The following is a 55,969-nucleotide window of genomic DNA, read 5'->3' as shown; positions in this document are numbered from 1 at the left end:
CCATGCAGCAGGCCAACGAGGCCCTGCGCGAACAGGTTGGCGACACTGTCGAGCCCTACCGGGCCGTGCTCAAGCAGTTGCGCGACCGGCTACGGGCGACGCGTGCCTGGGCGCATTCGGCATTGACCAGCAGCCAACCGGCCAGCGCCGACGTGCTGGTGGATAACCGCGACCTGATCGCACCGCTGGAGCTGTGCTACCAGTCGCTGCACGAATGCGGCATGGGCGTGATCGCCGAAGGCCCGCTGCTGGACTGCCTGCGCCGCGCTGTCACCTTTGGCCTGTTCCTGGGCCGCCTGGATGTACGCCAGGACGCTGCCCGCCACCGTGACGCACTGACCGAGATTACCGACTACCTGGGCCTGGGGCGCTATGCCGACTGGGATGAAGAGCAGCGCATCGAATTCCTCCAGGCCGAGCTGAAGAACCGTCGGCCCCTGCTGCCTGCGCATTTCAAGCCGCAAGCGGATACCGCCGAAGTGCTGGCCACCTGTCGCGAAGTGGCCGCCGCGCCGGCTGCCTCCCTGGGCTCCTACGTCATTTCCATGGCCGGTGCCGCTTCGGATGTGCTCGCGGTGCAACTGCTGCTCAAGGAAGCCGGCCTTACCCGCCCCATGCGTGTGGTACCGCTGTTCGAAACCCTGGCCGACCTGGACAACGCTGGCCCCGTGATGCAGCGACTGGTCGGCCTGCCAGGTTACCGCGCCGGGCTGCGCGGCCCGCAGGAAGTGATGATTGGCTACTCCGACTCAGCCAAGGACGCTGGCACTACGGCGGCGGCCTGGGCGCAGTACCGGGCCCAGGAAAACCTGGTGCGCATTTGTGCCGAACATCAGGTCGAACTGCTGCTGTTCCACGGCCGTGGCGGCACGGTAGGGCGCGGCGGTGGCCCCGCCCACGCGGCGATCCTGTCGCAACCGCCGGGATCGGTGGCGGGACGTTTCCGCACCACCGAACAGGGCGAGATGATCCGCTTCAAGTTCGGTTTGCCGGGCATTGCCGAGCAAAACCTCAACCTGTACCTGGCTGCCGTGCTCGAAGCCACGCTGTTGCCACCACCGCCCCCGCAGCCGGCCTGGCGTGAGGTGATGGACCAGCTGGCTGCCGATGGTGTCAAGGCCTACCGCAGCGTGGTGCGGGACAACCCCGATTTTGTCGAATACTTCCGTCAGTCGACACCGGAACAGGAGTTGGGGCGCCTGCCACTGGGCAGCCGCCCGGCCAAGCGTCGCGCTGGAGGCATCGAAAGCCTGCGGGCCATCCCGTGGATTTTCGGCTGGACCCAGACGCGCCTGATGCTGCCGGCCTGGCTGGGCTGGGAAACGGCCCTGAGCAACGCATTGGCCCGTGGCCAGGGCGAGCTGCTGGCGCAGATGCGCGAACAGTGGCCGTTCTTCCGCACCCGTATCGACATGCTGGAGATGGTGCTGGCCAAGGCCGATGCGCAAATTGCCGAGGCCTACGACGAACGTCTGGTGCAACCGCACTTGCTTCCTTTAGGTGCACACCTGCGCGACCTATTGTCGCAGTCCTGCCAGGTGGTACTGGGCCTGACCGGGCAGCCGGTGCTACTGGCGCACAGCCCCGAAACGCTGGAATTCATCAGCCTGCGCAACACCTACCTGGACCCGCTGCACCGCCTGCAGGCCGAGTTGCTGGCTCGCTCGCGCAGCCGCGAAGCCGCTCTGGACAGCCCGTTGGAGCAGGCCTTGCTGGTGACCGTGGCGGGTATTGCCGCCGGGCTGCGCAACACCGGCTGAGGGCGCGTGCGGGCTGCCCTGAATGTGTGCCGTGCAGACCCTGCATGGGTAAGGGGAGGGTGGTTGCGCCGGGCGCAACCACCTGCCAGGTCAGCCGCAAGTGGCGCATTCCTGCAACTTTGGGACGCTTGTCTGGCTGCCGGGCGCTGTGTATCTTGAGCAGCCTTCTGACCGATTTTGGGTCATACCCGATTTTCCGGACTTGGCCCTGGTTGCCGAATCCATTGAATTTCATAAAAAAATTTGAGGAGCACAAGATGCGCGTAATTCTGCTGGGAGCTCCCGGGGCCGGTAAAGGTACTCAGGCAAAGTTCATCACCGAAAAGTTCGGTATTCCACAGATCTCCACCGGTGACATGCTGCGTGCCGCTGTCAAGGCCGGCACCCCGCTGGGCCTGGAGCTGAAGAAAGTCATGGATGCCGGCCAGCTGGTCTCCGACGAGCTGATCATCAGCCTGGTCAAGGAGCGCATCGCTCAGCCTGATTGCGCCAACGGCTGCCTGTTCGACGGCTTCCCACGCACCATCCCGCAAGCCGAAGCCATGGTCGCTGCCGGTGTCGACATCGACGCCGTGGTCGAAATTGCCGTGGACGACGAAGAAATCGTTGGTCGCATGGCGGGCCGCCGCGTGCACCTGGCCTCGGGCCGCACCTACCACATTCAGTACAACCCGCCGAAAGTGGAAGGCAAGGACGACGAGACTGGCGAAGACCTGATCCAGCGCGACGACGACAAGGAAGAAACCGTTCGCCATCGCCTGTCGGTCTACCACAGCCAGACCAAGCCGCTGGTGGACTTCTACCAGAAGCTGTCGGCCGCCAACGCCGGCAAGCCGAAGTACAGCCACATCGAAGGTGTCGGCTCGGTTGAAGCCATCACCGCCAAGGTTCTGGCAGCCCTGAGCTGATCCAGCGCCTGACACCCATCGACAACGGCCCGCTAGCGGGCCGTTGTCGTTTATACTGCCGCTCTTTTCCCTGCACCTGGATACCCGTTCGATGACCACCCTGCTGGCCCTGGATACCGCCACCGAAGCCTGTTCCGTTGCGCTGCTGCATGACGGCAAGGTAACCAGCCATTACGAGGTGATCCCACGTCAGCACGCGCAGAAGCTGCTGCCGATGATCAAGCAGCTGCTGGCCGAGTCGGGCGTTGCGCTGAATCAACTGGATGCCATCGCCTTTGGCCGCGGCCCGGGCGCCTTCACCGGCGTGCGCATTGCCATTGGTGTGGTCCAGGGCCTGGCCTTCGCGCTGGAGCGCCCGGTGCTGCCGGTGTCCAACCTGGCTGCGCTGGCCCAGGGTGCATTGCGCGAGCAGGGCGTGCAACAGGTGGCGGCTGCCATCGATGCGCGCATGGATGAAGTGTACTGGGGCTGCTATCAGGCCACGGCGGGCGAAATGCGCCTGGTTGGCCGCGAAGCGGTGTTGCCGCCCGAGCAGGTAGCGCTGCCGGCAGATAGCGAAGGCGAGTGGTTCGGGGCCGGCACCGGTTGGGGCTATGCCGAGCGCCTGGCGGTGCAGGTGGCTGCCAGCAACGCCAGTGCCTTGCCTAACGCTCTGGACGTGCTCAGCCTGGCCAGCTTCGCCTGGGCCCGTGGCGAAGCGATCGGCGCCGAGCAGGCGCAACCGGTTTACCTGCGCGATAATGTCGCTACGCCAAAGAAGCACTGAATGCTGTTCGTCGGTTATCGACGGTAACCCCCAAACCTTCTGCGCGATCTGTGGTCCAGTTATCACTTAAGCATTAGCGACGGAACACTGATGCTGCTAAATTGCCATCATTGGTCCTGAGTATTCATGCCATGCGTATCGACGGTTTCTCATCGCAGTCCTACCCGATCAAGCGCGCGCCGCGCAAGGCAGCGGTGCGTGACGAGGCCATCGATGACGCCGAGGTGATCGAAGAGAACGCCACGGCGCCTCAGGAAACCACCGGCCGCCGCCGCAGCGGTGGCTTGCCTGCCCGCCCGCAGGACATGATCTTCCCCCGCGCCCGTGACCGCCGCACAGCCACCGCATTGGCCAGTTACCTGAATACTGCCGGTTTCACCGATTGGGACATGGAAGTACTGGGGCTCGACCTGTACATTTGATGGATGAGTCCATCACCACTGCCTTATTTTCTCGGTTGCCCGTCGTGGAGTGAAAACGCCTGGCGTGACTACCTGTACCCCGCCGACGCCAACAGCAATCAGATGCTTGGCCTCTACAGCCAGGTGTTCAACGCTGTCGAGGGCAACACCACCTTCTACGCACGCCCCGCCCCCGGCACCCTTGCCCGCTGGGCGCAGGTGATGCCTGAGCACTTTCGTTTCACTGCCAAGTTTCCCCGTGACATCAGCCACGAGGGTGACCTGCGTGATCAGCTTGAGCCTGCTTTCGATTTCACACGCCTGATGGCCCCGCTGGGGCAGCGCGTATCGCCGTACTGGTTGCAGTTGCCGGCGCTGTTCGGCCCGGCACGGCTGGGCGAGCTTTGCCACTTCCTTGATGAAATCGGCGTGCCGGTGGCGGTGGAGGTGCGCAACCAGGCCTTTTTTGCCAAGGGTGACGAAGAGCGCCTGCTCAACCGCCTGCTGCACGAGCGCGGGGTGGAGCGTATCTGCCTCGACCCGCGTGCGTTGTTCAGTTGCACTTCACGCGATGCTGCCGTGCTGCACGCGCAGTCCAAGAAACCCAAGGTGCCACCACGCCCTGCAGCCTTCAGCCAGCACCCGCAGGTGCGCTTCATTGGCCACCCTGAGCTGGAGGCTAATGAGGCCTTCCTTACCCCCTGGGTAGAAAAGGTCGCCGCCTGGATCGAAGAGGGCCGCAGCCCCTACATCTTCCTGCACACCTCGGACAATCGTCTGGCCGCAGCCCTGGCCCAACGGTTCCATCAACGCCTGATGGCACGCCTGCCGGGCCTCGATTCTTTGCCTGAATTGCCGCGCGCACCCGAGGTCGAACAACTGGGGCTACTCTGACCTTTCCCTGACTGCCGGAGGTTGATTCATGGATGTGCAAACCCTGCGAGCCGAAGCCTTCAAGGCACTGCATGAACGTAATGGCGCGTTCGTCATCCCCAATCCGTGGGATGCCGGCTCCGCCAAGTTGTTGGCCAGCCTGGGTTTCGAGGCACTGGCCACGACCAGTGCCGGCCTGGCCTTCAGCCTGGGCCGCCCGGATGCCGAAGGTGCCTTGAACCTGGAGGACACACTGGACAATGCCGGGGAGATTGTCGATGCGACCCCCTTGCCAGTGGCTGCCGACCTGGAAAACGGCTTTGGCGACCTGCCCGAGGATTGCGCCAATACCATCTTGCGTGCCGCTGAAGCGGGCTTGGTGGGCGGCTCCATCGAGGATGCCAGTGGCCGCAGCGAATTGCCCATCTATGACGTGGGGCTTGCGGTGGAGCGCGTTCGCGCCGCCGTGCAGGCTGCCCGTAGCCTGCCGTTCCCGTTCACCCTGTGCGCCCGGGCAGAAAACCTGCTGCACGGGCGCATGGACCTGGACGACACCATCAAGCGCTTGCAGGCTTACGCCGAAGCCGGCGCCGATGTGCTTTACGCCCCGGGCCTGCGTACCGTCGAGGAAATTCGTGCTGTGGTGCAGGCTGTGGCGCCGCGCCCGGTGAACGTGTTGATGGGCATGGCGGGTGTGTCACTGAGCGTGAAACAGTTGCAGGACCTGGGTGTGCGCCGCATCAGTGTCGGCTCGTCGCTGGCTCGCGCCGCCTTGGGGGCGTTCCACCGTGCTGCGCTGGAAATTCGCGATGAGGGTACATTCGGCTATGGAGAGCAGGCACTGCCGTTCGCTCAGCTGAACGACCTGTTCCGACGCTGATGAAGCCTGTGCTGGCGCTGCTGGCCGGCCTGCTGTTGTTGGCTGGCCTGGCCTGGCATTACAGCTGGCGCCTGCCTGGCGCATGGAACCCCTGGGCGCCGCTGGATGTGCGTCAGCCGCCCAACCTGTTGACCCCTTACAAGCTGGCACGCCTGCGCGATGACCCGGCGCTGTGCCGCCAGGCGCTGGGAACCAGCCAGTTGCGTTACCGGGCGCAAGCCGACAGCCCGAATTCGGCCAACTGCCCGTTGCAGAATGCCTGGCGAATCGAAGGCGGCCAGGCGCGGCTCAGCAGCAGCTTCCTGGCCAGTTGCCCGCTGGCAGTGGCCTACGCGCTGTTCGAAGCACATGGCTTGCAGCCGGTGGCGCAGCGGGTGCTGGGGCAACCGGTGACGCAGGTCGACCACCTGGGCAGTTTCGCCTGCCGCAATGTCTACCACCGCAAACAGGGCCGCCTGAGCCAGCACGCCACGGCCAATGCACTGGATATCAGCGGTTTTCGCCTGCAGGACGGCCAGCGCATCGTGTTGGCGCGTGACTGGCAGGCAGGTGGGCAGAAGGCGGAATTCTTGCGCCAAGTGCAGCAGGCGGCCTGCGAGAGCTTCAGCACGGTACTGGGGCCGGGCTACAACGCCGCGCACCATAACCACTTTCATCTGGACATGGGGCGCTGGCAGGTCTGCCGTTAGCCTCAGGCGTGAACGCGCAAGTTGTTCAGCACCACTGGACGCGCCCAGTGGATGTCGAACTCCAGGTCGTTCTGCTGCTTGGCCAAGGTTGCGTCATCAAACGGTTCGGGCGCCGGGTCCAGCAGGTCGGTTTCGAATTCGGCGATGGGCAGGAACAATGAGCGCGGGGTAGGGCCTGGGCCGGGCTCGGTAATCGGCTGGCCCTGGCTCATCACCACCGGGCGCATCCAGCTGTTGCTGATATCGAGCTGACGCTGCTGCTCGATCAGTTCCAGGGCACTGAATGGCTCGGGGGCAGGGGGCAGCAGCTTGGCTTCAAGCTCTGCCTTGGGCAGGAACAGCGGCTCGGGTGGTGCTACCTCGATGTCTTGCACCGGGCACGCGCGCTGGGCGTCGATCAGCGCCAGTGCGCGGGCGCCGCCGATGGGTTCGCCGCTGTCCTGGTCATACTGCACGAACGACTGGCTGACGCTGTCTACGGGCTCTTCCTGCTGCTCGGCCATGGCCCGGGCAAAAAAGTCCTGCCACAGGTGGCTCACGCCCCCGAGTGCCTGGGTATTGTGCTGACTGTAGTTGCCGACGGGCGACAAATAGGTCAAGCCGATGGGAAGAGTATCTGACATGGCAGTCGCGCGCGTTGTGCTCTGGCAGAATAGCGGGATATTGCCTGTATCGGCCGTGGCTGCCGATTCATTAAGGCTTGGTTTGACTTTTTAGGTGTGGACGATGGAAGAGCAAGGCACGGGTATCAGGGTCGAAGCGATGTCGACTGAGTATGCGGAACAGGCCAAGGCGTGGGCCGAGCGTCTAAGCCTGCCGCTACAGGACGATAGCGCCGGCTTCGCCGTGCAGGTGGGCGCCGAGGGTTTGCAGATTCAGCAACTTGGCCCGCAGGCACCGGGGCCGGTGCGGGTGGACTTTGTCGAAGGCCAGGCGGCGCACCGGCGCCAGTTTGGCGGTGGCAACGGGCAGATGATCGCCAAGGCCGTGGGCATTGCCCAAGGCGTGCGGCCGCAGGTGCTGGATGCCACGGCAGGTCTTGGCAAGGATGCGTTCGTTCTGGCCAGCCTGGGCTGCCAGATGACCCTGATCGAGCGCCAGCCGCTGATTGCCGCGTTGCTGGAGGATGGCCTGGCGCGGGCGCGGTCGGATGACGAGGTGGGCCCGATCGTCGGGCGCATGCGCTTGCTGACCGGCAACGCCATCGAGCGCATGCGCGCCTGGGAAGGCGAGGCCCCGCAGGTGATCTACCTCGACCCGATGTTCCCGCACCGCGACAAGAGCGCCCTAGTGAAAAAGGAAATGCGCGTGTTCCGGCCCTTGGTGGGTGACGACCTGGACGCCCCGGCCCTGCTCGAAGCCGCTCTGGCGCTGGCCAGCCACCGGGTGGTGGTGAAGCGGCCGCGCAAGGCGCCGATCATTGATGGGCCCAAGCCGAGCCATAGCCTGGAGGGTAAGTCGAGCCGGTATGACATCTACCCGAAGAAGGCACTGAAGGCCTGATTCTGTTGTGCCTGTACCGGCCTCTTCGCGGCTAGAGCCGTGAAGAGGCCGGTACAGGCACCCGAATTTCAGGGCTTGAACGCCCGCACAAACACCCCCACCACCTCCCGCACATGCGCCTCGGCCTCTTCGCCTTCCAGCGGCCCCGCACAGCCCAGCAGCAAGCGATAATCCGGCGCGCCTTTCACCAGGCAGAAGAAGTGCTCCGCCGCCCGCAGCGGGTCGTCGATGCGCAGCAGCCCACGTTCATCCGCCCCGCGCAGCAGCGCTTCCATCCCCGCCAGCACGCGCTTGGGCCCGGCCTCGTAGAAATACTCGCCAAAGCTCGCGTCCAGGCTGCCCTGGGCCATGATCAGGCGGCTGAGCTTGACCGCTTCGTCACTGCTGATCAGAGACTGGAAACCACGGGCAATGGTCAGCAGTACCTCTTCTATTGGTACACCTTCGGGGTACTCGAACAGCAAGTCAGGCAGCTGGATCTGGCAGGTGGCCATGACCGCCGAGCAGAACAAGGTCTGCTTGTCGGTGAAGTGGCTGTACACGGTGAGCTTTGAAACACCTGCCGCCGCAGCGACCGCATCCATGCTGGTGTTGGCATAGCCAAGGCTAAGGAACAGCGCCTTGGCCGCTTCGAGAATCGCTTCGCGCTTGGCCAGGTCCTTTGGCCGACCTGGGCCGATGGGTGCGTCGTTGGGCATTGTGGTCTGCATCTGGTTGAAGAGTCGTTCATCTTAACGGGTCAGGCGCCATCCGGCTAAAACCAACCCGCAAAACCTGCTGTTCGCCAGTAGACACTTGATCGACACTGGTGTCGTCACGCAGGCAAAGGACGCGTTGATTTTTTTATAAGATGCTGATTTATAAAGATTAATTTTTTTGGCATGAATCGTGTTGATAGAGCAGGAAGGGCACCTTGCAAGGGTGCCGAGCCTATCGAACAGGAGTCCCCATGCCACGTGAAATTCGTTTGAACGCCTTCGAAATGAACTGTGTCGGCCACCAGTCGCCCGGCCTGTGGCGCCACCCCAAGGACCGCGCCTGGCAGTACAAGGACCTGGACTACTGGACCGAGCTGGCCAAGCTGCTGGAGCGCGGCAAGTTCGACGGCATCTTCATCGCCGACGTGATCGGCATCTACGATGTGCTGGGCGGCAATGGCGACGCGGCCATCCGCCAGGCGGCCCAGGTGCCGGTGAACGACCCGCTGGCACTGATCACGCCCATGGCGCTGGTCACCGAGCACCTCGGTTTCGGCCTGACGGCCTCGCTCACCTTCGAGCACCCGTACCCATTCGCCCGTCGGCTATCGACCCTCGACCACCTGACCAAGGGCCGCATCGGCTGGAACATCGTCACCTCTTACCTCGACAGCGGTGCGCGCAACCTTGGGCAGAAGGCGCTGAGCGACCATGACGCCCGCTACGATTACGCCGACGAGTACCTGGAGGTGCTGTACAAGCTGTTCGAAGGCAGTTGGGAAGACGGTGCGGTGGTGCGCGACCGCGAAACAGGCCTGTTCACCGACCCGCGCAAAGTCCACGAGATCCGCCACCACGGCAAACACTTCCAGGTCCCGGGCATCCACCTGTGCGAGCCGTCGCCGCAACGTACACCGGTGCTGTACCAGGCCGGTGCGTCCAGCCGCGGCAAAAATTTCGCTGCCGGCCACGCCGAATGCGTGTTCGTCGCCGCGCCGTCCAAGGTCATTTTGAAAAAGACCGTGGCCGACATTCGCCGCCGTGCCGCCGAGGCCGGGCGCGACCCGCGCAAGGTGCTGATCTTCAACATGCAGACAGTGATCGTCGACGATACCGATGCCAAGGCCCAGGCCAAATGGCAGGAGCTGAAAAGCTACGCCAGCTACGAAGGCGCCCTGGCGCTGATTTCCGGCTGGACCGGCATCGACTTCAGCAAGTACCAGCCCGACCAGGTGCTGGAGCATATCCACACCAATGCCATCCAGTCGGCTGTCGAGGCGTTTTCCACCGCCGACCCGAACAAGCGCTGGACCGTGCAGGAGCTGGCCGACTGGGTCGGCATCGGCGGCTTTGGCCCGCTGATCGTCGGCAGTGCGCAGACCGTAGCGGACGAGTTACAGGCCTGGGTTGAAGAAACCGATGTTGACGGCTTCAACCTGACCTATGCCCTGGCCCACGAAACCTTCCGCGATGTGGTCGAGCTGCTGGTGCCCGAACTGCAGCAACGGGGGGCCTACAAGACCGAATACCGCCCCGGCACCCTGCGCGAGAAGCTGTTCGGTGACGGCCCACGGCTGCCGGCCACGCACCCCGCTGCCGGTTACCGCGACCTGAGCCGCCAACCCACCCCGGCCAGCATTACCGAGCCGGCCTGAGCCGACAGGGAGCCACGCGATGAATGTGCATGAATTTACCCCGCCGCAGGCTGATGCCGTGGCCGACAGCCACTTGCAGGCCCTGCAGCGCTGGGCCCGGGAGCGCCCAACCCGGGTCGCCCTGCGCCATCGGCGCCTGGGCGTGTGGAAGGCCTGGCGCTGGATCGACGTACAGCGAGAAGTCGAACGCCTGGCCGATGGCTTGAGCCAGCAGGGCTTCGTGGCAGGCGCGCGGCTTGCCTTGAGCGGCGCCTATGAGCCCAGCCTGGTGTTGCTTGCGTTGGCCGCACGGCGCCTGAATGGCCATACCCTGCTGATCCCCGCCAACAGCCGGGGCGAAGACTTGCAACGCCAGCTGCGCCTGGCCCACCCGGGGTTCGCCTTTGTCCAGCGCCGCGAACAGGTGGCGCAATGGCTGCAAACGGGGTTGCACGGCCAATGGCCGCTGCGGTTGTTTACGCCGCAAGCCGACGCAGTGCTCACAGGCCAATGGCAGGTTCAGCCGCTGTCGGCGCTGTTTGTCGGTGCTGCACCTGCAGCGCAGCGTTTGGGGTGGGCACAGGTCACCCGGGACGAGGTGCTCTGGGTCGATGAAGGCAGTGAATGGCGCGAAGGCCTGACACACCTGCTCGACCGCTGGCTGGAGCGGGGTGAAGGCCTGGCGTTTCCGGAAACGGCCGAGTCGGCCAGCCGCGATCGCCGCGAAATCGCCCCGACGGCGTTGCTGCTGTCTGCTGAGCGGGTGCAGGCACTGGCCGATGAGATAGAGGCACGGCTGCCGCCTGCCGGCAGTTGGCAACGGCGGCTGTGCGACTGGGTGCAGCAAGATCCGCAACGCGGCCTGCGGCGCTGGCTGAAAACCCGCGTGCGGCAATTGCTCGGCTTCCAGCGCCTGCAACGCATCGATGTGCCCAGTGCCCCTGTTGCCTCGGGCACGGCGCGGCCGGCCTGGCTGCGTGATTACCTGGAGCGTGCGGCATGAGCGCCTTGCTGGAGGTGCGCAACGTGTCGCTGTCGTTCAAGGGCGTCAAGGCGATATCAGACTTGTCATTCAGCGTAAGACGCGGGGAGATCTGCGCCCTGATCGGGCCCAATGGCGCCGGTAAAAGCTCACTGCTGAACATCCTCAACGGGGTCTATCGCGCCGATGCCGGCCAGCTGTTTTTCGCCGAACAGCCGCTGCGCCGGCCGCACCCGCTGACCGCCGCACGGCTGGGCATTGGCCGCACGTTCCAGAACAACGCGTTGTTCAAGAAGATGAGTGTGCTCGACAACCTGCTGACCGGGCTGTCGCGCTTTCAGCGCAGTTTCTTCCTGGAGCAGGCGCTGGGTTTGCCACGTGCCCGCCGCGAGGCGCGGGCGTTTGCCGAACGCGCCGAGCAGGTGCTGGAGTTTCTGGAATTGCAGGCCTGGCGCGAGGTGGCCGTTGGCAGCCTGCCCTATGGCCTGCAGAAACGCGTGGAGCTGGGCCGTGCGCTGATCGCCCATCCGACGCTGTTGCTGCTCGACGAACCGATGGCCGGCATGAACACCGAAGAGAAGCAGGAAATGAGCCGCTTCATCGCCGATATCAATCGTGACCTTGGCACCACGGTGATCCTGATCGAGCACGACATTCAAGTGGTGATGGGCCTGTCCAACCATGTGGTGGTGCTGGATTACGGGCGCAAGGTGGGGGATGGCTCGCCCGCCGACGTGCAGGCCAACCCCGATGTAATCGCCGCGTACCTGGGGGCAGCACACTGATGAACTTCTTCCTCGAAACCCTGATCGGCGGCCTGCTCGCCGGCACCATGTATTCGCTGGTGGCGATCGGCTTCGTGCTGATCTACAAGGCCAGCGGCGTGTTCAACTTTGCCCAGGGCGCCATGCTGCTGTTTGCTGCATTGACCTTCGTCAGCCTGCACCAGCAAGGCCTGCCGTTTGCCGTGGCGCTGGCCATTACCGTGGTGGTGATGATCATCGGCGCACTGCTGATCGAACGGCTGGTGCTGCGGCCACTGGTCAACCGCTCACAGATCACCTTGTTCATGGCTACGCTGGGCCTGTCGTTCATCATCGAAGGGCTGGCCCAAGGGCTGATGGGGGCTCAGGTGCGCGCGCTGGACCTGGGCATCGAAGACGTGCCGCTGTTCGTCGGCGACATCATGATGAGCCAGTTCGACCTGGTGGCCGCTGGTGTTTCCGCCGCACTGGTAACGCTGCTGGCCGTGCTGTTCAACTGCACCCGCATCGGCCTGGCCTTGCGCGCGGTGGCCGACGATACCCGCGCGGCGTTATCGCTGGGCATCAACCTCAACCGCATCTGGCAGGTGGTGTGGGCCGTGGCGGGCGTGGTCGGGCTGGTGGCCGGGCTGCTGTGGGGCGCACGCCAAGGCGTGCAGTTCTCGTTGTCGCTGGTGGTGCTCAAGGCGCTGCCGGTACTGATCATCGGTGGGTTCACCTCGATTGGCGGGGCGATTGTCGGCGGCCTGATCGTGGGTGCCGCAGAGAACCTGGCCGAAGCCTACATCGGGCCGTTGATCGGCGGTGGCATCACCCCTTGGTTCGCCTACTTCCTGGCGCTGATCTTCCTTTACATCCGCCCGGCCGGCCTGTTCGGCGACCGAGCCATTGAACGGGTATGACCGCATGACCACGACTGCCGCGCGCCTGACAGCGCGCTTCGACGACGCACCGCTGACCCTGGTGGCACGCCACCGCCCGTTGGGCCTGGCCCTGTTGCTGCTGGTGGCCTTTGTCGTGTTGCCCTGGTTGGGCAGCGACTACTGGCTGAATGCGATCCTCATCCCGTTCCTGGTGCTGTCGCTGGCCGGCCTTGGCCTGAACCTGCTGACCGGCTACACCGGGCAGACCTCGGTGGGGGCGGCGGGCTTCATGGCGGTGGGGGCCTTTGCCACCTACGGCTTGCTGCTGCGTGTGCCGGGGCTGCCATTGCCGCTGGCGCTGCTGGGCGGTGGCCTGATCGCCGGGGTGGTAGGGCTGGTGTTCGGCCTGCCCAGTTCGCGCATCAAGGGTTTCTACCTGATGGTCACCACCCTGGCCGCGCAGTTCTTCCTGGAGTGGGTGTTCGCCAAGTTCCCGTGGTTCTACAACTACGCCTCGTCCGGCACCATCAGCGCACCGCGCCTGGAACTGTTCGGGCATAACCTGGCCACGCCAGTAGGGCGTTACCTGCTGACCCTCAGTTGCGTGGTGGTACTGACCTGGGTGGCGGTCAACCTGGTGCGTAGCCAGGTGGGCCGTAACTGGATGGCGATCCGCGACATGGACACCGCCGCCGCCGTCATCGGCATCCAGGTGGAGCGTTACAAGCGCCTGGCCTTTGCCGTCAGCGCGTTCTACCTGGGCATTGCCGGGGCGCTGTGGGCCTTTGCCTACCTGGGCACGGCCAGCGCCAGCAGCTTTGACATCAACCGCTCATTCCAGATCCTGTTCATCATCATTATCGGCGGCATGGGCAGCATTGCCGGCAACTTCATTGGCGCAGCCTTCATCAGCCTTACGCCGATTTTGCTCAGCCATGCCGGGCAGTGGCTGTTCAACGGCCATGTCGATGCCGGGCAATTGCAGAATCTGCAGAAGATCCTGTTCGGCAGCCTGATCATCTGGTTCCTGATCAAGGAGCCCGAGGGCCTGGTGCGCCTGCTGGGTAACCTGCGTGAACGCATTCGCGTCTGGCCGCTGCGCTTCTGACTCCAAACCAACACCTTCAGGCGCCTTGACCCGGCCACGGGAAAGGAGGTTTCAAACCCTTTACTCAAAAGAACTGAATATGCGTAAAACCTTGCGTCGCCACCTGCTCGCCAGCCTGTTCCTGCTGGGCGCGCCTACCTTGCTGCCGGCTGTTGCCGCAGCTGCCGACAACCAGCAATTCGTGCCCATGGCCACCTACCGGGTCGGCGCCTATGCCTCCAGCGGGATCCCGTGGTGGGCCGGCGAAATCGACTATTTCCGCTACATCAACGAGGTCGAAGGCGGCATCAACGGCGTCAAACTCACCTGGCAGGAATGCGAGACCGAGTGGAACGTCGACCGCATCGTCGAATGCTACGAGCGCTACAAGAACGGCCAGGACGGGGCGCCCACGGCGTTCTTCTTCACCCACAGCACGCCGGGCTCGTATGCCTTGATGGAGAAGGGCGCAGCCGACCGAATTCCGTTGATCGACGGTGCCGGTGGGCGTACCGAGTCCACCGATGGCAGCGTGTTCCCCTATGCCTTCCCGCTGTTGCTGAACTACTACGGCCAGGCTTCGGTGGGCATCAACTACATCGCTGAACGCGAAGGTGGTTTCGACAAGCTCAAGGGCAAGAAGATAGTCACCGTTTACCACGATTCGGCGTATGGCCGCGAAACCCAGGCGCCGATGCAATTGCTGGCGCAGAAGTATGGCTTCGAAAACATCCAGATCCCGGTGGCCGACCCAGGCAATGAACAGTCGGCGCAGTGGCGCCAGGTACGCCAGCTGAAACCGGACTGGGTGTTCCTGCGCACCTGGGGTGTGTCGACCCCGGTCGGCATCAAGACGGCGGCGCGTTTCGGTATTCCGGTCGACCACATCATCGGTGACGTCTGGGCCGGCTCCGAGGCCGATGTAATCCCGGCCGGCACTGCGGCCAAGGGCTACCAGGCGCTGGCACCATTCCCGGGCGGCAGCGACTTTGCCATCCACCAGCGCCTGCGCCAGCACATCCTCGACACCGGCAAGAGCGACCTCAAGGACCCGAGCTACTTCGGCAAGGTGTACTACAACATCGGCCTGATCAACGCCGCCATTGCCGTCGAGGCGCTACGCACGGCTCAGGCCAAGTTCGGCAACCGCCCGCTCAGCGGCGAAGAGGCGCGCTGGGGCTTCGAGCACCTGAACATCGACGCGGCACGGCTCAAGGCCATTGGCTTTGAAGGCTTGCTGCCGCCACTGCAGCTTTCCTGCTCGGACCACGAAGGCGGCGGCGCGGCACGCGTGCAGCAGTGGGACGGTGAGAAATGGGTACTGGTGACCGACTGGGTGCAGGCCGACCGTGCCACCTTGCGCCCGTTGATCGAGGCCAAGTCGGCCGCCTACGCCAAGGAAAAAGGCATCACGCCGCGCGATTGCTCCAGCGAGCAGTGAACACTCAATAACAGATCAGGGAAATCACCATGTACGTACCTTTCAAACGCTACGGCGCCGCCCTCGGCCTGGCACTGGGCCTTGCCTCGGCCTGGCAGCCGGTGGCCCAGGCCGCCAGCAACGAACAGTTCTTCCCGTTGGCCACCTACCGGGTTGGCGCTTACGCCTCCAGTGGCATTCCGGTATGGGCCGGGATGATCGACTACCTGCACTACATCAACGAGGTCGAAGGCGGTATCAACGGCGTAAAGCTGGTCTGGCAGGAATGCGAAACCGAATGGACGGCCGAGAAGGGCATCGAATGCTATGAGCGCTTCAAGAATGGCCTGAACGGTGCGCCGGTGGCGTTGTATCAGCCTAACGGCGCACCGGCTGCCTACGCCCTGGCGGAAAAGGCCGAGGCCGACAAGATCCCGCTGATTACCCTGGGCTATGGCCGCACCGAAGCCACCGACGGCCGGGTGTTCCCCTACAACTTCCCGGTGATGCTGACTTTCTACAGCGAGGCCTCGGCGTTCCTCAACTACGTGGCCGAGCGCGAAGGCGGGCTGGACAAGCTCAAGGGCAAAAAGATTGCCACTGTCTATCACGACTCCGCCTATGGCCGCGAAACCCAAGGGCCAATGGCGCTGCTGGCGCAGAAATACGGCTTCGAGAACATCCAGATTCCGGTGGCCGACCCGGGCAACGAACAGGCCGGGCAATGGCGCCAGGTGCGCCAGCAGAAGCCGGACTGGGTATTCCTGCGTACCTGGGGTGTGTCCACGCCGGTAGCGATCAAGACGGCGGCGCGTTTCGGCTTCCCGGTAGACCGCATCGTCGGCGACATCTGGGCCAGCTCCAACGAAGACGTGCTGCCGGCGGGCGAGGCCGGCAAGGGTTATCTGGCATTGACGCCCTATCCCGGCGGCGCCGATTTCGACATTCACCAGCGCATCCGCAAGTACATCGTCGACACCGGTAAGAGCGACCTCAAAGACCCGAAAAGCTTTGGCAGCGTGTACTACAACTCTGGCCTGGTGAACGCGGCCATCGCTGTCGAGGCCATCCGCGCCGGGCAGAAGAAGTTCGGCAACCGCCCACTGACTGGTGAGGAAGGGCGCTGGGGCCTGGAGCACCTGGACCTGGGCGATGCCCGTCTGAAGGAAATCGGCTTCCTTGGCCTGATGCAGCCGCTGAAGCTGTCGTGCAGCGACCATGAAGGGGGTGGCGCGGCCAAGGTGCAGCAATGGGATGGCCAGAAGTGGACGCTGGTGACCGACTGGGTACAGGCCGACCGCGCCACCCTGCGCCCGCTGATCGATGCCAAGGCAGGCGAGTTTGCCCGTGAAAAAGGTGTTACCCCCCGCGAATGCGCCAAAGACGAGGCCACCCCATGACCCACAGCCCGCTTGCTGCCGAGCCGGCCCACGCGCTATTGGGCGTGCAGGATATCGAAGTGATCTACGACGGCGCGATCCTGGCCGTGGCCGGGGTTTCCCTGCGGGTCGGGCAGGGCGACATCGTCGCCTTGCTGGGTGCCAATGGCGCAGGCAAGAGCACCACGCTCAAAGCCATTTCCGGGTTGCTGCAAGCCGACCGTGCGCTGGTCAGCCGTGGCCACATCCACTTCCAGGGCCAGGACACCGCCGGCATCGCTGCCAACCGCCTGGCGGCCCAAGGCATTGTGCATGTGCTGGAGGGGCGGCACGTGTTTGCTCACCTCACGATAGAGGAAAACCTGCGTACCGGGGGCTTTCTGCGCAAGCCGGCACGGCGCGAACTGGAACAGGCGCTGGAGCGCATCTATGCCTGGTTCCCGCGTTTGAAAACCAAGCGCAAGACCCAGGCCGGGCTGACCTCGGGTGGCGAGCAGCAGATGCTGGCCATCGGCCGTGCGCTGATGACCCAGCCACGGCTGGTGCTGCTGGACGAGCCCTCGATGGGGCTGGCGCCGATCATCGTCGAAGAAATTTTCGACATTGTCGCCCAGCTCAATGTCAAGGAAGGCATGAGTTTTCTGGTGGCCGAGCAGAACATCAACGTTGCCCTGCGCCATGCCGACTATGCCTACATCCTGGAGAACGGGCGAGTGGCAGGTGAGGGGGCTGCTGCGGAGTTGGCTGTGCGCGAAGACCTGCGGCATTTCTACCTGGGGGGGAAGGCTGGCTAAACACTCTGCTGCTGAGCACGATCTTTTGTAGGAGCGGCCTTGTGTCGCGAAAGGGCCGCAAGGCCGCTCCTACACGCGTCTTCTGCAACCTTCTGTATGAAGTGCAACAGCAACTGAACAATTTGCCTGCAAAACACATTTTTCCGAGCTGTAAAATATTCATAACTATCTGAAAAATATGAATTTTACGTATGGCACAGTTATTGGAGTCGCAGAACACCCCACCGCCCCGGCGGGGTTATCCAACTCATAAGGACGTTCTGCCATGCGCTCGCGCAACTACCCACCCGTCACCCTCGCCCTGGTCATCGGCCTGACCACGCCGGCATTCGCCGAGGACGAAGGTTTTCTCGACGGCACTCAACTGCAAATCATCAACCGCAACTATTACTTCAGCCAGGACTACCGCAACGGCGATTTCACCCGTAACCCCAACACCGGCGAACGCCAGAGCCAGCACCGCGAATGGGGCCACGGCATCATCGCCAACCTGCAGTCGGGGTTCACCCAGGGCACGGTCGGCCTTGGCCTGGACGTGCAAGGCCTGGTCGGGCTGAAGCTGGACGGTGGCAATGGCACGGTGGGCAATGGTGTTGGGGTGCCGGGCATCGTCTCGCGCTCGGGCAGCAACTTCGATGGCGAGCCCAAGGATGCCTACGGCAAGGTCGGCGTAGCGCTGAAGGCGCGCGTGCGGGACATCGAACTGCGCTACGGCGATGTCAGCCCGACCAGCCCGGTGCTGCATGCCAGTGACATCCGCCTGCTGCCGCAGACCCTGCGCGGTTTCATGTTCAACGACCACTCACTGCAAGGCCTGAGCCTGCAGGGCGGCAAGCTGGAGTCCAGCAGCGACCGCAACGCCAGCAACCACCGTGGCGACCTTGGCACCGTGTACGCCGGGCGGCTGAAGGGCGCCAATGACGTGGTGTACCTGGGTGGCGACTACCGCTTCAATGACCAGCTGAACCTGCGCCTGCACGCCAGCCGGCTGGACGATGTGTGGAACCAGCAGTTCTTCAACGTCGACTATGTACAGCCGCTGGGCGACAGCCTGACCCTGAAAACAGGCCTGGATTACTACCGCACCCGCGACAGCGGCCAGGCGCTGGCCGGCAAGATCGACAACGATTCATGGAGCGTGCATGCCGGGGTCAACGCAGGCGGGCATGGCTTCAAGCTGTCGTATACGCGCATCGACGGCGACACGCCGTTCGACTATGTGTGGAACACCTACGACATCCAGCTGGACGCGGCATCGCAGGTATCTGACTTCAACAACCCCAACGAACGGGCCTGGGAAGCGCGCTACGACTACAACTTCGCTGTGCTCGGCCTGCCAGGCCTGTCGCTTACTGCCCGCTATGTGCGCGGCAGCGATATCGATGGCACCCGCGCGGGCGGCGCCTACAGCTACTACAACGGCATCGAGGATGGCCGCCACTGGGAGCGCAACCTGTGGGTGCGCTACGTGGTGCAGGGCGGGCCGGCCAGGAACCTGTCGTTCAACGTGATGCAAGCCACCCACCGGGTTGGCGGCGGCCATACCGCCGAGGCCAACGTCGACGAGTTGCGGGTGATCGTCGAGTACCCGCTGGACATCAGCCTTTGAGTGGCCACGGCGAACTGTTTGCGGGGCAACAGACAATCTGCAGTTTGTCGGCCTCGGGGCTTTTCGAACGCCTGGATAACTCACCTAACCATATGAATTTAAAGGCTTTGTAAGGTTGGCACAGGTTCTGCTCAACAGCTGTGGAACCTGTTACGCATGGAGCAGCACATGACGACCCTTTCATCCGCATCCAGCCTGCCTGCGCAGGCCCGTTCGGCGCCACGACGCGCCGCCCATGTCATCCGCAGCGATGCCGAAGCCATCGAAGTCGCGCAGCGCCTGGCCGAGGAATTTGCCCAGGAGGCCGCCCTTCGCGACCGTGAGCGGCGTTTGCCGTGGGATGAGCTTGACCGCTTTTCCGACAGCGGCCTTTGGGCAATCACCGTGCCCAAGGAGTACGGTGGCGCGGGCGTGTCTTACACCACGCTCAGCGAAGTGATTGCAACCATCTCGGCGGCCGATTCGTCCCTCGGCCAACTGCCGCAAAACCACTTTGGTGTACTCAGCAACCTGCGCCTGACCGGCAGCGAAACGCAGAAGCGCGACTACTTCGCCAAGGTGCTGCAGGGCTACCGCTTCGGTAATGCGTTTTCCGAGTCGCGTGGCCAGTACGTGACCACCTTCCAGACGCAAATCCGCTTCAACGGTGACAGCGCGGTGATCGACGGCGAGAAGGCGTACTGCACCGGTGCCTTGTTTGCCCATATCGTTCCTGTTGCTGGCGTTGATGAAGACGGGCGACCGCATATCGCCTTTGTCCCGCGTGATGCCGAAGGCCTCGCCGTGATCGACAGCTGGGACGGCTTTGGCCAGCGCATCACCGCCAGTGGCCAGGTGCGCCTCGACGGCGTGCGGGTGCCGGTGGGCGATGTGATACCGGCCTGGAAGGCCTACGACCAGCCCACCGCCGATGGCCCGATCTCGCAGATCATCCAGGCCGCTGTGGACACCGGTATCGCCCGTGGCGCTTTCGCCGCGACCTTGCAGGTGGCCCGCCAGGCAAGGCCGTGGGCCGACAGTGGCCTGCAGCATGGCTGGCAGGACCCGTTGAGCCAGGCGCTGATCGGCGAACTGGCCTGGCGCCTGCAGGCAGCCGAAGCCATCTTGCGTCGTGCGGGGCAGGCCGTGGACCTGGCGGTTGCCCAGCCTGACGAAGAGCACGTGGCGCAAGCCTCGGTGATAGTCGGCCAGGCCAAGGTGCTGTCCACGGCCATTTCGCTGGAGGCTTCCAGCCGCCTGCTGGAACTGGGCGGTACGCGCAGTGTTTCGGCCAGCCGGGGGCTGGACCGTTTCTGGCGCAATGCCCGCACGCACACCCTGCATGACCCGGTGCGCTGGAAGTACCACCTGGTCGGAAACCAATTGCTTAACGGCATCAAGCCGCAACGTCACGCCTGGAACTGAGGAGGCGCACATGTCCAATACCCATTCCCACGGCCGGAACGATCTGGTCTATGCCCGTCAGGTGGAAGCGGCCCTGCTTGAGTTCTTGCGTGACCGCAATGCCCGCCACGAAACCCTGGTGATTGCCACGGTGGGTAAGGTGCGCATTGCAATTGATGCGGCCGATGCATTGCTGGAGCGGGCCGATGATTCGCAGGCGTCGGCAATTGCGTTTCGCCTGGCGGCTGCCGAGGGCGCTCGGCTTGCTGACGAGGCGTATTTCGAGTTGGCCGGTCGCAGCGTGGCGCGGCCAGAGGTGAGCGGTGGTGAGCCTGTGCTGGCCACCCAACGGCGGTTGTTGGGGGATCACTACCTCAATGGTGCGGCGTTGGCCGACGGATTGGGTTAGCTGCTGATAGTGCCGGGGCCGCAAAGCGGCCCCAATGCGGTTACTCAGGACTGCTTGGCCCCCCCACCAATCTGCCACACATACGGCGGTTCAGTACCGTTCACATGCCAGTCGCCGACGATCCGCTCCTTGTAGATCACCGGGTTGTGCGACGCCGCGGTGCGGGCGTTGCGCCAGTGGCGGTCGAGCTGGCGGCTGGTGCTGGTGGTGGAGGCACCCAAGGCATTGAACAGGTCGCTGGTGGCGCGCAGTACCAAGTCGATGGCTGCCACCTGGGCCTGGGCCGACTCCAGTTCGGCAAGCACATTGGCCTGCTGTTCTGCGGCCGGGTCATGGGCAAAACGTGCCAGGTAAGCCTGTTGGCTGGCCTCGGCGGCGCGCAGGGTCGCGGCTTCGGCGGCATACACCTGGCCCGAGGCCTTGCCGATCACTTGCAATACCTGTGGGTCCTCACTGACTGCCGCGCCGTTGCCGTGGCTGAACACCCGGGTGCGCTTGCGGGTCTCGTGGCTGAAATCCCGCACGGCGGCACGCCCGGAACCGGTGATCACCGCCAGCAGCACCAGCTGGTAGAACGCGGTCTGGTATTTGAAGCGGGTGGCGAAGTCGATGATGTTCTCTTCCTCGACCACGGCATTTTCGAACACCGAGGTACCGCTGCCGGTGGTGCGCTGGCCGAAGCCATCCCAATCGTCGCTCTGGCGGATGCCGGGTTGTTGGGTGCGGATGGCTGCGATCACGTCGGCCCCGGTGTCGTCGCGGCGGGCGAACAGGTCGATCCAGTCGGAGAACAGGCTGCCGGTGCTGTAGTACTTGGTGCCGTTGACCACCCACTGTTCACCCTGACGTGAGACGCGGGTGATGACATCGCCAATTTTCACCGCGCCGATCTCGGTCCAGGCGCAGCCCACCAGGTCACCTGCAACGAAGCGCTTGAACCACACATTTTGTGGCGCGCTGGCATGGGCGTTGAGGCGGTCTTCGACGAAGGCGAAATGGCCGCGCAGGGCCTGAGGCACGTTGGAGTCGGCTTCGGCCAGTTCGATCAACAACTGGAACAGCTGGGGCAACGAAGCGCCGCCACCGCCGTGCTCGACCGGTACGCGCACGGCACCAAAGCCGGCCTCCTTCAGCCAGCGGATCGGTTCGTGGGGCAGGGCGCGGTTGCGTTCGCGTTCCACGCTGCTTTCGGCAATGCGTGTGAAGATGGGCCTGAAGCGGGCGGCCAGCGTGGCGTAGTCGGCGCCGTTGGCGGGGACGGTAAGGTGTTGTTCGAGGGCAGTCATCGGAATACTCCAGGTACATGAAAGAGGGGGTGTACCGTTGATTGCACAGGTCATGCCGGTTGGTGGAACGCCCGTGATACGGGGTTTGCGGCGTATATGAGGGATTTCTGGCTGTGGCGGGGTGGGGCAACTTGTTGATTGGCTGTGGGCTGTGCAACAGCTGACGGCCGTTGAAAAACCGTCTGGATTTCTTTGTAACGCCAGCTTCCCGGCACCGATTGCCTGATTTAATATACTTGCCAGTATAAATATTCGATGTGCACCTCTGCGAAAGGATTCATCATGTTGCGCCATGCCTTGTCCATCGCTCTGCCCGCCGCTGCCGTGCTGTTACTGGCGGCGTGCGGTCAGGAAGCCACACCACCTGCAGCGCCGCGCCCGGCGCTGGTGGTGCAGCCGCAGCCGGCTGAAGCCGCTGCCGACAGTTACCCCGGTGAAGTGCGTGCGCGCTTCGAGCCGGAGCTGGCTTTCCGCATTGGCGGCAAGGTCAGCAAACGCCTGGTCGAGGAGGGGCAGCGGGTCAAGGCCGACCAGCCGCTGGCTGAACTGGACCCACAGGACGTGCGCCTGCAACTGGAAGCCAACCGCGCCCAACTGGCAGCCGCCGAGGCCAACCTGGCACTGGTGCGCGCCGAGCGCGACCGTTACCGGAAACTGCTGGACCGGCAGATGGTCAGCCATTCCCAGTTCGATAACGCTGAAAACCTCTACCGTGCCGGCCTCGCCCGCTTGAAGCAGGCCAAGGCCGAATTCGATGTGGCCGGCAACCAGGCCGAGTATGCCGTGCTGCGTGCTCCACAGGCCGGGGTGATCGCCAAGCGCCAGGTTGAAGTGGGCCAGGTGGTCGCCGCCGGGCAGACCGTGTTCACCCTGGCCGCCGATGGTGAACGGGAAGTGGCTATCGGCCTGCCAGAGCAGCAGTTCGCCCGCTTCGCCGTGGGCGAGCCGGTGAGCGTGGAGCTGTGGTCGTACCCACGGGAGCGCTTCCAGGGCCGTATCCGCGAGTTGTCGCCGGCCGCCGACCCGCGTTCGCGCACCTTCGCGGCGCGCATCGCCTTTACTTCGGCCGCAGCACCGGCCGAGCTGGGTCAGAGCGCCCGGGTGTTCATTGCCCATGAGGGGCTGATCCCGCTGTCGGTACCGCTGTCGGCGGTTACCGCAGAAAACGGTCAGGCGTATGTATGGCGGGTCAACAAGGACAGCCATCTGGAGCGGGCAGTGGTGCGTCTGGGGGCGTATGGCAGCGACAGTGTGCCAGTGCTCGAAGGCCTTGCCCCGGGCGACTGGGTGGTCGCCGCTGGCGGTCATGTGCTGCGCGAGGGCCAGGAGGTTCGCCCTGTGGACCGCAGCAACCGTGTAGTGAACCTGACGGCCAAGGAGTAAGTCCCGATGGGTTTCAACCTTTCTGCCTGGGCGCTGCGCAACCGCCAGATTGTCCTGTTCCTGATGATCCTGCTGGCGGCCATTGGCGCCATGTCCTACACCAAGCTGGGCCAGAGCGAAGACCCGCCGTTCACCTTCAAGGCCATGGTCATCCGTACCCTGTGGCCCGGCGCCAGCGCCGAGGAAGTGTCGCGCCAGGTTACCGAGCGCATCGAGAAGAAGCTGATGGAAACCGGCGAGTACGAGAGGATCGTCTCGTTCTCACGCCCCGGCGAATCGCAGGTCACCTTCATGGCCCGCGACTCGCTGCATTCCAAGGACATTCCCGAGCTGTGGTACCAGATCCGCAAGAAGGTCGCGGACATCCGTCACACCTTGCCACCGGAAATCCAGGGCCCGTTCTTCAACGACGAGTTCGGCACCACCTTCGGTAATATCTACGCGCTGACCGGTGAAGGCTTCGACTACGCGGTGCTCAAGGATTACGCCGATCGCATCCAGATCCAGCTGCAGCGGGTCAAGGATGTGGGCAAGGTCGAGCTGGTCGGCCTGCAGGACGAGAAAATCTGGATCGAGCTGTCCAACCTCAAGCTGGCCACCCTTGGCGTGCCACTGCAGGCGGTGCAACAGGCCCTGCAGGAGCAGAACGCGGTGAGCACCGCCGGCTTCTTCGAAACACCCAGCGAGCGCCTGCAACTGCGGGTGAGCGGGCGCTTCGACAGCGTCGAGCAGATTCGCCAGTTCCCCATCCGCGTGGGTGACCGCACCTTCCGCATCGGCGATGTCGCCGAGGTGCACCGCGGCTTCAACGACCCGCCCGCGCCGCGCATGCGCTTCATGGGTGAGGATGCCATTGGCCTGGCCGTGTCGATGAAGGACGGTGGCGACATTCTGGTGCTGGGCAAGGCCTTGGAAGGCGAATTCGAGCGCCTGGCGCGGAGCCTGCCGGCCGGTATGGAGCTGCGCAAGGTGTCGGACCAGCCAGCGGCGGTCAAGGCCGGCGTGGGTGAGTTCGTGCAGGTGCTGGTCGAGGCCCTGGTCATCGTGCTGCTGGTGAGCTTCTTCTCGCTGGGCCTGCGCACCGGCCTGGTGGTAGCGCTGGCCATCCCGCTGGTGCTGGCCATGACCTTCGCCGCCATGCATTACTTCGGCATCGGCCTGCACAAGATCTCCCTCGGCGCTTTGGTGCTGGCGCTGGGCTTGCTTGTGGACGACGCGATCATTGCGGTAGAGATGATGGCGATCAAGATGGAGCAGGGCTACGACCGCCTCAAGGCGGCCAGCTATGCCTGGAGCAGCACTGCCTTCCCGATGCTCACCGGCACCTTGATTACCGCAGCGGGCTTCTTGCCCATCGCCACGGCAGCCTCCAGTACCGGCGAATATACCCGCTCGATCTTCCAGGTGGTGACCATTGCGTTGCTGACTTCATGGGTGGCGGCGGTGGTGTTCGTGCCTTACCTGGGCGAGCGCCTGCTGCCAGATCTGGCCAAGTTGCATGCCGCACGCCACGGCAAGGACGGCCACGCGCCAGACCCTTACGCCACGCCGTTCTACCAGCGTGTGCGGCGAGTGGTGGAGTGGTGCGTGCGGCGGCGCAAAACCGTGATTCTGCTGACCATCGCCGCCTTTGTCGGCAGCATCCTGCTGTTCCGTTTCGTGCCCCAGCAGTTCTTCCCGGCCTCCGGGCGCCCGGAGCTGATGGTTGACCTGAAGCTGGCTGAAGGTGCTTCTCTGGCCAATACCGCCGAGCGGGTCAAACAGTTGGAGGCGCTGCTCAAGCAGCAGGACGGTATCGACAACTACGTGGCCTATGTGGGCACTGGCTCGCCACGCTTCTACCTGCCGCTGGACCAGCAGCTCCCGGCCGCCAGCTTTGCCCAGTTCGTGGTGCTGGCCAAGTCGATGGAAGACCGCGAGCGCCTGCGCAGCTGGCTGATCAGCACCGTGGACCAGCAATTCCCCGACCTGCGCGCCCGCGTTACGCGCCTGGAAAACGGCCCGCCCGTGGGCTACCCGGTGCAGTTCCGGGTGACCGGCGAACACATCGAGAAGGCCCGCGCGCTGGCGCGTGAAGTGGCTGACAAGGTGCGGGAGAACCCGCATGTGGTCAACGTGCACCTGGACTGGGAAGAACCGAGCAAGGCGGTGTTCCTGGAGATTGACCAGGACCGCGCCCGTGCCCTGGGCGTGAGCACCTCGCACTTGTCCAGCTTCCTGCAAAGCTCGCTAACCGGTACTACGGTCAGCCAGTACCGCGAAGACAACGAGCTGATCGAGATTCTGCTGCGCGGTACCCAACAGGAACGTGGCGAACTGGGCAACCTCGGCAGCCTGGCATTGCCCACCGATAACGGCCAGAGCGTAGCGCTGTCGCAGGTAGCCACCCTGGAATACGGCTTCGAGGAGGGCATTATCTGGCACCGTAACCGCTTGCCGACCGTGACCGTGCGCGCCGATATCTACGACAAGGAGCAACCGGCCACGCTGGTGAAGCAGATCGAGCCTACCCTGCGTGACATCCGCGCCAAGCTGCCGGATGGCTACCTGCTGGAGGTCGGCGGCACGGTCGAGGACTCCGAGCGCGGTCAGAAGTCGGTTAACGCGGGCATGCCGCTGTTCGTGGTGGTGGTGCTGAGCTTGCTGATGATCCAGCTGCGCAGCTTCTCGCGCACGGTGATGGTGTTCCTCACCGCACCGCTTGGGCTGATTGGCGTCACCCTGTTCCTGCTGGTGTTCCGCCAGCCATTCGGCTTTGTCGCCATGCTCGGCACCATTGCCCTGGCGGGGATGATCATGCGCAACTCGGTGATTCTGGTGGATCAGATCGAGCAGGACATCGCGGCGGGCATGGAGCGCTGGCAGGCAATCATCGAAGCCACGGTGCGGCGTTTCCGCCCGATTGTGCTGACCGCGCTGGCGGCGGTGCTGGCGATGATTCCGTTGTCACGTAGCGTGTTCTACGGGCCGATGGCGGTGGCGATCATGGGTGGGTTGATCGTGGCCACGGTGTTGACCCTGTTGTTCCTGCCGGCGTTGTATGCGGCGTGGTTCAGGGTCAGGAAGGACTGAAGACCGTAGGGGGCTGCAAAGCAGCCCCCTAGGGGCATCAGAGGGCGCCGAAGACTTTTTTGGCCAGGCTGGTAGCCGCTTCAGCCGGATTCTGGCGAATGCTTTGCTCCTGCTTGCCGATCATTTCGAACAGACCGTCCAGCGCTTTTTCGGTCACGTAGTTCTCGATGCTGGCGCTCTTGGCATCCACCACGCCCAGTGCCACGGCCTGCCCGGCAAAGTTGTTGTACTGCTGGGCCAGGCCAACCTTGTCGGTCGCCTGCTTGACGATCGGCAGGAACCTGGCGCGGATCTGCTCGCGGCTGCTTTTGTTCAGGTACTGGGTGGCCGAGTCGTCACCGCCGCTGAGGATGCCTTTGGCATCGGTCACGCTCATGTTCTTCACGGCATCCACCAGAATTGCCTGGGCCTGCGGCACGGCAGCTTCGGCGGCCTTGTTCATGCTGGTTTCCAGGGCTTCGACCTGTTCACCTTTGCCGAACATTTTCATTGCCTTGGCGGCTTTGCCCAGGTTGCCCGGCAATTCGATGCGCACGTCCGGGTTGTTGCTGAAGCCGCCCGGGGTGCTCAGTTGCTTGACGGCCAGCTGCGCGCCTTGGGTCAGGGCATCTTTCAGGCCGCCGGTGGCGTCTTTCTGGGTCAGGTCACCCAGCGACAGAGCCAGGGCACTGGCCGACAGCAGCAGGCCGGCGCACAGGGTGGTGAAACGCAGGGAGGTGCGGATCATGAAGCTTTCCTTGTAAACAGATAGAGGCGGGTATCAGCGAACCGGGTCGACCTTGATGCGTACAGATTTCGGGTCGCTGCCGTCGAGCATCACACCATGGTGCTCGGTACTGATGAACAGCAGTTTGCCATCCAGCTCGATGCGCGCACTCACCGAATAGCGGTGGCCGGGCTTGACCTGCGCAGGGTCGTAGGTGAGGTGGAACGGCAGCGGCACGTTGCCTTTTACAGGGCCGGCCTGGCGGGCCAGGGTCACGGCAGGGGCGTCCATCAGCGAAACATCCTGCAGTTCCACGCTTAAGGTAGCGGCAGGCGGCAGGGCAATACGCTGCAGGTAGAAGACTTCACCGTCCAGGCTGGCCTGGGTGGATGGGGTTTGGCTGGAACAGGCTGCGAGCAGGGATGCGCAACACAGCATAAAGAGTTTTTTCATGGAGTCTCCGGTGTCCTTGGCGTTGGCTTGTGGCCAACCCCAGGGACTTTAGCGGATTTTCCCGGCAGATAAAGCGTTAGAGGGTCGAAGTTTCCAGGCCATCGTCACGGTGCAGGGCCACTTGGCGGATCGACAGGCGTAGCTCCGCAGACAGCACACGCTTGGCCACGCCCTCGGCCAGTTCGCCGAGCTTGTCGTGGTATCCCAGCTTGCCTTGAGCGTCGGCATGCAGCACGCCTTGCTCAAGCAGGGTCTGGATGAAGTGGCGGAACAGCGTTTTGTCGAAGAACTCCGGGGCATTCAGGCCATGCAGGATCGACAGGCGTTGGGCCATCATCACGCACAGGTCTTCCAGCGCCTCGGCGCTGAGGCTGTTCTGCCCGTTGTTGAGCAGCAGCGAAGTGGCCATGTAGAAGCGCTGCAGGGTCTGGGTGATAGTGCGGGCGAGCAGGGTCAGCAACACGAACTGCCGCGAGCTGGGCGCCGGGCGCACATACACCTCGCCGTCCATGCGCAGCAGGCCTTGCTCCACCAGCGCGGCCAGCCATTGGTCGATCACTTCCTCCAGCTGCTCTGGTGTCCAGCGCAAGAACAGTTCGGCCTGCAGGTACGGGTACAGCGCCTGTACATACTGGCCCAGCAATTCGCGGCTCATGCGCGAGCTGCTGAGGAAGAAGCTGGCCAGCAGCGCCGGCAGGGCGAAGATGTGCAGCACGTTGTTGCGGTAGTAGGTCATCAGGACCGCATTGCCTTCATCCAGGTACAGAATGCGGCCCAGGGCGTCCTTCTGTTCGGCCACCAGGTTCATGCTGCGTACATGTTCGATCAGCGCCTGGCCGTCGCCGTCGGGCAGGGTGGTATGGGGCGAGTAGGGCACTTGGCGCAGCAGCGCCAGGTACAGGTCCAGCACGCGGGTCAGGGCGCGTTCGTCCAGGGCCAGGCGGCTGGTGGACAGCAGCGCCAGGGCCACCAGGTTGACCGGGTTGATGGCAGCCGCTTCGTTCAGGTGACGGGCCACGGTTTCACCCAGGCGGGTGGTGGTAGCGTTGAGCCATTCCGGACGGTACTGCGGGCCATGGTCTTGCTCACGCCAGCCGGGCTGTTGTTCGTCGAGGAAGCCGGCCAGGCGGATCGGCTCGCCGAAGTTGACGTAGACCTGGCCAAAGCGCTGCTTGAGCGCGCCAAATACCTTGAAGATGTCGAACACCGACTCCTTCTTCTTGCTGGCACCACGCAGTTCGCCCAGGTAGGTGCGGCCTTCGAGTACGCGCTCGTAGCCGATGTACACCGGCACGAACACGATCGGCGTGCGCGACGAGCGCAGGAAACTGCGCAGGGTGATGGCCAGCATCCCGGTACGTGGTTGCAGCATGCGTCCGGTGCGCGAGCGGCCGCCTTCAACGAAGTACTCGACCGGGAAGCCCTTGGTGTACAGGGTGTGCAGGTACTCGTTGAACACGGCGGTGTACAACGGGTTGCCCTTGAACGTGCGGCGCATGAAGAACGCTCCGCCACGGCGCAGCAGATTGCCCACTACCGGCATGTTGAGGTTGATGCCCGCCGCCACGTGCGGCGGGGTGAGGCCGTTGCGGAACAGCAGGTAAGACAGCAGCAGGTAGTCGATGTGGCTGCGGTGGCAGGGCACGTAAATCACTTCGTGGCCGGGGGCGATGCCCTGCACCTGCTCGATGTGGTTGACCTTGATGCCGTCGTAGATCTTGTTCCAGAACCAGCTCAGCACCACTTCAAGGAAGCGGATGGCGGTGTAGGTGTAGTCCGAGGCGATCTCGTTGCCATAGCGCAGCGCCTGGGCTTCGGCCTTGGCCAGCGGCAGGTTTTCGCGCTGTGCCTCGTCGACGATGGCCTGGCGCACTTGCGGTGCGTGCACCAGGCCTTTGACCAGGTTGCGCCGGTGCGAGATGTCCGGGCCGATGACCGCCGTCTTGAGGTTGCGAAAATGCACGCGCATCAGGCGTTGGGCCATGCGCACGGTGCGCTCGTGCCCTTTGTTGTGCTGCACCAGTTCGCGCAGGTGGATAGGCGCGGAGAACTGCACCCGGGTCTTGCGCCCCAGAATCAGTACGGTCAGCAGCCGGCGCAGGCGCCCGGTAACCGCCCAGCTGTCGGCGAACAGCAGCTTCCACGGGCTGGATTCACTGGCCGGGGTCTGGCCCCAGAACACGCTGACGGGAATGATCTGCGCATCTTCCTCGGCATGCTGGGTGACGGCAGCGACCAGGCGTTCAAGCGTCGGTGGCGCGCCGCTTTTGTCCTGCCGGCCCAGCCAGTCCGGGTCGGGGGTGAGGTAGAAGAACCCGGCCGGCTCCTGCAGTGGGCCCACGGCTACCGGCAATACCGGGCGCGGCAGCCCCGCTTTGGTGCATTCGTGGTCGAGCACGGCCAGGTCGGTGAGCGCGGGCGACGGCAGTGCATAGAACACCGGCCTGCTGCGGTCGAGGTTGAGGGACATGGACGACTGGTTGATGGTCTCGGAGCGCACCCACAGGTACAACAGGCGACGCAGGCCGCCGAAGATCAGGCGGTGCAGGGGGGAACGGGTCATGGGGTGTGTGCCCTGGGTGTGATGTTCAGGTGAGTATCCAGCTAATTAGTCTGCCGTATCGGCGTAAGTTCAGCAAAAATCGGCCAACTGCGGGACCGTCATCAATTTTTTTTGTTCTGTGTCATATACTCGGCCTGCCACTTGCAGGATATTTCGGCAAGCGGCGTTGGCACGGGGCAGGTGACCCTATGCCTGCACGGCGATCTTCACAATAAAAATCCGGAGTAGTTCAGATGTCGTCTCGTGAGACTGGGAACGTAAAGTGGTTCAACGATGCCAAGGGTTATGGCTTCATTCAGCGCGAAGGTGGTGCGGATGTATTCGTCCACTATCGGGCGATCCGCGGTGAGGGGCATCGTACCCTGGTCGAAGGGCAGCGCGTGGAATACGCCTGCGTGCAGGGCCAGAAAGGCCTGCAAGCCGAAGACGTAGTGGGCCTCTGAGCCTTTTGCGGTAAGCCTCAAGCTGCAAGTTGACCGTGTAACTTGCAGCCTGAAGCAACCTGTTTCAGCTGGTGCGCCAGGTGATTTCCTCTTCACCGTCGGCGCTGATGCGGACCCAGCGGTCGGCATCTTCTTCCCCGTCTTCCTCTACCCAGCCACCCGGCGCGCAACGCACTTCCACACCCAGTGCGGCGAAGGCGGCGCGGGCGCAGGCGACATCATCAGCCCATGGCGTCTGGTCGCTTTCCAGGTACAGGCTGTTCCATTTCCCTACAGCCTTGGGTAACCAGGTGACCGGAATGTTACCGGCCTGGCATTTGAAGGTGTGGCCTTTCTGCTTCCATTCGCTGCACGGGCCGATTGCCTGGGCGAGCCACTCGGCAATCTGCTTGTGGTCGACGTCGGCGTCCTTCAGGTAGATCTCGATATCAGGTTGGCGCATAAGGGCTCCGGGTGTGCTCAGTCTTGGCGCACGAAATAGTCATAACGCATGGAAACCGTAACCTCGAACGGCTCGGCCTGGTCGATGACCAGCGCGCGTTTTTCGGCGCTGGCGCGCCAGCCGTGCGGGGTCATGGCCAGCAGGTCGGCGCGGGCCTTGGGTTCGGCCAGGCTCAGGCGGAACTCAAGGGTTTCGCTGTGGGCATGGGTCATGCCTTCGGGGACCAGGGCCAGGTGTTTGTCGTCGGCGTAAGGGCGGACTTCATCGTAGAGCACTTCGCGCAGCTCCATCAGGTGGCCGCTGGTAGGGCCGACCCGCATCAGGCCGCCACCGGGGCTGAGCAGGCGCTTGGCCTCGGCCCAGTCCAGCGGGCTGAATACGCTGGCGATGAACTGGCAACTGGCGTCGGCCAGGGGCACGCGGGCCATGCTGGCAACCATCCAGGTGACTTCCGGTGCTCGACGGCAGGCACGCTTGACCGCCTCGCGGGAAATGTCCAGCGCGTAACCGTCGGCGGCCGGCAGGGCCTGGGCGATCTGTGCGGTGTAGTAACCCTCGCCGCAGCCGATGTCCAGCCAGGCGCCGGGCTGGCGCTCGGCGGCAAGCTCGGCCAGGCGGCTGGCCACCGGGGCATAGTGCCCGGCATCGAGGAAATCACGACGGGCTTCGACCATGGCCTGGTTGTCACCCGGGTCGCGGCTGTTCTTGTGCTGTACCGGCAGCAGGTTCAGGTAACCCTGGCGGGCGCGGTCGAAGCGGTGGCCGGCTGGGCACACCACACCATTGTCGAGCCGGCTCAGCGGCGCCTGGCAAAGGGGGCAGGCGAGCATCAGGCGAGCAACCGGACCAGGGTCTGGTAGTAGATTTCGGTCAGCAGGTCGAGGTCGCTGGCCAGAATCCGCTCGTCCACCTGGTGAATGGTGGCGTTGACCGGGCCCAGCTCGACCACTTGCGTACCCATGGTGGCGATGAAGCGGCCATCGGAGGTACCGCCGCTGGTGGACGGCAGGGTATCGCGGCCGGTGACGCCCTTGATGCTGGCCGCCACAGCGTCCAGCAGTTCGCCCGGTTCGGTGAGGAATGGCAGGCCAGACAGCGCCCAGTCGATGGACCAGTCCAGTTCATGCTTGTCGAGAATCGCCGAGACGCGCGCCTGCAGGCCTTCGACGGTGGACTCGGTAGAGAAGCGGAAGTTGAACAGTGCAGTCAGCTCGCCCGGGACCACGTTGGTGGCGCCGGTGCCGGAATTGAGGTTCGAGATCTGGAAGCTGGTCGGCGGGAAGAACGCGTTGCCTTCGTCCCAGTGCTCGGCTGCCAGCTCCGCCAGGGCCGGGGCGGCCAGGTGGATCGGGTTGCGCGCCAGGTGCGGGTAGGCCACGTGGCCTTGCTTGCCGCGCACGGTCAGTTTGGCACCCAGCGAACCGCGACGGCCGTTCTTGACCACGTCACCCAGCAGGGTGGTGCTGGAGGGTTCGCCGACGATGCACCAGTCCAGGCGTTCGTTGCGCGCTTTCAGGCGTTCGACCACTGCCTTGGTGCCGTGGTGAGCCGGGCCTTCCTCGTCGCTGGTGATCAGGAAGGCGACCTTGCCACGGTGGTTAGGGTAGTCGTGCACGAAGCGCTCGCTGGCGATCACCATGGAGGCCAGGCTGCCCTTCATGTCGGCAGCGCCACGGCCACAGAGCATGCCGTCGGCGTCGATCAGCGCTTCGAACGGTTCATGCTGCCATTGCTGCACCGGGCCGGTGGGCACCACGTCGGTGTGGCCGGCAAAGCACAGCACCGGGCCTTCCTGGGTGCCGTGGGTGGCCCAGAAGTTGTCGACATCTTCAATGCGCATCGGCTCCAGCTGGAAACCCACGGCGCCCAGGCGGTTCATCATCTGCGCCTGGCAATCGGCGTCGACGGGGGTGACCGAGGGGCGACGGATCAGGTCGCAGGCCAGTTGAAGGGTAGGCGAGAGCTCGGCAGGGGCCGTCATGGGGGACTCCGGGGCAAGGCAAGGCGGGAAATCTGAGGGGCGTTATCTTATATCAAACTGAGGGGCGGTGGGGCTGCAAAGCAGCCCCGGCAATCTCAAGCCTGCTGCGGCTCGGCGGCCTTCTCCACTGGCTTGGGCAGCGAAGACAGCAGTGCCATCACCAGAGCCGCCACATACGGCAACGACTGCACCAGCAACATCGCCACCCAGAAGCGCATGTCCGAACTCGGCAGCCCTTGCACCAGGTAGATGCCCAGCGCCGCGCCCCACAGCAGCAACATGATGAACAGCTCTTCGCGTGCTTCGGACAGCGCCACCAGCAACCCATGGCTGTCGGCATTCTTCGGTGTGCGGAAGAACGGCATGCTGCTGGTGAAGAACCCGTACAGCACCGCCTTGGCGATGGTGTGCGACAGCGCAAGGCCGGCGAGCGCAGCGGCAAAGGCATCCTTCAGGTTAACCCCCACCGCGCGGCGATACAGGAAGATGATCTTGCCCACCTTGAAGAAGAACAGCGCCAGCGGCGGGATGGCGAAGATCATCAGCGGCGGGTCTACGCGGTGCGGGACGATGATCATCGCCGCCGACCACAGCAGCGCGCCGATGGTGAAGAAGATGTTCATGCCATCGGCAATCCATGGCAACCAGCCGGCCAGGAAGTGATAACGCTGGCCGCGGGTCAGCTCGCTGTCCTTGCCGCGCAGCAGGGCGCTGGCGTGGTGCTTGATGATCTGGATGGCGCCATAGGCCCAGCGGAAGCGCTGCTTCTTGAAGTCGATGAAGGTGTCGGGCATCAGGCCCTTGCCGTAGCTGTTGTGGGCGTACGCTGCCGACAGGCCTTTTTCGAACACGCGCAGGCCCAGTTCGGCGTCTTCGCAGATGCACCATTCGGCCCAGCCCAGCTCTTCCAGCACCGTACGCCGGGTCATGGTCATGGTGCCGTGCTGGATGATCGCGTCACGGTCGTTGCGGGTGACCATGCCAATGTGGAAAAAGCCTTTGTACTCGCTATAGCACAGCTTCTTGAACGCGCTTTCGTGCTGGTCGCGGTAGTCTTGCGGCGACTGCACCACGGCAATTTTCGGGTCGGCGAAGTGCGGCACCATGTGCTTGAGCCAGTTGCGGTCGACGCAGTAGTCCGAGTCGATCACCGCGATCACTTCGGCGTCCTTGGCGGTGTGCGGGATCAGGTAGTTCAGCGCGCCACCCTTGAAACCGGCCAGGGGCGAGACGTGGAAGAACTTGAAACGCTCGCCGAGCTTTTCACAGTGGGCCTTCAGCGGCTCCCACACGGCCGGGTCCTTGGTGTTGTTATCGATCACCAGCACTTCGTAGTCGGGGTAATCCAGTGCGGCCAGGGCGTCGAGGGTCTGCTTCACCATCTCGGGCGGCTCGTTGTAGCACGGCACATGCACCGACACCTTGGGCCGGTAAGCGCTGTCGGCCTGCACCGGCAAGAATTCGCGGCGGCGCTTGTGTATCCATACCGCCTCGGCCAGTTCATGGGCCTCGGTCAGCAGCACGATGAACACGCCCAGCGCGCCAAGGGCCAGCAGCACGCCCACGGTCAGGCTGAACCAGGTGCTGTATTGCTGGCTGTAGTCGTAAGCGATCCACACCAGCACCGACCCGCACAGGAAGGTGATGAAGGTAAGGAAGGTGCGGCCGCGCTGGCGCAGGGCCGAGCCGTCGATGAACAGCACCATCAAGGCGATCATGGCCAGCACGACCGATGCCACGGCCAACGCACGCCACTGCGGGATCGCCACCACCGGGCCGTCGAAGTTGAACTTTTGCTGGCGCTCGGCGTTATACACGCCCCAGTAGGCGCCTACCGAGCCTTCATCGCTGGCCTTCCACGGCTGGTCATAGGCTTCGATGACGAAGTAGTTGTAGCCACGGCGGTTGAGGGTGTTGACCAGGGTGCGCAGGTAGATGGCCTGGTCGGCCTGGGTGGCATCGGCACCCCCGCGCATGCGGCCGTTGCTCGGCCAGCCGACCTCTGACAGCAGCAGGGGTTTACGCGGGAACTGGTGCCGCAGTTCACGGGCACGGTCGAGCACGAACTCGACCGAATCCTTCATTGGCACGAACTCCCAGTAGGGCAGGATGTGCGCGGCAATCAGGTCGACGTGCTTGGCAATCTCCGGGTTTTCCTTCCAGATGTGCCATTGCTCACTGGTGGTCACGGGCACCTTCACAGCTGCACGCACGCGGTCCAGGTACTTGATCAGGTTTTCCGGGGTAACCTCTTCACGGAACAGCGCCTCGTTGCCGACCACGACCCGCACCACGCTGCGCGAGGTGTTGGCCAACTGGATGGCGGTGGCGATTTCGCGCTCGTTGCGCTCCAGGTCCGGGCTGATCCAGATGCCCAGCGTTACCCGCAGGCCGAATTCCTCGGCCAGGCGCGGGATGTCGGCCTGGGTCCCCTCCACGGTGTAGATGCGGATGCTGTCGGTCAGTTTGCTCAACTGCTCCAGGTCCTGGCGCATCTCGTCGTCACTGGGGTACTGGCCTTTTTGCGGGCTTTCACCCAGGCGGAACGGCGAATACGAAAAGCCAGAGATCTGCTCTGGCCAGGCGGGGGCGGAAACCGGGCGGTTGATCAGGGCCCAGAACCCGGTGAACAACGCGGCGATGGCCAGGACCACGACCAGGTTCAGGCCGAATTTACGTGAAGACATTGTCGTCCATTTGTGTCGAAGTGATAGGACATTAAAGCAGGGTTGGCAGTGTCTTTCCTAACGATGCAGGCCATGGGCCGGCTGGCATATAATGCGCGCCGGTTTTTTGGGGTATGAAGATGAGCACAGAAGATCCACGCTTCGCCGGCGTTGCCCGGTTATACGGCGACCAAGGGCTGCAGCGCCTGGGCCAGGCCCATGTGGCTGTGGTCGGGATTGGCGGGGTAGGCTCGTGGGTAGCTGAAGCGCTGGCCCGGAGCGGCGTAGGGGAAATCACCCTGTTCGACCTGGACGATGTGTGCGTCAGCAACACCAACCGCCAGGCCCATGCCCTGGAAGGCCAGGTGGGGCGGCCCAAGGTCGAGGTCATGGCCGAGCGCCTGCGGGCGATCAATCCGGCGTGCACGGTGCATGCGGTGGCCGACTTCGTTACCCGCGAGACCATGGTCGAGTACATTACCGAAAACCTCGACTGCGTGATCGACTGCATCGACAGCGTCATGGCCAAGGCGGCGCTGATCGCCTGGTGCCGTCGGCGCAAGATCGCCATCGTCACCACCGGTGGTGCCGGCGGGCAGATCGACCCCACGCAAATCCAGATTGCCGACCTGAACAAGACCTTCAACGACCCGCTGGCTTCGCGGGTGCGGTCCACCTTGCGTCGCGATTACAACTTCTCGCGCAATGTCAGCCGCAACTATGGCGTGCCATGCGTGTTCTCCAGCGAGCAGCTGCGCTACCCCAAGGGCGATGGTAGCGTTTGTCTGCAGAAGAGTTTCGTGGGCGAGGGGGTGCGGCTGGACTGCTCGGGTGGCTTTGGCGCGGTGATGATGGTGACCGCGACCTTTGGCATGGTGGCGGCGAGCAAGGCAATCGAAAAGTTGGTGGCAGGTGCGCGGCGGCCCTCGGAACGAGTCAAACCTGATTAAATTGCGTGGGCTTCTTCGTGGGTAAACCCGCGAAGAAGCCAGCGCCGATTTAGCGGTTGGACGCCAGCTCCGCCATCCGCTGCAACACCGCATGCAGCCCATTACTGCGCGATGGCGACAGCTGACGCTCCAGCCCCAGCTGTGTGAACCACTCACGCAGGTCCAGCCCGACCAATTCTTCACTGGCCAAGCCTTGAACCCTTACCAGCAACAAGGCCAGTAGCCCACGCAACAAGCGTGCATCGCTGGTGGCCTTGAACCGCCAAAGCCCATCAACGTGCTCGGCCACCAGCCAAACCAGGCTTTCGCAGCCATGCACCCGGTTGGCGTCGGTCTTCTCGGTATCATCCAGCGGTTCCAGCCGCTCTCCCCACTGCATCAGCAGCCGCGCCCGCTGTTCCCAACCCTTGCCCTGTGCAAAAGCCTCCAGCGCCTGACGTGCTTGCTCCGGCATGCTCATCGCAGCAGCTCCAGGCCCTGATCCAGCGCAGCGAAGAAGCGCTGAAGGTCATCGCTGTCGTTGTACAAGCCCAACGACACTCGAATTGCGCCTTCAAGGCCCAAGCCTTTCAGCAACGGCATGGCGCAATGGTGCCCGGCACGCACGGCAATACCCTGTTCGGTAAGCAAGTGGGCGATATCGGCATTGTGCACCCCCTCGATGACAAAGCTGGCCAAGGCCGCCTGTGGCGCACCGAGCACCCGCACGCCTTCGCGGTCGGCCAGCCCCCGGAGCAGGTGCTGGTGCAGGCTGGTTTCATGGGCTTCGAGCGCCTGGGCGTCGAGGCTGGCCAGGTAGTCCAGGGTTGCGCCCAGACCAATCACCCCGGCGATTGGCGGCGTTCCCGCCTCGAACCCCAGCGGTGCCGGACGGAAGCTGGCGCTCTGGTACTCGGCCAGTTGCACCATCTCGCCCCCGAACTGCCAGTGGCGCAACAGTTCCAGCGCCTGAGGGCGGCCATACAGCACGCCAACCCCGTCCGGGCCATACAGCTTGTGGCTGGAGAACACATAGAAGTCGCAACCCAGGTGCTGCACATCATGGCGACCATGCACCACGCCCTGGGCGCCGTCGACCACGGTCAGTGTGCCCTGGGCGCGGGCATGGGCCAGTAGCGCCGGCAGCGGCTGCCAGGTGCCCAGCACGTTGGACAGCTGGCTGACCGCCAGCACCCGGGTGCGGGGGCCGATCAGTTGCAGCGCCTGGTCCAGGTCGATGCGGCCGTGGGCATCCAGCGGCAGCACCACCAGGCGCAGGTTGCGCCGGCGCGCCAGCTGTTGCCAGGGCAGCAGGTTGGCATGGTGCTCCAGCGCGCTGACGGCGATTTCGTCACCGGCTTCGAAGCGATGTTCCAGGCCATAGGCCAGAAGGTTCAGCGCCGAGGTGGCGCCGTGGGTGAACACGATCTGCCGGGAGTCTGCGGCATTCAGCCAGGCGGCAACCTTGTCGCGGCTGGTCTCGAACGCCTGGGTTGCCAGTGCGCCGGGCAAGTGCTGGGCACGGTGCACGTTGGCCGCGCCATGGCCGTAATAATGGCTCAGGGCGTCAAGCAGGGCTTGCGGCTTCTGGGTGGTGGCGGCACTGTCCAGGTAGGTCTGGTGCTGCCGTTGCAGGGCGGCGATGGCGGGGAAGTCGGCACGCCAGGGGGAGGGCTGGAACATGTTCACGGGGCCTGGAATGAAAATCGGGTCTGGCGCGGTGGCGCCAGACCCGATCTTAACACCTCAAACCGGGGAAGGTTCTCAGTTGTGGGCGTGCAGCGCTTCGTTCAGCTCGATGGCCGACTTGTGGGTCTTGCACTCCACGGCGCCGTTCAGCGAGTTGCGGCGGAACAGCAGGTCGGTCTGGCCAGCCAGGTCGCGGGCCTTGACCACTTTGACCAGCTCGTTGTTCTCGTCCAGCAGGTTCACCTTGGTGCCCGCAGTGATGTACAGGCCGGCTTCGACGGTGTTGCGGTCGCCCAGCGGAATGCCGATACCGGCGTTGGCGCCGATCAGGCAGCCTTCACCCACCTTGATGACGATGTTGCCGCCACCGGACAGGGTACCCATGGTCGAGCAGCCGCCGCCCAGGTCCGAGCCCTTGCCAACGAATACGCCAGCGGACACGCGGCCTTCGATCATGCCTGGGCCTTCGGTGCCAGCGTTAAAGTTGACGAAGCCTTCGTGCATGATGGTAGTGCCTTCGCCGATGTAGGCACCCAGGCGCACACGGGCGGTGTCGGCGATACGCACGCCGGCAGGGACCACGTAGTCGGTCATTTTCGGGAACTTGTCCACCGAGAACACTTCCAGCAGCTCGCCCTTCAGGCGCGCTTCCAGTTGCAGCTCGGCCAGTTCGGCCAGATCGACCGCGCCCTGGTTGGTCCAGGCCACGTTCGGCAGCAGCGGGAAGATACCGGCCAGGCTAACACCGTGCGGCTTGACCAGGCGGTGCGACAGCAGGTGCAGCTTCAGGTAGGCCTCTGGGGTGGAGGTCAGGGCAGCGTCTTCGGCCAGCAGGGTGGCGACCAGCGGCTTGTGGCTCTCGGCCAGGCGGGTCAGCAGGGCGGCCTGGGCCGCGTCAACGCCTTTCAGGGCTTCGGCCAGTTGCGCGGCCTGGGCGTTGCTGAAGGCGATGGCCTGGTTGCCACTTTCATAGCCCAGCACTGGGGCTACAGCAGCGACCAGTTCGGCGCTCGGGTTGAGCAGGGGTTGTGCGTAGAACACTTCAAGCCAGGCGCCCTGGCGGTTCTGGGAGCCGACACCGAAGGCCAGGCTGAACAGGGTATTGGACATGTGATTACCTCGTGCGAAATAGGGGAGGGGGCTCAGGCCAGGGCAGCGGCGTACAGGTCGGGCTTGAAGCCGACCAGGGTACGCGCGCCAAGGTCCAGCACCGGGCGTTTGATCATCGACGGCTGGGCCAGCATCAGCTCGACGGCCTTGGCCTGGTCGAGGTCGGCCTTGCTGGCGTCGTCCAGCTTGCGGAAAGTGGTGCCGGCACGGTTGAGGATGACTTCCCAGCCGTGTTCGTCGCACCAGCGGTTCAGGCTGTCACGGTCGATGCCTTGGGTCTTGTAGTCGTGGAATTCGTAGGCGATGGCCTTGTCTTCGAGCCAGGTACGCGCCTTTTTCATGGTGTCACAAGCTTTGATGCCGTAGAGCGTGTAGGTCATTGTGTGCATTGGGGTCACAGGTTGCCCCAATCTCTCCGTTTTCCAAATGTCAGTCGCGGGATTATGCGGGAACGATCCTGTGAGCGCCACGGGTGTACTTGTCTTGAACCGTGCAGCGTGTCGGAGATCGAGCGAGGTATCATCATGTTACATATTCCCTGGCCACCTGCGACTATCGTGCAGCGGCCCCAAACCGCTGCTCGCCGCTAACATATTGTTTCAATGGCGATGTTTCGCCCTGCTATCGTTTCTGGTTCATAAAGGAAGCTTTCCCGGATGCAGTCCGCCTACACCGTCCTCATCCTGCTGACGCTGGTCAGCCTGTCGAAGCTGGTCGGCCGCATGATTCCGCTGCCCCTGCCGCTGGTGCAGATCGCTGCCGGTGCCTTGCTGGCCTTGCCGACACTGGGCCTGCATGTAGCCCTGGACCCCGAATTGTTCCTGTTCCTGTTCTTGCCGCCGCTGCTGTTTGCCGACGGCTGGCGCATCCCCAAGCGTGAGCTGTGGCGCATCCGCGGGCCAGTGGTGGCGCTGGCCGTTGGTCTGGTGCTGTTCACCGTGGTCGGAGCTGGCTACTTCATTCACTGGTTGCTGCCGAGCATCCCGCTGCCAGTGGCCTTTGCCCTGGCGGCGGTGCTGTCGCCGACTGACGCCGTGGCGGTTTCGGCCATCGCCCAGGACCGCTTGCCCACGCCCCTGATGCACATGCTGCAGGGAGAGGCCCTGATGAACGACGCATCAGGCCTGGTGACCTTCAAGTTCGCCCTGGCGGCGGCGATCACCGGGGTGTTCTCGCTGACGGATGCAAGCTTCAGTTTCGTCCTGGTGGCGCTTGGCGGCCTCGCGGTGGGTGTGGGCCTGAGCTGGCTGGTGGGCCGCCTGCGCGCCTGGATGATCGCCCGTGGCTGGGACGACCCGGCCACCCATGTGGTGTTCATGTTGCTGCTGCCGTTCGCCGCCTACGTGCTGGCCGAGCGCCTGGGCGTGTCGGGCATCCTTTCGGCAGTCGCGGCGGGCATGATGCAGAGCTGGCTCGACCTGCTGCCACGGCAAACCAGCACCCGCCTGCTCAACCGCAGTGTCTGGTCGCTGCTGGAGTTCGCTTTCAATGGCCTGATCTTCCTGCTGCTGGGCCTGCAACTGCCAGACATCATCAAGGCCGTGGTAAGCCATGAAACCACGTTGTGGCCAACCCTGGCCTGGCGCTGCCTGGACGTGGTGGCGATCTTTGCAGCGCTGATTTTACTGCGGTTCATCTGGGTGCAGAGCATCTGGCGCTCGATCGGTGTGGTGCGTCGCTGGCGCGGCAAGCCGGCGCTGGTGCTGATGCCCACGGCGCGCTCCTGCTGGCTGCTGACCCTGGGCGGTGTACGCGGTGCGGTCACCCTGGCCGGTGTGATGTCGGTGCCGCTGCTGATGGGGGCAGGCAAGGCGTTCCCGGAGCGTGACCTGCTGATCTTCATCGCCGCCGGGGTGATCCTGTTGTCGTTGATCAGTGCCTGTATTGCGCTGCCGCTGTTGCTGCGGGGGGTGACCAAGAGCCCGGACGAGCGGCTGCACCAGGAAGTGCAGGATGCCTGGCGGCGCACGGCCGAGGCTGCGATCCATGCGCTGGAGGCAGAGGAAGTGATTGACAGCAACGCGCCGCAGGACGCCGCGCAAGCAACCCTGGCGACCGAACTCAAGGCACGCCTGATGGCTGAATACCGGGATGAACTGGACAGCTACAACGACAGTGCCGAAGCCAAGGCCCTGGCCGAGCAGATGGACTTGCTGGAGCGCCGCTTGCGCCTGCGTGCCCTGCGGGCGCAGCGGCTGGAACTTTACAACCTGCACCGCCAGCACCTGGTGGGTGATGAAGTGGTGCGGCAGGTGCTGGGGGAGTTGGACATGAGTGAGGCGAACCTGGGGCAGGTCAGGTAAGTGTGGGGGCCGCCTTGCCGCCTGAACCTTGGCGCGGCGGCCCTGATGTTTGAATTAATAGTAGGGGTAGGCGCGGCTCATGAACGTTTTGTCTTTTTCACTCAGTTCAGTGTTGAGTTTTATCTCGAAACTACCGTCGGTTAACTCCGGTTGGACCTGATAGTGCATGACCGATAGAGGGTCATAGGGGGTGGTCAGCAACCCTGAAGCTGGGAGTGGGGTGAAGTACTGTTGTTCGACATCTTGTGCACTCCAACCAGGGATCCCTATGTGTAGCGAGTGTATGAGCGCCTTGTTCCAGGGGATCTCTGCATCAGGATGCTGGTGCTCATGTTGTGCGCCTAGTGCGTGGCCGAATTCGTGCAGGACTGTATGGGTAAAGTAATCGCCTTGCTCCGGCCTTACCGTGAGCACCATCGACTCCCATGGGCGGTCCAGCAGGCAGTCAGTGCCGATTGCACATTCATTGATCGGCCCTCTTTCGTTGCTGGTCAAGATGGTGATATCGGCATCCGTCGTGTTGTTTTTCATGAAGCGGAAGCGGATGTTGCCGTAGGGAAGCCATTTGGCGGCGACGTCGGTGATGGCTTCTTTCAAGTCGGCGCTCGGGCTGCCCAGGAACGATACCTTCAGCGTGCTGCCGGTTGGCCACAGCTTGCCATGTTGAGCTACCGAGCGTTTCTTGCGTGAGCCTGACGAGGCACTGTTGGGCGCATTGAGCGGGTTGACCGCAATGGCGTTTTCGTATGACAACTGCGGGTCTTTGTCGCTCCGGCAGCGGCAGAAAGGAAGTGAGTGCATGCGCGAGTCTCCTGGTTGAGGTGCTTCAGTCTCAACTGGCAGCGACTCGCGCGTGCCTTAATTATTTGCTGCAATGTCAGGCGCGAAGAAAGTCCCGAATCCGCTCTGCCGCCTCGATGCACTCGGCCAGCGGTGCAACCAGCGCCATGCGCACACGCCCGGCACCCGGGTTCACGCCGTCCACCTCACGCGACAGGTACGACCCCGGCACCACGGTCACATGCTGGGCTTCGAACAGGTCGCGGGTGAACTCGGCATCGCCACCCGGCACCTTGGCCCACAGGTAGAAGCTGCCGTCCGGGCGCTGCACGTCCAGCACCGGTTGCAGGATGTCCAGCACGGCATCGTACTTGGCGCGGTACTGGTCGCGGTTCTCGCGCACATGCGCCTCGTCCTGCCAGGCGGCAATGCTGGCCAGCTGGGTTTGCACCGGCATGGCGCAGCCGTGGTAGGTGCGGTACAGCAGGAACGGCTTGATAATCTCGGCATCGCCCGCGACGAAGCCCGAACGCAGGCCCGGAAGGTTGGAACGCTTGGACAGGCTGTGGAACACCACGCAACGTTTGAAGTCGCTGCGGCCCAGTTCGGCACAGGCGGTCAGCAGGCCTGGAGGCGGCGCGTCTTCGTCGAAGTACAGCTCGCTGTAGCATTCGTCGGCAGCGATCACGAAGTCGTGCTCGTCAGCCAGGGCGATCAGCTTCTTCAGGGTATCCATCGGCACCAGCGCGCCAGTGGGGTTGCCTGGCGAGCACAGGAACAGGATCTGGCAACGTTTCCACACTTCGGCCGGCACCGCGTCAAAGTCGGGGTTGAAACCATTGCTTTCCAGGCACGGCAGGTAGTGCGGGGTGGCCCCGGCCAACAGCGCTGCGCCTTCGTAGATCTGGTAGAACGGGTTGGGGCTGACCACCAGGCCATCATCGGCGCGGTTGACCACGGCCTGGGTGAAGGCGAACAGCGCTTCGCGGGTACCGTTGACCGGCAGGATGTGGCGGTCGGCGTCCAGCCAGCCGGCGGGCACGCCAAAGCGCCGTTCGCACCATTGACCAATCGCCTGGCGCAGTGCCGGCAGGCCGATGGTGCTGGGATATACCGCCAGCTTGTCGAGGTTGTCGGCCATGGCCTGGGCGACGAACGCCGGCGATTCGTGCTTCGGCTCACCGATCGACAGGGCGATGGCGCGTTTGTCCGCCGCAGGCTTCACGCTACCCAGCAGGGCGCGGAGCTTTTCGAAGGGGTAGGGCTGAAGCTGGGTCAAGGCATGGTTCATCGGCGCAAGGTCTCGTCAATCGTCTAATCGTTAAAAGGTCACGCGGGTCGGGCTGGCGTCGCTACCTTGGCCGGCCTGCAGTTGCTGCACGATGGCTTCCTGCAGGCGGCTGCACAGCTGCGGGTCGGACAGCGGCTGGTTGTCGGCATCGGTGATGAAGAACACGTCTTCCACCCGTTCGCCGAGGGTGGCGATCTTGGCGTTTTGCAGCGACAGGTCGAACTCCAGGAAAATCCGCCCAAGCCGGGCCAGTAGCCCTGGGCGATCGGGCGCAGTGATTTCGAGGATGGTCACCGGGCGCTGGGCATCGTTGAGGATGGTTACCTGTGGCGGGAAGTCGAAGTGCTTGAGCTGGCGCGGTACCCGGCGCTGGATGATGGTCGGGTAGTCCTCGGGGTTGCGCAGCGCTTCGGTCAGGCCGTCGCGAATCTGTTTGACCCGCTGCGGGTTGTCGCCGATCGAGCCGCCGTCGTTATCCAGCACGATGTAGGTGTCGAGGGTGAACTGGCTGCTCGACGTGATGATCCGCGCGTCATGAATGTTCAGGTTCAGCTGCGACATGGCGGCCACCGTCACGGCGAAGAAATCATGCTGGTCGGGGGCATAGATGAAGATCTGCGTGCCGCCTTCGAACTCGCGCTGGGTGGTTTCCTTGATCAGCACCAGCGGCCCGCCATCGGCGGGTTGCTGCAGAATCGCGTCACTGTGCCAGGCCACGTCGGCGGCGTTGTGCTTGAGGAAGTAGTCATCGCCCAGTTGCGACCACAGCTGCTCGACGTCGTCCGGGTCGGTGCCTTCGCGCACCAGGATATCCAGCGCTGCGGATTGTGTCTGGCGAATTTGCTCTTCGCGGTCCAGCGGGTTTTCCAGGCCCCGGCGCAGGGCACGCTTGGTCTCGGTATACAGCTGACGCAGCAGGCTGGCTCGCCAGGAGTTCCACAGGCTGGGGTTGGTGGCGTTGATGTCGGCCACGGTCAGCACGTAGAGGTAGTCAAGGCGTGTCTCGTCACCCACGTGCAGGGCAAAGTCGTTGATCACCTGCGGGTCGGACAGGTCCTTGCGCTGGGCGGTGGTCGACATCACCAGGTGGTTCTGCACCAGCCAGACGATCAGGCGGCTGTCCCAGGCCGGCAACTGGTGGCGCTCGCAGAACTTCTTCGCATCCACTGCGCCGAGGTCGGAGTGGTCGCCCTGGCGGCCTTTGCCGATGTCGTGGTACAGGCCAGCCAGGTAGATCAGCTCGGGTTTGGGCAGGCGGCCCATGAGCTTGCTGGCCAGCGGGAATTTCTCGGACACCGGCGTGTATTGCAGCTTGCGCAGGTGCTTGATGAGGTTGAGGGTGTGCGCATCGACCGTATAGATATGGAACAGGTCATGCTGCATCTGCCCGACAATCAGCCCGAACTCCGGCAGGTAGCGGCCAAGGATGCCGTAGCGGTTCATCCGCCGCAGGTTGCGGTGGATGCCGATTTCGCACTTGAACAGCTCGATGAACAGGCTGGTGTTGCGGATGTCGGTGCGGAACGTGTCATCGATCAGGTGCCGGTGCTCGCGCAGCAGGCGCACGGTATCGGCACGCACGCCTTTGATTTCCGGGTGCTGGGCCATCAGCACGAAGATTTCCAGCATGGCGAACGGCGTGCGCTTGAACACGTTCGCGTTGGTGGCCTCGATATAGCCATCATGCAGGCGGAAACGCGCATTCAGCGGCTGGGTGGTGCCGCTGTCCTCGTCGGCGAGGATCACTTCCTCGAAATGCTGGATGATCAGGTCGCACAGCTGGCTGATGCTCATCACCACCCGGTAGTACTGCTGCATGAACTGCTCGATTGCCCGCTTGGGGTTTTCGTCGCTGTATCCCAGCAGTGCGGCCAGGCTGCGCTGATGATCGAACAGCAGCCGGTCCTCGGCGCGCCCGGCCAGCATGTGCAGGGCGTAGCGCACCTTCCACAGAAAGTCCTGGGAGGAGGCCAGCAGCTCGTTCTCGCTTTCCAGCAAAAAGCCTTCGCCAGCCAGTGCATGCAGGTTCAGGGTGCCGTACTGGCGGCGCGCCACCCACAGTACCGTCTGGATATCGCGCAGGCCGCCTGGTGAGCCCTTGACGTTGGGTTCGAGGTTGTACTCGGTGTCGTTGTACTTGTGGTGGCGGGCCTTGAGTTCGGCGCGCTTGGCCAGGAAAAATTCCTTGCTCGGCCACATGTGTGCGGTGCTGGTTACCTCCAGCATGCGTTGGCGCAGGGCCTCGGGGCCGGCAATGGTGCGGCTTTCCATCAGGTTGGTGATGACCGTCAGGTCGGCGCGGGCCTGCTCGGCACACTCGTCGACGGTGCGCACGCTCTGGCCCACTTCCAGGCCGATGTCCCACAGCAAGGTGAGAAAACGTTCGATGGCATCGCGGTACTGCTCGTGCTCGGCGGCGCCCAGCAAGATCAGCAGGTCGATGTCCGAATGCGGGTGCAGTTCACCGCGCCCGTAGCCGCCCACCGCAACCAGGGCGATGCCGCTGTGGTCGCCCCAGTCGAACTGGTTCCACGCCTGTTGCAGGATATTGTCCACGAGCCAGGCGCGGGCTTCGATCAGTGGGCGGATTTCGCCGCCCGCGCGAAAACGCTTGTCGAGCACCTCGCCGGCCAGGCGGATGGCTTTCTTGAAGGCGGCGATAGGGCTCGCCTTGAGGGCCAGTTCCGCCTGGAACTGACCGCGGTCGAACAGCTCGGGATCCACCTGGGGCATCGCGTCACGTTCCTGTCGTGGGGTGGCCTGTCGGAGTACGGTCAGGCCGAGGTGCGCGGGATGGTGTCGTCCTTGCGCAGGGTGAAGATCTCGTAGCCCGTCGCGGTCACCACCAGTGTGTGTTCCCATTGGGCCGAGAGCTTGCGGTCCTTGGTGATGGCGGTCCAGCCATCGCCCAGTACCTTGGTGTCGGCCTTGCCCTGGTTGATCATCGGCTCGATGGTGAAGGTCATGCCTTCTTTCAGTTCCATGCCGGTGCCGGCACGGCCGTAGTGCAGGATCTGCGGCTCTTCGTGGAACACCTTGCCGATGCCGTGGCCGCAAAACTCGCGCACCACCGAGAAGCCGTTCTTTTCCGCGTGCTTCTGGATCACTTCACCGATGTCGCCCAGGCGGCAGCCTGGCTTGACCAGCTCGATGGCCTTGTACATGCACTCCTGGGTCACCTTGGACAGGCGTTCGGCCCATACCGGCACGGTACCGACGTGGAACATGCGGCTGGTGTCGCCGTGGTAGCCGTCCTTGATCACGGTGACGTCGATGTTGAGCGTGTCACCGTCCTTGAGCGGCTTGTCGTTGGGGATGCCGTGGCAGACCACATGGTTGATCGAGGTGCAGATCGACTTCGGGTAGCCCTTGTAGTTGAGCGGTGCCGGGATGGCCTGCTGGACGTTGACGATATAGTCGTGGCACAGGCGGTCGAGCGCTTCGGTGGTGACACCAGGCTTGACGTGTTCTTCGATCATTTCCAGCACCTCGGCGGCCAGGCGGCCAGCGATGCGCATCTTTTCGATGTCTTCTGCGGTCTTGATGGTGACGGTCATTACAGGCTCTCTACGGCGCCGTATACGGCGCGAACAAACGGGAAAGGCCGGATTCTAGCAGAGCAAGGCGCCGATCGGTCGGGATAAAGGCGGCCAGGCTGCTGTCTATAGCTGGCATTCTGGCGCGAAAGCGCAGGTGCTGCAAAAGCCGCTGACGGACGCAACAGTATCCGGGTTCCGTTCGGCCGCGGTGTGTGGTATAAAATGCGCCGCTTTCGGGGACGACCCCGTCAGCACTTAAACCCACACACGTGTCGACACGATGACCTGGGTGCCCCGAGTTGCGAAATTCGCGGGTTGGTCATTGGGATACGTGGAGGCCCAACCCGACTTATCAAGGAACTATCATGTCCCAAGTCAACATGCGCGATATGCTGAAGGCCGGTGTGCACTTCGGCCACCAGACCCGTTACTGGAACCCGAAAATGGGCAAGTACATTTTCGGCGCGCGCAACAAGATCCACATCGTCAACCTGGAAAAAACCCTGCCAATGTTCAACGACGCTCTGTCGTTCGTTGAGCGCCTGGCCCAGGGCAAGAACAAGATCCTGTTCGTCGGCACCAAGCGTTCCGCCGGCAAGATCGTCGCCGAGCAAGCTGCTCGTTGCGGTTCGCCGTACGTTGACCACCGTTGGTTGGGCGGCATGCTGACCAACTACAAGACCATCCGCGCTTCGATCAAGCGTCTGCGCGACCTGGAAACCCAGGCCGAAGACGGCACTTTCGCCAAGCTGACCAAGAAAGAAGCCCTGATGCGCTCCCGCGACCTGGAAAAACTGGATCGCAGCCTGGGCGGCATCAAGGATATGGGCGGTCTGCCAGACGCTCTGTTCGTTATCGACGTTGATCACGAGCGCATCGCGATCACCGAAGCCAACAAGCTGGGCATCCCGGTTATCGGCGTTGTCGATACCAACAGCAGCCCTGAAGGTGTTGACTACATCATCCCGGGTAACGATGACGCCATCCGCGCTATCGAGCTGTACATGACTTCGATGGCTGACGCAGTCATCCGCGGCCGCAACAACGTTGCCGGCGGCACCGAAGTTTACGCTGAAGAAGCGGCTGCACCTGCTGCTGAGTAATAGGCGCTAGCGTCTACTTGGCACGCAAAAAGGGGGCTCTGCCCCCTTTTTGCCACCTTGAAATCCTGCTGTCAGCATCGGCCCCGCATCATGGGCTCGCTGAAATGAAAACAGCGGATTAGCAGAATTGAACGCCCGTGACGAACGGGTGGAATGGTTGAAAAACTTTCCAAGAGGATTTTGAAATGGCAGCAATTACTGCAGCGCTGGTAAAAGAACTGCGCGAGCGTACCGGCGAAGGCATGATGGATTGCAAAAAGGCCCTGGAAAAGGCCGGCGGCGACATCGAGAAAGCCATTGACGACATGCGTGCCTCGGGCGCCATCAAGGCCGCCAAAAAGGCTGGCAACGTCGCTGCTGAAGGCGCTATCGCCGTCAAGACCGACGGTAAATCCGCCGTCCTGCTGGAAGTGAACTCGCAGACCGACTTCCTGGCCCTGCAAGACGACTTCAAGAACTTCGTAGCCGAAAGCCTCGAGCAAGCCTTCGCCGAGAAGCTTACCGACGCTGCTCCGCTGATCGCTTCGCGTGAAGCGGCTCGTGAAGCCCTGGTTGCCAAGTGCGGCGAGAACGTCAACATCCGTCGCCTGGTGCGCGTTGAGGGTGACGTTGTCGGTGCCTACCTGCACGGCAACAAGATCGGCGCTGCCGTTGTCCTGAAAGGCGGTGACGTCGAGCTGGCCAAGAACATCGCCATGCACGTTGCAGCTTCGAACCCAGAGTTCCTGGATTCGTCGGAAATCTCCGCCGAGGCCATCGAGCGCGAGAAGGGTGTCTTCCTGCAACTGAACGCCGACAAGATCGCCGGCAAGCCGGAAAACATCGTTGAGAACATGATCAACGGCCGTATCACCAAGTTCAAAGCCGAAGCCTCGCTGAAAGAGCAAGCTTTCGTTATGAACCCGGAAGTCAAAGTTGGCGAACTGGCCAAGAAAGCCGGCGCTGAAATCGTTTCCTTCACCTACTTCAAAGTAGGCGAAGGCATCGAGAAGCCAGTCGACGACTTCGCTGCTGAAGTTGCCGCTCAGGTAGCTGCTGCCAAGCAGTAAGACAGCCCCGTCTGTCGCCCAAAAGAGGCTGCCCGCTCACGCGCGCAGCCTCTTTGTCAAAACGGCGAAGGGTTTATAAAACTCGCCGCCGCTGGCACCAAAACGGTGCCACGCTACAGTTAGCAGGCTGCAAACAGCCCGCACGAATTTTCTAAAAGTACGCCGCAGGAGAGACTCGCAATGGCTCAGCAGGTGAGTGGTCGCCAACCTCGCTATAAACGCATTTTGCTCAAACTTAGCGGCGAGGCCCTGATGGGCTCGGAAGACTTCGGGATCGACCCGAAAGTGCTGGATCGCATGGCCCTTGAAGTTGGCCAGCTGGTAGGGATCGGTGTCCAGGTCGGTCTGGTGATCGGTGGTGGCAACCTGTTCCGCGGCGCCGCGCTCAGCGCAGCCGGCATGGACCGCGTCACCGGTGACCACATGGGCATGCTGGCCACCGTGATGAACGGCCTGGCCATGCGCGATGCGCTGGAGCGCTCGAACATCCCGGCTCTGGTCATGTCGGCCATTTCCATGGTCGGTGTCACCGATCATTACGATCGTCGCAAAGCTATTCGCCACCTCAACTCCGGGGATGTGGTAATTTTCTCCGCCGGTACCGGCAACCCGTTCTTCACCACCGACTCCGCGGCCTGCCTGCGCGCCATCGAAATCGATGCCGACGTGGTGCTGAAGGCGACCAAGGTCGATGGTGTGTACACTGCCGATCCATTCAAGGACCCACACGCCGAAAAGTTCGATCACCTGACCTACGATGAGGTCCTGGATCGCAAGCTGGGTGTGATGGACCTGACCGCAATCTGCCTGTGCCGTGACCACAAGATGCCATTGCGGGTATTCAACATGAACAAGCCTGGCGCCCTGCTGAACATCGTGGTGGGTGGCGCTGAAGGTACTCTGATCGAGGAAGGCCAAGCATGATCAACGACATCAAGAAAGACGCGCAGGAGCGCATGGGCAAGTCCATCGAAGCCCTGGCTCGCAACCTCGCGGCAATCCGCACCGGTCGCGCGCACCCAAGCATCCTGGACAGCGTCAAGGTCACTGCCTGGGGTAGCGAGATGCCGCTGAACCAGGTGGCCGCGATCACCGTCGAAGACGCCCGCACCCTGAAGATTGTCGCGCACGACAAGAACCTCAGTGCTGCCATCGAAAAGGCCATCCTCACCTCCGACCTGGGCCTGAACCCGTCCAGCGCCGGTACCACCATTCGCGTGCCGATGCCGGCCCTGACCGAGGAAACCCGCAAGGGTTACACCAAGCAGGCCAGCGGTGTGGCCGAGGATGCCAAGGTCGCTGTGCGCAATGTGCGCCGCGATGCCCTGGGCGACCTGAAGAAGCTGACCAAGGACAAGGAAATCAGCGAAGACGAAGAACGTCGCGCGGCGGACGAGATCCAAAAGCTGACCGACAAGTTCATTGCTGAAGTCGATGCTGCGTACAAAGCCAAGGAAAAGGACCTGATGGCCGTCTAAGGCCGGGGTTTTTTAATGGAAAAGTCCAAGTTGGCGGCACCGTCCTCGGTGCCGCGTCATGTCGCGATCATCATGGATGGCAACAACCGCTGGGCGAAAAAGCGCCTGCTGCCCGGCGTTGCCGGGCACAAGGCGGGTGTCGACGCCGTTCGCGCGGTCATCGAAGTCTGTGCCAAGTCCGGGGTCGAGGTACTGACCCTGTTCGCCTTCTCCAGTGAAAACTGGCAGCGCCCGGCCGAAGAGGTTGGTGCGTTGATGGAGCTGTTCTTCTCGGCCCTGCGCCGGGAGGCCAAGCGCCTCAACGAGAACAACATCAGCCTGCGCATCATCGGTGACCGTTCGCGTTTCCACCCTGAATTGCAGGCCGCCATGCGCGAAGCCGAGGCGCTGACCGCCGGCAACAATCGCTTCATCCTGCAGATCGCAGCCAACTACGGTGGCCAGTGGGATATCGCCCAGGCCGCCCAGCGGCTGGCGCGGGAAGTGCAAGCCGGTCACCTGCGCCCGGAAGATATCACCCCGGGTCTGCTGCAGACGTGCCTGGCAACCGGCGAGCTGCCGCTGCCGGACCTGTGCATCCGCACCGGTGGCGAGCACCGCATCAGCAATTTCCTGTTGTGGCAACTGGCCTACGCCGAGTTGTACTTCTCCGACCTGTACTGGCCGGACTTCAAACACGAGGCCATGCGCAATGCCCTGGCCGATTTCGCTTCGCGCCAGCGCCGCTTCGGTAAGACCAGCGAGCAGGTCGAGGCTGGAGCTCGTGCTTAATGCTTAAACAACGCATCATTACCGCGCTGATCCTGCTGCCGATCGCGCTGGGCGGTTTCTTCCTGCTCAACGGTGGGGACTTTGCCCTGTTCATCGGCTTCGTGGTGACCCTTGGCGCCTGGGAGTGGGCGCGCCTGGCCGGGCTCATGGCTCAGCCGCTGCGCATTGCCTATGCCTTGGTGGTCGCCGGGGCGCTGATGCTGCTGTACATCCTCCCGGAGCTGGCACCCTGGGTGTTGGGCGCTGCGGTGATATGGTGGGGGCTGGCCACCTGGCTGGTGCTTACCTATCCGCGCAGCAGTGAGCTGTGGGCCAGTGCCGCCTGCCGGTTGCTGATTGGCCTGCTGGTGTTGCTGCCAGCCTGGCAGGGGTTGGTACTGCTCAAGCACTGGCCGCTTGGCAACTGGCTGATCCTTTCGGTCATGGTGCTGGTCTGGGCTGCCGACATCGGCGCGTACTTCTCTGGCCGGGCGTTTGGCAAGCGCAAGCTCGCCCCGCAGGTCAGCCCTGGCAAGAGCTGGGAAGGTGTGTATGGCGGCCTTGCCGTCAGCCTGTTGATTACCCTGGGTGTCGGCATCAGCCGCGACTGGGGCTTTGGCCAGCTCTTGCTGGGCCTTCTGGGCGCCGCGTTGCTGGTGATGTCCTCGGTGGTCGGTGACCTGACCGAGAGCATGTTCAAGCGCCGTTCCGGCATCAAGGACAGCAGCAACCTGCTGCCTGGCCATGGTGGTGTGCTGGACCGCATCGACAGCCTGACCGCAGCGATCCCGATCTTCGCCGTGCTGCTGTGGGCTGCCGAATGGGGTGTGATGTGAGTCGCCCGCAGCGTATTACCGTGCTCGGGGCCACTGGCTCCATCGGCCTGAGCACGCTGGATGTGATTGCGCGGCACCCCGACCGCTACCAGGTGTTTGCCCTCAGCGGCTATTCGCGTATCGATGAATTGCTGGCCCTGTGCGTGCGCCATCGTCCGGCGTTTGCCGTGGTGCCAAGCGCCGAGGCGGCCCAGCGGCTGCGCGAAAGCCTGGCTGCGGTCGGTTGCGCTACCGAAGTGCTGGAGGGTGAGGCCGGGCTTTGCCAGGTGGCCTCGGCAGCGGAAGTGGACGCCGTGATGGCAGCCATTGTCGGTGCGGCCGGCCTGCGTCCTACCTTGGCGGCAGTCGAGGCGGGCAAGAAGGTGTTGCTGGCTAACAAGGAAGCCCTGGTGATGTCTGGCGCGCTGTTCATGGAGGCGGTACGGCGCAGTGGTGCCGTGCTGTTGCCAATCGACAGCGAGCACAACGCGATTTTCCAGTGCATGCCCGGCGATTATGCGCGTGGCCTGAGCGCGGTCGGCGTACGCCGGATCCTGCTCACGGCTTCCGGCGGCCCGTTCCGTGAAACGCCGGTCGAGGCACTGCTGGACGTGACCCCTGAACAAGCCTGCGCGCACCCTAACTGGTCGATGGGGCGCAAGATTTCCGTCGACTCGGCCAGCATGATGAACAAGGGGCTTGAGCTGATCGAAGCCTGCTGGCTGTTCGATGCCGCGCCGGCGAAGGTCGAGGTGGTGGTGCACCCGCAGAGCGTGATCCACTCCCTGGTCGACTATGTGGACGGTTCGGTGCTGGCACAGCTGGGCAACCCTGACATGCGCACGCCGATCGCCAATGCCCTGGCGTGGCCAGAGCGGATTGACTCTGGGGTGGCACCGCTGGACCTGTTCGCCATCGCCCGTCTGGATTTTCAGGCGCCCGACGAACAGCGCTTCCCTTGTCTGCGCCTGGCGCGGCAGGCTGCCGAGGCCGGCAACAGTGCACCCGCTGTGCTCAACGCAGCCAACGAGGTGGCGGTCGAGGCATTTCTTGGGCGGCGTATCCGCTTCCCGGAGATCGCGGGTATGATCGAACAGGTGCTCGACCAAGAGCCCGTCGTGCCGCTGCCATCGCTGGATGCGGTGTTTGCCGCCGACCAGCGTGCCCGGGAGCTTTCCCGTGAGTGGCTGAGGCGTCACGGTCGCTGAAGCCGGCCTGCTGAACATCATTCGGAGATGGACATGACAGCGCTCTACATGATTATCGGCACCCTCGTGGCCTTGGGTGTGTTGGTCACCTTCCACGAATTCGGCCACTTCTGGGTGGCGCGCCGCTGCGGTGTCAAGGTGCTGCGCTTCTCGGTGGGCTTCGGCACGCCGCTGCTGCGCTGGCATGACCGCCACGGTACCGAGTTCGTGGTCGCGGCGATTCCGCTGGGTGGCTACGTCAAGATGCTCGACGAGCGCGAGGGTGATGTGCCGCCTGCGTTGGTCGGGCAGTCGTTCAACCGCAAGTCGGTTCGCCAGCGTATCGCGATTGTCGCGGCAGGCCCGATTGCCAACTTCCTGCTGGCCATCCTGTTCTTCTGGGTGTTGGCAATGCTGGGTACCCAGCAGGTCCGTCCGGTGATCGGTGCGGTCGACAGTGGCAGCCTGGCTGCGTCGGCTGGCCTGACCGCAGGTCAGGAAATCGTCTCCATTGACGGCAAGCCGACCAACGGTTGGTCAGCGGTCAATCTCCAGCTGGTTCGCCGCCTGGGCGAGAGCGGCACTTTGCAGGTTGGCGTGCTCGACGAAGGCGCCACTGCCGAGCGCCAATTGCAGGTCAAACTGGACAGCTGGCTCAAGGGCGCCGACGAGCCGGACCCGATCCAGTCGCTTGGTCTGCACCCTTGGCGCCCGGCGATCGTGCCCGTACTGGCCGAGATCGATCCGAAGGGGCCAGCTGCCGCTGCTGGCCTGAAAACCGGTGACAAACTGCTGGCGGTCGATGGCGTGGCCGTGACCGAATGGCAACAGGTTGTCGACAGCGTGCGTGCGCGCCCGGATGCCAAAGTCGTGGTGCGCGTGGAGCGTGATGGCGCGGCCCTGGACGTTCCGGTGACCCTGGCTCGCAAAGGCGAGGGCAAAGCAGTTGGTGGCTATCTGGGTGCCGGGGTAAAAGGTGGCGAGTGGCCTGCCAGCATGCTCCGCGAAGTCAGCTACGGCCCGCTGGACGCGGTGGGTGAGGGCTTGTCGCGCACCTGGAGCATGAGCGTCCTGACCCTTGAGTCGCTGAAGAAAATGCTGTTCGGAGAGCTCTCGGTAAAAAACTTGAGTGGACCGATAACCATTGCTAAAGTGGCGGGCGCTTCGGCCCAGTCCGGCGTGGGGGATTTCCTGAATTTCCTGGCCTACCTGAGCATAAGCCTGGGGGTTCTTAACCTGCTGCCCATCCCGGTACTGGATGGGGGGCATTTGCTGTTTTACCTGGTCGAGTGGGCGCGCGGTCGTCCGCTGTCGGATCGGGTGCAAGGTTGGGGGGTCCAGATCGGTATCAGTTTGGTCATAGGGGTGATGTTGCTCGCCCTGATCAACGATCTGGGTCGACTATAAAGCTTCGCTCAATTGCGAACCTGCCGTGTTGTCGCGGCGGGTTGTTTATTGCCAGTTGGAATAAAAGGACTTCATGAAACGTCTGCTGCTAACTGCGGTCATGTCCGCACTGATGATCGCTGAAGTTCACGCCGAGTCCTTCACCATCTCCGATATTCGCGTCAACGGCCTGCAGCGGGTTTCCGCCGGCAGTGTGTTCGGTGCCCTGCCGCTGAACGTCGGCGACCAGGCGGATGACCGCCGCCTGGTGGACTCGACCCGTTCCCTGTTCAAGACTGGGTTCTTCCAGGACATTCAGCTGAACCGCGATGGCAATGTGCTGATCATCAACGTGGTCGAGCGCCCGTCGGTATCGAGCATCGAGATCGAAGGCAACAAGGCAATCAGCACCGAAGACCTGATGAAGGGCCTGAAGCAATCGGGCCTGGCCGAGGGCGAGATCTTCCAGCGTGCCACCCTCGAAGGCGTGCGTAACGAGCTGCAGCGCCAGTACGTGGCCCAGGGCCGATACTCGGCCGAGGTCGACGCCGAAGTGGTGCCGCAACCGCGCAACCGCGTCGCGCTGAAGATCAAGATCAACGAAGGCACCGTCGCTGCCATCCAGCACATCAACATCGTTGGCAACAACGTGTTCGACGATGAAACCCTGGGGCAGCTGTTCGAGCTGAAGACCACCAACTGGCTGTCGTTCTTCAAGAACGACGACAAGTACGCCCGCGAAAAACTGTCCGGCGACCTGGAG

The 55,969-nt window shown here is 63.5% G+C and carries 51 protein-coding genes (1 of these 51 cut by a window edge); 33 read left to right on the top strand and 18 right to left on the bottom strand.

Annotated elements, in window-relative coordinates; translation table 11 throughout:
- The 7 genes from ppc to FHW75_RS08355 form a co-directional block, all read left to right on the top strand.
- Positions 1-1,760, top strand: the 3' portion of a protein-coding gene (ppc, locus tag FHW75_RS08385; RefSeq protein WP_183673490.1) for a phosphoenolpyruvate carboxylase. Its footprint begins 868 nt before the window's first position; 1,760 of the gene's 2,628 nt are visible here — the last part of the coding sequence; its start codon lies beyond the left edge, outside the window; the stop codon is at positions 1,758-1,760.
- Positions 1,761-2,017: 257 nt separating this feature from the next.
- A complete protein-coding gene (gene adk / locus FHW75_RS08380; RefSeq protein ID WP_016712963.1) occupies positions 2,018-2,668 on the top strand; it encodes an adenylate kinase in 651 nt (216 codons plus the stop codon).
- Positions 2,669-2,759: 91 nt separating this feature from the next.
- A complete protein-coding gene (gene tsaB / locus FHW75_RS08375; protein ID WP_016712962.1) occupies positions 2,760-3,434 on the top strand; it encodes a tRNA (adenosine(37)-N6)-threonylcarbamoyltransferase complex dimerization subunit type 1 TsaB in 675 nt (224 codons plus the stop codon).
- A gap of 131 nt (positions 3,435-3,565) precedes the next feature.
- Complete coding sequence (locus FHW75_RS08370) at positions 3,566-3,856, top strand: hypothetical protein (protein ID WP_183673488.1); 291 nt, start codon at positions 3,566-3,568, stop codon at positions 3,854-3,856.
- Positions 3,857-3,859: 3 nt separating this feature from the next.
- Positions 3,860-4,729, top strand: a complete 870-nt coding sequence (locus FHW75_RS08365; protein ID WP_025753733.1) for a DUF72 domain-containing protein — start codon at positions 3,860-3,862, stop codon at positions 4,727-4,729.
- A gap of 28 nt (positions 4,730-4,757) precedes the next feature.
- A complete protein-coding gene (locus FHW75_RS08360; protein WP_025753732.1) occupies positions 4,758-5,588 on the top strand; it encodes an oxaloacetate decarboxylase in 831 nt (276 codons plus the stop codon).
- The gene (locus FHW75_RS08355; RefSeq protein ID WP_084297166.1) at positions 5,588-6,277 is read left to right on the top strand and encodes an extensin family protein; all 690 of its coding nucleotides are present in this window, start codon (positions 5,588-5,590) and stop codon (positions 6,275-6,277) included. The genes FHW75_RS08360 and FHW75_RS08355 overlap by 1 nt, the downstream gene beginning before the upstream one ends.
- 2 nt (positions 6,278-6,279) lie before the next feature.
- On the opposite strand, the gene FHW75_RS08350 is transcribed toward FHW75_RS08355, so the two are convergent.
- Positions 6,280-6,900, bottom strand: a complete 621-nt coding sequence (locus FHW75_RS08350; protein ID WP_027615515.1) for a hypothetical protein — start codon at positions 6,898-6,900, stop codon at positions 6,280-6,282.
- Between the two features lie 103 nt (positions 6,901-7,003).
- On the opposite strand from FHW75_RS08350, the gene FHW75_RS08345 reads away from it, so the two are divergent.
- Positions 7,004-7,780, top strand: a complete 777-nt coding sequence (locus FHW75_RS08345) for a class I SAM-dependent methyltransferase (protein WP_019098927.1) — start codon at positions 7,004-7,006, stop codon at positions 7,778-7,780.
- Positions 7,781-7,848: 68 nt separating this feature from the next.
- Here the strand turns inward: FHW75_RS08345 and FHW75_RS08340 are convergent, their stop codons facing one another.
- Positions 7,849-8,490 (bottom strand): TetR/AcrR family transcriptional regulator, encoded by a 642-nt coding sequence (locus tag FHW75_RS08340; protein WP_025753730.1) that lies wholly within the window; start codon positions 8,488-8,490, stop codon positions 7,849-7,851.
- A gap of 239 nt (positions 8,491-8,729) precedes the next feature.
- Here FHW75_RS08340 and FHW75_RS08335 point away from each other — a divergent pair, with 239 nt between their 5' ends.
- The 11 genes from FHW75_RS08335 to FHW75_RS08285 all read left to right on the top strand — a co-directional run bounded on the left by FHW75_RS08335 (position 8,730) and on the right by FHW75_RS08285 (position 20,802).
- Complete coding sequence (locus tag FHW75_RS08335; protein ID WP_183673486.1) at positions 8,730-10,133, top strand: LLM class flavin-dependent oxidoreductase; 1,404 nt, start codon at positions 8,730-8,732, stop codon at positions 10,131-10,133.
- 19 nt (positions 10,134-10,152) lie between these two features.
- The gene (locus FHW75_RS08330) at positions 10,153-11,115 is read left to right on the top strand and encodes an AMP-binding protein (protein ID WP_027609573.1); all 963 of its coding nucleotides are present in this window, start codon (positions 10,153-10,155) and stop codon (positions 11,113-11,115) included.
- Positions 11,112-11,879 carry an ABC transporter ATP-binding protein gene (locus FHW75_RS08325; RefSeq protein WP_019098069.1) on the top strand — a complete coding sequence of 256 codons (768 nt, stop codon included), beginning with the start codon at positions 11,112-11,114 and terminating at the stop codon, positions 11,877-11,879. Before FHW75_RS08330 ends, FHW75_RS08325 begins: the two co-directional genes overlap by 4 nt.
- Complete coding sequence (locus tag FHW75_RS08320) at positions 11,879-12,760, top strand: branched-chain amino acid ABC transporter permease (protein ID WP_025753728.1); 882 nt, start codon at positions 11,879-11,881, stop codon at positions 12,758-12,760. The genes FHW75_RS08325 and FHW75_RS08320 overlap by 1 nt, the downstream gene beginning before the upstream one ends.
- A 4-nt stretch (positions 12,761-12,764) precedes the next feature.
- Positions 12,765-13,829 carry a branched-chain amino acid ABC transporter permease gene (locus FHW75_RS08315; RefSeq protein WP_019098067.1) on the top strand — a complete coding sequence of 355 codons (1,065 nt, stop codon included), beginning with the start codon at positions 12,765-12,767 and terminating at the stop codon, positions 13,827-13,829.
- 79 nt (positions 13,830-13,908) lie between these two features.
- Positions 13,909-15,249, top strand: a complete 1,341-nt coding sequence (locus FHW75_RS08310) for an ABC transporter substrate-binding protein (protein WP_084297164.1) — start codon at positions 13,909-13,911, stop codon at positions 15,247-15,249.
- Between the two features lie 29 nt (positions 15,250-15,278).
- Complete coding sequence (locus FHW75_RS08305; protein ID WP_183673484.1) at positions 15,279-16,628, top strand: ABC transporter substrate-binding protein; 1,350 nt, start codon at positions 15,279-15,281, stop codon at positions 16,626-16,628.
- Positions 16,625-17,401, top strand: coding sequence for an ABC transporter ATP-binding protein (locus FHW75_RS08300; protein ID WP_084297162.1), 777 nt, complete (start codon positions 16,625-16,627; stop codon positions 17,399-17,401). Before FHW75_RS08305 ends, FHW75_RS08300 begins: the two co-directional genes overlap by 4 nt.
- A gap of 265 nt (positions 17,402-17,666) precedes the next feature.
- Positions 17,667-19,010 (top strand): OprD family porin, encoded by a 1,344-nt coding sequence (locus FHW75_RS08295; RefSeq protein WP_183673481.1) that lies wholly within the window; start codon positions 17,667-17,669, stop codon positions 19,008-19,010.
- A 168-nt stretch (positions 19,011-19,178) separates the two neighbouring features.
- Positions 19,179-20,414: an SfnB family sulfur acquisition oxidoreductase gene (locus FHW75_RS08290; protein ID WP_025753723.1), complete on the top strand. Its 1,236-nt coding sequence runs from the start codon at positions 19,179-19,181 to the stop codon at positions 20,412-20,414.
- Between the two features lie 10 nt (positions 20,415-20,424).
- Positions 20,425-20,802: a hypothetical protein gene (locus FHW75_RS08285; protein WP_027609576.1), complete on the top strand. Its 378-nt coding sequence runs from the start codon at positions 20,425-20,427 to the stop codon at positions 20,800-20,802.
- A gap of 44 nt (positions 20,803-20,846) precedes the next feature.
- Here FHW75_RS08285 and FHW75_RS08280 read toward each other — a convergent pair whose 3' ends face one another.
- Positions 20,847-22,088: an acyl-CoA dehydrogenase family protein gene (locus tag FHW75_RS08280; protein WP_025753721.1), complete on the bottom strand. Its 1,242-nt coding sequence runs from the start codon at positions 22,086-22,088 to the stop codon at positions 20,847-20,849.
- Between the two features lie 282 nt (positions 22,089-22,370).
- Between FHW75_RS08280 and FHW75_RS08275 the strand changes: the two genes are divergently transcribed.
- On the top strand, positions 22,371-23,471 hold the full coding sequence (locus FHW75_RS08275; RefSeq protein ID WP_016712952.1) for an efflux RND transporter periplasmic adaptor subunit: 1,101 nt from the start codon (positions 22,371-22,373) through the stop codon (positions 23,469-23,471).
- A gap of 6 nt (positions 23,472-23,477) precedes the next feature.
- Positions 23,478-26,543, top strand: coding sequence for an efflux RND transporter permease subunit (locus FHW75_RS08270; RefSeq protein WP_019098059.1), 3,066 nt, complete (start codon positions 23,478-23,480; stop codon positions 26,541-26,543).
- Between the two features lie 37 nt (positions 26,544-26,580).
- On the opposite strand, the gene FHW75_RS08265 is transcribed toward FHW75_RS08270, so the two are convergent.
- From FHW75_RS08265 to plsB, 3 genes are all read right to left on the bottom strand, one after another.
- A complete protein-coding gene (locus FHW75_RS08265; protein WP_019098058.1) occupies positions 26,581-27,270 on the bottom strand; it encodes a DUF4197 domain-containing protein in 690 nt (229 codons plus the stop codon).
- Between the two features lie 33 nt (positions 27,271-27,303).
- On the bottom strand, positions 27,304-27,702 hold the full coding sequence (locus FHW75_RS08260) for a YbaY family lipoprotein (RefSeq protein WP_019098057.1): 399 nt from the start codon (positions 27,700-27,702) through the stop codon (positions 27,304-27,306).
- Positions 27,703-27,778: 76 nt separating this feature from the next.
- Positions 27,779-30,265, bottom strand: coding sequence for a glycerol-3-phosphate 1-O-acyltransferase PlsB (gene plsB, locus FHW75_RS08255; protein ID WP_025753719.1), 2,487 nt, complete (start codon positions 30,263-30,265; stop codon positions 27,779-27,781).
- Positions 30,266-30,498: 233 nt separating this feature from the next.
- Between plsB and FHW75_RS08250 the strand changes: the two genes are divergently transcribed.
- Positions 30,499-30,708 carry a cold-shock protein gene (locus FHW75_RS08250; protein ID WP_003252255.1) on the top strand — a complete coding sequence of 70 codons (210 nt, stop codon included), beginning with the start codon at positions 30,499-30,501 and terminating at the stop codon, positions 30,706-30,708.
- 64 nt (positions 30,709-30,772) lie between these two features.
- Here FHW75_RS08250 and FHW75_RS08245 read toward each other — a convergent pair whose 3' ends face one another.
- The 4 genes from FHW75_RS08245 to FHW75_RS08230 form a co-directional block, all read right to left on the bottom strand.
- Positions 30,773-31,150, bottom strand: coding sequence for a hypothetical protein (locus FHW75_RS08245; protein ID WP_016712948.1), 378 nt, complete (start codon positions 31,148-31,150; stop codon positions 30,773-30,775).
- 17 nt (positions 31,151-31,167) lie between these two features.
- Positions 31,168-31,980, bottom strand: coding sequence for a putative RNA methyltransferase (locus FHW75_RS08240; RefSeq protein WP_183673480.1), 813 nt, complete (start codon positions 31,978-31,980; stop codon positions 31,168-31,170).
- Positions 31,980-33,131 (bottom strand): succinyl-diaminopimelate desuccinylase, encoded by a 1,152-nt coding sequence (dapE, locus tag FHW75_RS08235; RefSeq protein ID WP_019098055.1) that lies wholly within the window; start codon positions 33,129-33,131, stop codon positions 31,980-31,982. The genes FHW75_RS08240 and dapE overlap by 1 nt, the downstream gene beginning before the upstream one ends.
- A 95-nt stretch (positions 33,132-33,226) precedes the next feature.
- A complete protein-coding gene (locus tag FHW75_RS08230; RefSeq protein WP_019098054.1) occupies positions 33,227-35,818 on the bottom strand; it encodes a glycosyltransferase in 2,592 nt (863 codons plus the stop codon).
- 119 nt (positions 35,819-35,937) lie between these two features.
- Here FHW75_RS08230 and tcdA point away from each other — a divergent pair, with 119 nt between their 5' ends.
- Entirely contained in the window at positions 35,938-36,747 is an 810-nt protein-coding gene (gene tcdA / locus FHW75_RS08225; RefSeq protein ID WP_161751460.1) for a tRNA cyclic N6-threonylcarbamoyladenosine(37) synthase TcdA, read from the top strand.
- A 49-nt stretch (positions 36,748-36,796) separates the two neighbouring features.
- Here the strand turns inward: tcdA and FHW75_RS08220 are convergent, their stop codons facing one another.
- From FHW75_RS08220 to FHW75_RS08205, 4 genes are all read right to left on the bottom strand, one after another.
- Positions 36,797-37,207 carry a SufE family protein gene (locus tag FHW75_RS08220; RefSeq protein ID WP_019098052.1) on the bottom strand — a complete coding sequence of 137 codons (411 nt, stop codon included), beginning with the start codon at positions 37,205-37,207 and terminating at the stop codon, positions 36,797-36,799.
- Positions 37,204-38,409 carry a cysteine desulfurase gene (locus FHW75_RS08215; protein ID WP_025753717.1) on the bottom strand — a complete coding sequence of 402 codons (1,206 nt, stop codon included), beginning with the start codon at positions 38,407-38,409 and terminating at the stop codon, positions 37,204-37,206. The genes FHW75_RS08220 and FHW75_RS08215 overlap by 4 nt, the downstream gene beginning before the upstream one ends.
- A gap of 81 nt (positions 38,410-38,490) precedes the next feature.
- A complete protein-coding gene (gene dapD, locus FHW75_RS08210; protein WP_019097531.1) occupies positions 38,491-39,525 on the bottom strand; it encodes a 2,3,4,5-tetrahydropyridine-2,6-dicarboxylate N-succinyltransferase in 1,035 nt (344 codons plus the stop codon).
- Between the two features lie 32 nt (positions 39,526-39,557).
- Complete coding sequence (locus FHW75_RS08205) at positions 39,558-39,905, bottom strand: ArsC family reductase (RefSeq protein WP_003252272.1); 348 nt, start codon at positions 39,903-39,905, stop codon at positions 39,558-39,560.
- Positions 39,906-40,181: 276 nt separating this feature from the next.
- On the opposite strand from FHW75_RS08205, the gene FHW75_RS08200 reads away from it, so the two are divergent.
- Positions 40,182-41,828 carry a Na+/H+ antiporter gene (locus FHW75_RS08200; RefSeq protein ID WP_025753716.1) on the top strand — a complete coding sequence of 549 codons (1,647 nt, stop codon included), beginning with the start codon at positions 40,182-40,184 and terminating at the stop codon, positions 41,826-41,828.
- Positions 41,829-41,882: 54 nt separating this feature from the next.
- Here FHW75_RS08200 and FHW75_RS08195 read toward each other — a convergent pair whose 3' ends face one another.
- From FHW75_RS08195 to map, 4 genes are all read right to left on the bottom strand, one after another.
- Positions 41,883-42,629, bottom strand: coding sequence for a M12 family metallopeptidase (locus FHW75_RS08195; RefSeq protein WP_161989720.1), 747 nt, complete (start codon positions 42,627-42,629; stop codon positions 41,883-41,885).
- Between the two features lie 76 nt (positions 42,630-42,705).
- Complete coding sequence (dapC, locus tag FHW75_RS08190; RefSeq protein WP_019097528.1) at positions 42,706-43,899, bottom strand: succinyldiaminopimelate transaminase; 1,194 nt, start codon at positions 43,897-43,899, stop codon at positions 42,706-42,708.
- A 30-nt stretch (positions 43,900-43,929) separates the two neighbouring features.
- Positions 43,930-46,632: a [protein-PII] uridylyltransferase gene (locus tag FHW75_RS08185; protein WP_019097527.1), complete on the bottom strand. Its 2,703-nt coding sequence runs from the start codon at positions 46,630-46,632 to the stop codon at positions 43,930-43,932.
- Between the two features lie 41 nt (positions 46,633-46,673).
- Positions 46,674-47,456, bottom strand: a complete 783-nt coding sequence (gene map / locus FHW75_RS08180) for a type I methionyl aminopeptidase (protein ID WP_016712936.1) — start codon at positions 47,454-47,456, stop codon at positions 46,674-46,676.
- A gap of 347 nt (positions 47,457-47,803) precedes the next feature.
- On the opposite strand from map, the gene rpsB reads away from it, so the two are divergent.
- The 9 genes from rpsB to FHW75_RS08135 form a co-directional block, all read left to right on the top strand.
- Positions 47,804-48,541, top strand: coding sequence for a 30S ribosomal protein S2 (gene rpsB / locus FHW75_RS08175; RefSeq protein WP_003252287.1), 738 nt, complete (start codon positions 47,804-47,806; stop codon positions 48,539-48,541).
- A gap of 185 nt (positions 48,542-48,726) precedes the next feature.
- The gene (gene tsf / locus FHW75_RS08170) at positions 48,727-49,590 is read left to right on the top strand and encodes a translation elongation factor Ts (RefSeq protein WP_016712935.1); all 864 of its coding nucleotides are present in this window, start codon (positions 48,727-48,729) and stop codon (positions 49,588-49,590) included.
- A 180-nt stretch (positions 49,591-49,770) separates the two neighbouring features.
- The gene (gene pyrH / locus FHW75_RS08165) at positions 49,771-50,514 is read left to right on the top strand and encodes a UMP kinase (RefSeq protein WP_003252294.1); all 744 of its coding nucleotides are present in this window, start codon (positions 49,771-49,773) and stop codon (positions 50,512-50,514) included.
- Positions 50,511-51,068, top strand: a complete 558-nt coding sequence (gene frr / locus FHW75_RS08160; RefSeq protein WP_016712934.1) for a ribosome recycling factor — start codon at positions 50,511-50,513, stop codon at positions 51,066-51,068. Before pyrH ends, frr begins: the two co-directional genes overlap by 4 nt.
- A gap of 15 nt (positions 51,069-51,083) precedes the next feature.
- Positions 51,084-51,839 (top strand): polyprenyl diphosphate synthase, encoded by a 756-nt coding sequence (uppS, locus tag FHW75_RS08155; RefSeq protein ID WP_016712933.1) that lies wholly within the window; start codon positions 51,084-51,086, stop codon positions 51,837-51,839.
- Positions 51,839-52,654 carry a phosphatidate cytidylyltransferase gene (locus FHW75_RS08150; protein ID WP_016712932.1) on the top strand — a complete coding sequence of 272 codons (816 nt, stop codon included), beginning with the start codon at positions 51,839-51,841 and terminating at the stop codon, positions 52,652-52,654. The genes uppS and FHW75_RS08150 overlap by 1 nt, the downstream gene beginning before the upstream one ends.
- Positions 52,651-53,841 carry a 1-deoxy-D-xylulose-5-phosphate reductoisomerase gene (gene ispC, locus FHW75_RS08145; RefSeq protein ID WP_019097526.1) on the top strand — a complete coding sequence of 397 codons (1,191 nt, stop codon included), beginning with the start codon at positions 52,651-52,653 and terminating at the stop codon, positions 53,839-53,841. The genes FHW75_RS08150 and ispC overlap by 4 nt, the downstream gene beginning before the upstream one ends.
- Positions 53,842-53,874: 33 nt before the next feature.
- On the top strand, positions 53,875-55,227 hold the full coding sequence (rseP, locus tag FHW75_RS08140; protein ID WP_183673478.1) for an RIP metalloprotease RseP: 1,353 nt from the start codon (positions 53,875-53,877) through the stop codon (positions 55,225-55,227).
- A 73-nt stretch (positions 55,228-55,300) separates the two neighbouring features.
- The coding region (locus FHW75_RS08135; protein WP_311648363.1) for a POTRA domain-containing protein at positions 55,301-55,969 on the top strand (669 nt) is incomplete at its 3' end.

Source organism: Pseudomonas sp. OG7, from assembly GCF_014192825.1.
Taxonomy (GTDB): domain Bacteria; phylum Pseudomonadota; class Gammaproteobacteria; order Pseudomonadales; family Pseudomonadaceae; genus Aquipseudomonas; species Aquipseudomonas monteilii.
Note: the sequence above shows the minus strand (reverse complement) of the source record. Positions and strands in the feature narration are given on the sequence as shown.

Excerpts from the sequence above, each read along its gene's own strand:
- adk (WP_016712963.1), top strand. The coding sequence starts at position 2,018 with ATGCGCGTAATTCTGCTGGGAGCTCCCGGGGCCGGTAAAGGTACTCAG.
- tsaB (WP_016712962.1), top strand. The coding sequence starts at position 2,760 with ATGACCACCCTGCTGGCCCTGGATACCGCCACCGAAGCCTGTTCCGTT.
- FHW75_RS08370 (WP_183673488.1), top strand. The coding sequence starts at position 3,566 with ATGCGTATCGACGGTTTCTCATCGCAGTCCTACCCGATCAAGCGCGCG.
- FHW75_RS08365 (WP_025753733.1), top strand. The coding sequence starts at position 3,860 with ATGAGTCCATCACCACTGCCTTATTTTCTCGGTTGCCCGTCGTGGAGT.
- FHW75_RS08360 (WP_025753732.1), top strand. The coding sequence starts at position 4,758 with ATGGATGTGCAAACCCTGCGAGCCGAAGCCTTCAAGGCACTGCATGAA.
- FHW75_RS08355 (WP_084297166.1), top strand. The coding sequence starts at position 5,588 with ATGAAGCCTGTGCTGGCGCTGCTGGCCGGCCTGCTGTTGTTGGCTGGC.
- FHW75_RS08350 (WP_027615515.1), bottom strand. The coding sequence starts at position 6,900 with ATGTCAGATACTCTTCCCATCGGCTTGACCTATTTGTCGCCCGTCGGC.
- FHW75_RS08345 (WP_019098927.1), top strand. The coding sequence starts at position 7,004 with ATGGAAGAGCAAGGCACGGGTATCAGGGTCGAAGCGATGTCGACTGAG.
- FHW75_RS08340 (WP_025753730.1), bottom strand. The coding sequence starts at position 8,490 with ATGCAGACCACAATGCCCAACGACGCACCCATCGGCCCAGGTCGGCCA.
- FHW75_RS08335 (WP_183673486.1), top strand. The coding sequence starts at position 8,730 with ATGCCACGTGAAATTCGTTTGAACGCCTTCGAAATGAACTGTGTCGGC.
- FHW75_RS08330 (WP_027609573.1), top strand. The coding sequence starts at position 10,153 with ATGAATGTGCATGAATTTACCCCGCCGCAGGCTGATGCCGTGGCCGAC.
- FHW75_RS08325 (WP_019098069.1), top strand. The coding sequence starts at position 11,112 with ATGAGCGCCTTGCTGGAGGTGCGCAACGTGTCGCTGTCGTTCAAGGGC.
- FHW75_RS08320 (WP_025753728.1), top strand. The coding sequence starts at position 11,879 with ATGAACTTCTTCCTCGAAACCCTGATCGGCGGCCTGCTCGCCGGCACC.
- FHW75_RS08315 (WP_019098067.1), top strand. The coding sequence starts at position 12,765 with ATGACCACGACTGCCGCGCGCCTGACAGCGCGCTTCGACGACGCACCG.
- FHW75_RS08310 (WP_084297164.1), top strand. The coding sequence starts at position 13,909 with ATGCGTAAAACCTTGCGTCGCCACCTGCTCGCCAGCCTGTTCCTGCTG.
- FHW75_RS08305 (WP_183673484.1), top strand. The coding sequence starts at position 15,279 with ATGTACGTACCTTTCAAACGCTACGGCGCCGCCCTCGGCCTGGCACTG.
- FHW75_RS08300 (WP_084297162.1), top strand. The coding sequence starts at position 16,625 with ATGACCCACAGCCCGCTTGCTGCCGAGCCGGCCCACGCGCTATTGGGC.
- FHW75_RS08295 (WP_183673481.1), top strand. The coding sequence starts at position 17,667 with ATGCGCTCGCGCAACTACCCACCCGTCACCCTCGCCCTGGTCATCGGC.
- FHW75_RS08290 (WP_025753723.1), top strand. The coding sequence starts at position 19,179 with ATGACGACCCTTTCATCCGCATCCAGCCTGCCTGCGCAGGCCCGTTCG.
- FHW75_RS08285 (WP_027609576.1), top strand. The coding sequence starts at position 20,425 with ATGTCCAATACCCATTCCCACGGCCGGAACGATCTGGTCTATGCCCGT.
- FHW75_RS08280 (WP_025753721.1), bottom strand. The coding sequence starts at position 22,088 with ATGACTGCCCTCGAACAACACCTTACCGTCCCCGCCAACGGCGCCGAC.
- FHW75_RS08275 (WP_016712952.1), top strand. The coding sequence starts at position 22,371 with ATGTTGCGCCATGCCTTGTCCATCGCTCTGCCCGCCGCTGCCGTGCTG.
- FHW75_RS08270 (WP_019098059.1), top strand. The coding sequence starts at position 23,478 with ATGGGTTTCAACCTTTCTGCCTGGGCGCTGCGCAACCGCCAGATTGTC.
- FHW75_RS08265 (WP_019098058.1), bottom strand. The coding sequence starts at position 27,270 with ATGATCCGCACCTCCCTGCGTTTCACCACCCTGTGCGCCGGCCTGCTG.
- FHW75_RS08260 (WP_019098057.1), bottom strand. The coding sequence starts at position 27,702 with ATGAAAAAACTCTTTATGCTGTGTTGCGCATCCCTGCTCGCAGCCTGT.
- plsB (WP_025753719.1), bottom strand. The coding sequence starts at position 30,265 with ATGACCCGTTCCCCCCTGCACCGCCTGATCTTCGGCGGCCTGCGTCGC.
- FHW75_RS08250 (WP_003252255.1), top strand. The coding sequence starts at position 30,499 with ATGTCGTCTCGTGAGACTGGGAACGTAAAGTGGTTCAACGATGCCAAG.
- FHW75_RS08245 (WP_016712948.1), bottom strand. The coding sequence starts at position 31,150 with ATGCGCCAACCTGATATCGAGATCTACCTGAAGGACGCCGACGTCGAC.
- FHW75_RS08240 (WP_183673480.1), bottom strand. The coding sequence starts at position 31,980 with ATGCTCGCCTGCCCCCTTTGCCAGGCGCCGCTGAGCCGGCTCGACAAT.
- dapE (WP_019098055.1), bottom strand. The coding sequence starts at position 33,131 with ATGACGGCCCCTGCCGAGCTCTCGCCTACCCTTCAACTGGCCTGCGAC.
- FHW75_RS08230 (WP_019098054.1), bottom strand. The coding sequence starts at position 35,818 with ATGTCTTCACGTAAATTCGGCCTGAACCTGGTCGTGGTCCTGGCCATC.
- tcdA (WP_161751460.1), top strand. The coding sequence starts at position 35,938 with ATGAGCACAGAAGATCCACGCTTCGCCGGCGTTGCCCGGTTATACGGC.
- FHW75_RS08220 (WP_019098052.1), bottom strand. The coding sequence starts at position 37,207 with ATGAGCATGCCGGAGCAAGCACGTCAGGCGCTGGAGGCTTTTGCACAG.
- FHW75_RS08215 (WP_025753717.1), bottom strand. The coding sequence starts at position 38,409 with ATGTTCCAGCCCTCCCCCTGGCGTGCCGACTTCCCCGCCATCGCCGCC.
- dapD (WP_019097531.1), bottom strand. The coding sequence starts at position 39,525 with ATGTCCAATACCCTGTTCAGCCTGGCCTTCGGTGTCGGCTCCCAGAAC.
- FHW75_RS08205 (WP_003252272.1), bottom strand. The coding sequence starts at position 39,905 with ATGACCTACACGCTCTACGGCATCAAAGCTTGTGACACCATGAAAAAG.
- FHW75_RS08200 (WP_025753716.1), top strand. The coding sequence starts at position 40,182 with ATGCAGTCCGCCTACACCGTCCTCATCCTGCTGACGCTGGTCAGCCTG.
- FHW75_RS08195 (WP_161989720.1), bottom strand. The coding sequence starts at position 42,629 with ATGCACTCACTTCCTTTCTGCCGCTGCCGGAGCGACAAAGACCCGCAG.
- dapC (WP_019097528.1), bottom strand. The coding sequence starts at position 43,899 with ATGAACCATGCCTTGACCCAGCTTCAGCCCTACCCCTTCGAAAAGCTC.
- FHW75_RS08185 (WP_019097527.1), bottom strand. The coding sequence starts at position 46,632 with ATGCCCCAGGTGGATCCCGAGCTGTTCGACCGCGGTCAGTTCCAGGCG.
- map (WP_016712936.1), bottom strand. The coding sequence starts at position 47,456 with ATGACCGTCACCATCAAGACCGCAGAAGACATCGAAAAGATGCGCATC.
- rpsB (WP_003252287.1), top strand. The coding sequence starts at position 47,804 with ATGTCCCAAGTCAACATGCGCGATATGCTGAAGGCCGGTGTGCACTTC.
- tsf (WP_016712935.1), top strand. The coding sequence starts at position 48,727 with ATGGCAGCAATTACTGCAGCGCTGGTAAAAGAACTGCGCGAGCGTACC.
- pyrH (WP_003252294.1), top strand. The coding sequence starts at position 49,771 with ATGGCTCAGCAGGTGAGTGGTCGCCAACCTCGCTATAAACGCATTTTG.
- frr (WP_016712934.1), top strand. The coding sequence starts at position 50,511 with ATGATCAACGACATCAAGAAAGACGCGCAGGAGCGCATGGGCAAGTCC.
- uppS (WP_016712933.1), top strand. The coding sequence starts at position 51,084 with ATGGAAAAGTCCAAGTTGGCGGCACCGTCCTCGGTGCCGCGTCATGTC.
- FHW75_RS08150 (WP_016712932.1), top strand. The coding sequence starts at position 51,839 with ATGCTTAAACAACGCATCATTACCGCGCTGATCCTGCTGCCGATCGCG.
- rseP (WP_183673478.1), top strand. The coding sequence starts at position 53,875 with ATGACAGCGCTCTACATGATTATCGGCACCCTCGTGGCCTTGGGTGTG.